Origin of the sequence: Exiguobacterium sp. SH0S7 (assembly GCF_004337195.1) — a bacterium.
GTDB lineage: Bacteria > Bacillota > Bacilli > Exiguobacteriales > Exiguobacteriaceae > Exiguobacterium > Exiguobacterium aurantiacum_A.
Genome location: NZ_SJVA01000004.1, coordinates 110891 through 165412 on the forward strand (window position 1 = coordinate 110891; position 54522 = coordinate 165412).

Sequence of the window (54522 nt, forward strand, 5' to 3'; positions counted from 1 at the left end):
CTTTTTCGGTACCGTCCGAGACAACTTGGCCCTTGCCGGAGACTTCTCCGATGACGAGATGGAGCTGGCGCTGCGAAGCGTCCGCCTCGGTTTCGCACTCGATGAGCCAATGCTCGAGAAAGGGGCGAACTTGTCAGGAGGGGAACGGCAACGGCTCGCCATCGCCCGGGCGTTGTTGAAGAACGGGTTGCTCTGGATTTTAGATGAAGCGACGTCGGCGTTAGACGCGCGGACCGAATCCGATGTGTTCGCTGAAATCTTCCGGAAGGCGGACGAGGCGACACTCGTCATGGTTAGCCATCGTCTGACCGGGCTCGAACGCTTCGACCAAATCATCGTCATGGAAGCAGGTCGCATCATCGAGTCAGGATCATACGACGACTTGATGCGTGCCCGCGGCATGTTTTATGAGTTGAAACAAGTCGAACAAGATGTGTTCGCCTGAACGAAAAAAACGAGCGGCTCCGTCGGAGAGCCGCTCGTTTTTTTTATGGCAAATCTGGGTGCAACAAATGGGGGTTGTCGCAATGCTTTCAAAAAGAGTGTCGTGGAGGGGAATCCACGGGCCGTAACAAGTTTGGGGAACGGTTACGTCCAGCTGTGGCAGCTACAACTCGAGTATAAGTGATAACGATTCTCATTGTCAATTAGAAAAATAAAAATAAACCGCAGACGGGATGTCTGCGGTCGAGGTCGTACGAGTCGATTCAGTTTGACGGGACGCCCTTACTAAGTGTAAAGCGGATCAAACTGAACAAATAACGGATGTAGAACAAGGCGAACGCGTAAAATACAGCGACTGCCGGTGCGTTCAATTCGACACCTGGGATGTTCATGAGAAACTCCAAGATGAGAATCGACAGCAAGAAGACATAGAGTCCGGCATCAAGATAGAGCGGCATCAGTTTGCCGCGTTGATGCCAAAACGTCCGAACGAGCGGAGCGACGATCATCCCGATGATGCGTTCGGCGAAGCCGATGCTAAGCACGGCGATCATAAAGGCGGCTACCGTCTCGAACGTCACAAGTTTTGAGAAGGCAAACATGGACATAAGCAGGAGCGGCCCGATGAAAATCATCATCGAAAGGGACGTGCGTAAAAAGATGAGTAAGTTCTGTTTGATTGTGTCGACTCCCCCAAAGAGCGACTGTCGGAACGTCTTGCCACGTTTGTAGTCGAGGATGAACGATCCCACGAACATCAAACCGAATAGCGATAACAATACTGTCATGAAATGTGTTTCCCCTTTTTCTAGTCAAATCTATGATTAATGATAGTTAGTCTAATCAAAGTCTAGCCTAGTGTACCGATTCGCTAGTTGAAAGTAAAGCGGGAAAACTGTCAAAGTTAGTAAAGTTTTGAGAACGTCATCGGCTTCATGAAGCCAAAATGAAACGGTTTCGTCCAGATTCTTTTGCGTGGTATAACGCTTCGTCGGCATGCTTCAAGACGCTGTCGACTTCGATATCGTTCGAATGGCAGGCCCCGAGCGAGACCGTGATGTGAAGCGTGCCTGCACTCGTCTCAAAGGGGGACATCGAGACTTTTTCTCGTATAGATTCGGCGAGACGGGTCACTTCTTCCTTTTTGGCGTTCCGCATGATGATCAGAAATTCTTCACCTCCGAAGCGGCCGACGAGATGTCGGTCTTCACTCTCGGTGACGAGCAACATGCCGAGCTCGCGTAGTACGTCGTCCCCGACATCATGACCGTACGTGTCGTTGACGCGTTTGAAGTGATCGATATCGACAAGGATGAGGGCGTACTCTCCCGTCTCGACGGTCAAGTTGGCCATCGCCTCGTTCAACAGACGGCGGTTGGCGATGCCGGTCAAACCGTCGGTACGGGCCAGTTGCTGCTGATGCTGAACGTTCTCAAAGTGGCGTCTCAGCTCTTGGAGCAGGCGATAAGCGGCACAGGCCCCGACATAGATCATAACGATATAGACGAATAAAATGGGATAGAACAGTTCGAGCGGGAGGGCATAGTAGAGCGCCGACCCGAACGCGGCGACGCTGATTGTCGTGAAGACAAGGAGCGTGTTACGGGTGTTGTTGAGCTTGAGCCGCAACAGACTCGTCGGCAAGACGAGTGCGACCATCGTCGCGATAGCTAAGTAAAATCCGACGTATTCGCCATCCGTTATCATGAAAAAACGACCGATGAGAAACAATATACCGGCGACGACACCGCTCACCCAACCGCCGAACAAAACGGCGAGCATAATCGGGATGGCACGAAGGTCAATCAATATTTTTTCGAGATGAAGCGCGTTCGCGAGCAAAATCAAGGCGATGACACCGCTCTGGATACCGAGCAGGATACGCAACTTTAAAAACGACTGCGGCGTAATTCGAGGCTGGTTACGAAACGGCAAGAACGAGATGGTGAACAGGGTGAACAGAATACAAAGGTTGATGAAAAAAGAGTTGATGATGGTGAGCATACACGTGTCCCCTTGTACGAGATAGAAATCATTCATTCAAGTATGATAACTTTGGATCGCGATGAATCGTCAAGCTGTTACCACTCACGCCATTCTTCCGTGATGTCTTCATCGGTCTCATACCCGGCGATGGCTGCACCAGCACGGATGAAGTCGTACAGTTCTTCACGCTCGAGCGTCTCGATAAAATGGTCGTGTTCTTCGTCGAGGCCGTTCAAACGCAGGACGACATCGCGGACTGCCGATAGGATCGAGGATTCTGTGCCGTCGGAATGTACCAACGCGCTCGTATAACGTCTAAGCGAGGCGTCGACAGCGAGGATCGCCGACAGCGTATAGACGTCGTCGCCTTCGTTCAGCCGGTCTTCCCACAACAAAGTCGGGCGGTTCGCCCATAACTGGTCAAAATCCATGGATGGGTCCTCCTTCTGGCCGTGATTGTATCTTCCTCTCTATAATAGCAAAAAAGTTTGGTATGATAGAGACAAAGGGGGACTGTCCGTGCGTTATTGGGATCATTTTAAACGAGCGTTTATTCCGATCGCGCTCATCTTAATCGGGTTAGCCATCTTTTACACATTATCGGCACGAAACAACCTGGTGTTGACCATACTCGGGGCAGCGATCGTCGGTGTGATTTTATTTTTAGTGATGCGCCATATGAACCGGGTCGAAGACTGAAGACGAGAACACGTTTAGAGTTCTCGTTTTTTGTTGTCGGCGTGCTTTTTTGGGTACACTACATAGTAAGGAGGGATTCATTATGGCAAAAGCTACATTTGCGGGAGGCTGTTTTTGGTGCATGGTCAAACCGTTTCATAAATACGAAGGGGTTGAAGGCGTAATATCGGGTTATACCGGTGGACACGTCGACAATCCGACTTATCAACAAGTCTGCTCGGAGACGACGGGTCATCTAGAGGCGATCGAAGTGACGTTCGACCCGGAGGTCATCTCATATGATGAGCTGCTTCGGATCTACTGGCGACAAATCGACCCGACAGACGGGGGTGGACAGTTCAACGACCGCGGCGAATCGTATCGACCGGCCATTTTCTATCATTCGGAAGAACAACGGGACGCGGCCGAACGTTCGAAGCAAGAAGTCGAGAATTCGGGACGGTTCGAACGTCCGATCGAAGTCGAGATCCGTCCGGCCAAGACGTTTTGGGAAGCCGAGGACTATCATCAAGACTACTATAAGAAAAATCCGTTCCGCTACGAGATGTACCGGGTCGGCTCGGGTCGCGCCAAGTTCGTAAAAGAGGCGTGGAGCGACAAGAAACAAAAACAAGAACTGAAAGACCGTCTGACGCCGTTGCAGTTCAAAGTCACGCAAGAGAACGGGACCGAACCGCCGTTTCAAAACGAGTATTGGGATGAAGAACGGGAAGGGTTGTACGTCGATGTGATCGATGGCACGCCGCTGTTCACTTCTCGCGACAAGTTCCAGTCGAACTGTGGCTGGCCAAGCTTCGCTCGGCCAATCGAAGAGAAGCGGCTCGATGTGAACATGGATACGACGCACCACATGGTCCGGACGGAAGTGCGCTCGAAGCATGCCGACAGTCACCTCGGTCACCTATTTGACGATGGTCCGAAAGAACTCGGCGGTTTACGCTACTGTATCAATTCGGCTTCGCTCCGATTCATCCCGAAAGAAGAGCTCGAGTCTGCGGGATACGGGGAATACAAACATCTATTCGACGCATGAAGGGGAGACAGCCATGTTCACATCCGTCAAACAACAAATTCGCCGTGATACGATCGCGACGGTTCTAGATTATTACGATCATTCGATCCGGAACTTGACCGAAACGGCGCGACGTGAAAAGTACGACAAGATGAGTACGAGCCCGTTCTCGTTCTTTCGCGGAAGCTCGCACTTGTTCTATTACGATTTTGCGAAAGTGCCGCTCGCTTTCGACACGAGCGAGGCCTATCCGACGTTCATTCAAGGGGATCTTCACTTTGAAAACTTTGGGGTGTTCGGAGACGGGGCCGGGACGATCATTTATGATGTGAACGACTTTGATGAGGCATACCTCGGTTCGTATTTGTTCGATGTGCTTAGAATGGCCATTTCTGTCGACTTGTTCGCCGCCGAATCGGGCTTCGACTCCAACGAAGCGATTGAAGTGTACGCCGAGACGTATGCGCTCGCTATCAGACGGTACGCGAAAGGGAAAGACGAAGACGTGCAGTTCACGAAAGCGAATACGTCTAAAGCCATCAAAAAAGTGATCAAGAAGGCAGAGAAGAAGCAAGACGCGTTCATGTCGGAACGGACCGAGGTCCGGGACGAAGAGCGTTACTTCGCGACGAGCGACGACTTAATCCCGGTCAGCGAGAAGACGGCGATGAAAATCAAACAGGCGTGGCCTGAGTATTTGAACTCGTTGTCGGGAGAGCATCGCCATCACGCCGATCACTACGATATCAAAGACATCGCTATCAAACGCGAGAGCGGGACGGCCTCGATCGGGCTCGAACGGTACTATATCTTAATCGAGGGGGCCGATGAGGAACATGACGAGGACGTCATCTTAGAGATGAAGCAAGCGCAGTCGGCCGTCCCGTCCTTGTTTTTGCCGACCCATCCGTTGTTCGAGGACGGCCTATCCCATGAAGGTGCGCGGGTCATCGCTGCCCAACGTGCCATGGTGCATAGCCAAGACCCGTATCTCGGTTACTTCACAATCGACGGCAACGAGTATTATGTGCGACAACGTTCACCCTACAAACGGAAAGTGAAGGCGAAGCACATCAAGAACGAGTCGTCGCTGATCGAAACGTTAAAAGTCCAAGCCGAAATCACGGCGAAAATCCATGCCCGGGCCGATGCGGACGCGAACGTTCTCGAGTATGAGGCGAGCGAACAGATTGCGGAAGCCATCGGGGACGCGCTGCCGTTGTTCGTGCGTCAAATCTCACGCTGGGCTCGTTTTTATGCCAATCAAGTCCGTTTCGATTTCGAGGCGTTCACATCATGGGTCGAGACACGGTCTGAATCCGACTGAGCCGAGCAAGACACTTGCGGCGAGGGACAGGTTTGTTTCAAAATGAGAGGGAAAAGGATGTGTTCGACCTATGATCACTGAGCAACAAGTCATCGCGCAAATGAAACACGTGATGAGTCAAATCGAACAGTCGAGTGGAGAGACGCAAAAGCGCCATCTGGCCAAGTTGATGGGTTACTGTGAGCTCATGTTGGCGGAGGCGACTCCCGCCGCACCGGTCGCACAGGCACCTGTCGTCTCGGCGGAGCCGAAGCAACCGTTAGACCGGCAAATGGCCGCATTCCTCGGCATCCCTCTAGAGGATGAGGACGAACCTAAAACCGATTCGCTGCTCGATTTCTAAGCTGTGCCCTCGTGGCATGGCTTTTTTTATGAGGCGTCCACATTGACTTATATACCATAGGGGGTATAATGGAGATACTAAAACTTTTAAACAACGGAGGCGTGCCCATGCTTGATTTTTTGTTTGTCGCAGTGGTGATCGGATTGATTTATTTTTGGTGGACGAAGCGAAACAGCACGAAAACAGTATCGACGGACGAGTTGAAGCGAAAGATTGCGGAAGAGCGCAACATTCAACTGCTCGATGTGCGGGAGCCGCACGAATATAAAGGCGGGCACATTAAACAAGCGAAAAACGTACCGCTCTCAGGGTTCGGTAACGCGGCAGCACAATACCCAAAAGATAAAGAACGTCCCGTTTACGTCATCTGTCAAAGCGGGATGCGGAGCCAGCGGGCAGCGGCGATGCTGAAGAGTGCGGGCTATACAGACGTCTACTCGGTCAAAGGCGGCATGAGCTTCTGGCGCGGCTGAGCAACAACCGGTTGAACGATTTCGTTCAGCCGTTTTTTTTGTGGGCTGATGTTTCTACTTTTGATTTGGAAGCGAGTCTGCTACGGTAGGAGAATAGGAAAAAGAGAGGGGATACCGACATGGCAGTCATTTTATTTGATATCGATGGGACGCTCGTCGACACGACCGTTCCGATGACGAAAGCGATTCACGAGGCGCTCGAACAGCTTCCGCATCTTGAAAAGCCGAGTGAGGACGCGGTCCGGTCTGGCTACGGTTTGGCTGGTGACGCCTTTTGGGAGCACGTCATCCCGGAGGCGACGCGTGAAGAAATCCGTCTCATCCGCAAACTTCGTCACGAGACGCTCGAGCAGGCGATGGAGGGACAAAACGTCTTGTTTGACGGCATCTACAATATGCTCGAGACGCTTCGTGCGAACGGGCATACGTTGACGACGGCAAGCAACTGTGGCGTTCACTATATGAACTTGATCCTCGATACGCAAGGCATCCGTCAGTTCATGACGGCACCTGAATGTCTCGAATCGGTTGGCGGCGAGAAGAAGGCCGATATTTTGACGGCGCACCGCCTGCGCCACGGAGAGGCGAAGTACGTCATGGTCGGTGACCGCAAGTCGGACGTCGAAGCGGGCCGGGCCCATGATTTCCCGGTCGTCTTGACCGGATTCGGCTTCGGGAACGAGGACGAGTGGGCGCTCGCCGATTATGTGATTGCGACGCCAAATGATTTGGTGACGTGGCTCGACAACTGAAAAAACGCCTGTTGAATTTTTTCAACAGGCGTTTTTTTTATAGTCCAAGCGAAATATATTTCACTTCTAAAAACTCTTCGATGCCGTGATGACCGCCTTCACGGCCGAGACCGCTCTGTTTCCATCCGCCGAACGGCGCTTGCGGGGTCGAAGGCAGGCCATCGTTGACGCCGACAATCCCGTATTCGAGCGATTCCGCCAAGTAAAGGGCCTCGTTAATATCTTGTGTGAAGATATAAGACGCGAGGCCGAACGGCGTGGCGTTCGCCCGCTCGATGACTTCGTCGAGCGTGTTGAACGAAGCGATCGGGGCGACGGGCCCGAACGTTTCCTCGTTCATGCAGAGCATATCTTCGTTCGCATAGCGGACGACGGCCGGCCGGACGAACAAGCCGTCAAGCTGTTCGCCGCCGGTGATCTCACCCCCACGGATTTGGGCGTCCTCGAGGTGTTTCATCACTTTCTCGACCGCAGCCTCGTCGATGAGCGGACCGATGTCGATGCCGTCGTCGAGCCCGTTTCCGACCTTGAGCGCTTGTAAGGCCTCGATGAACCGCTCGGAGAATTCGTCGACGATCGAACTCTCGACGTAAATCCGATTAGCGCAGACGCATGTCTGTCCACCGTTACGGAACTTGGTCGCGATCGCTTGTGGGACGGCCTTGTCGAGGTCCGCTTTCGCCGTGACGATGAGCGGGGCATGGCCACCGAGTTCAAGCGAGATCTTCTTCATCGTGTCGGCGGCACCGCGCATGAGCGTCTTGCCGACTTCGGTCGATCCGGTGAACGTCAGCTTGCGTACACGTGAATCGTGCTGCCAAACGTTGACGATACGAGCGGCACTGCCAGTCACGAGATTGATGACACCTTTCGGGAAACCGGCCTTCTCGGCCAATTTGACGAGTTCAATCGCTGTGAGCGGTGTCGCCGAGGCCGGTTTCAAGACTACGGTGCAACCGGCCGCTAGAGCCGGTGCCAATTTGCGGGTGATCATCGCCGCCGGGAAGTTCCAGGGCGTGATGGCAGCGATGACGCCGACCGGTTGTTTGATCGCGAAAATACGTTTCTCGTTTGAAGAAGCAGGGATCGTCTCACCATAGACGCGTCGTCCTTCCGCGGCATACCACTCGATGAATCCGTTGGCGTAACGGATTTCGCCGATCGCTTCTTTCAGCGGTTTGCCTTGTTCTTCGACCATCGTTCGCGCGAGCGCTTCCGTCTCTTCATCGATCAAGCGATGCCATTCGAGCAGTAGGGCGCCCCGGTCTTCGGCTGTCCGCTGTTGCCAGTCTTTTAAAGCGGCCTGGGCCGCGTCGACAGAGAGGCCGGCCTCGGTCTCGTCACTCTTTGTCACGGTTGCTATTACGTTACCGGTCGCCGGATTTCGGACCTCGATTGTCTCATTCGTCTCGATCCATTCACCGTTAATGAAGTTGTTCTCAGCTCGCATCTTGATTTCCCCTTTCATTTAAGTCACATTGTAAAAGTACCCGATTTCAAAAAACATACACAATTTTACAAAGGGGAGAGTTAAACATGTGGATTGTCGTCGTAGGCTATCTCGTTGGTAGCATGCTCGGCGGGCGATTATACGGGATGGTGAGTGGTCAAGACTTGGCTTCGAGCGGATCGGGGAATGTGGGAGCCCGGAACGCGTTACGGAGTGGCGGTATTTGGGCGTTTCTTCTCGTCTATGGCTTTGATGTCTTGAAGACAGTACTCGTTCTATCATTGAGTGGTTCCTTTTTTTTTGAGACGGCGCTAGCGCTGACGCTCGGACACATTTATCCGATTTGGCATATCCGAACTGGTGGGAAAGGATACGCTGTGTTTTCTGGAATTATTTTAGCGTATAACCCGATTTGGTTCGTGGGAGGGCTTGTACTTTTATTACTTCTCATTAAAATAACGCGCAACTCGCGCGAAACAGGGCTCGTCATGTTGTTTCTGCTACCTCTTGCCGCTTGGGGAGATACGACGGATTTCGTATTGGCGGTCATGGCTCTTGCAGTCATCTTGTATCATCACATAAGGGGGACATCACATGGTTGAATTTCGAAAAGCGATGCCGAATGATGAGGAAGCGATTCACCGTTTGAATTATGAGACGTTCGTGGAAGAAATCCCGCAACATCAAGTTAACTTGGAGCGTCGTCTCGTCGATCGTTTCCATAATACGAATACATACTGGATTGGAGAAGCGGACGGGAAACTCGTTGCGATGTGTTCTATTCGTGACGAGCACCCGTTTTCGCTAGAACAGAAAGGAGTTACCCTACCACCGGGCGAGTGGATCGAGGTCCGGCTATTGGCCATAATTCCAGCCTACCGTAACACTCGGACGTTTGCCGGACTCATGCGGGCTATGCTCGCTGAGGCGATTGAACGTAATGTGGAAGGGATTGTGATTAGTGGAACGATCCGCGAACAGAAATTGTATCGACGGTTCGGATTTATCCCTTTCGCAGATCCGGTCGGGCCGGAGGAGGCACTATACATTCCAATGAAGCTGACGCGCGCGGCATTCATGGGGTCTGAGACCGCTCGAACGCTGCGTCCGAAGTTGCTCCTCGCTGGACCTGTCGAACTATCGAACGCGGTGCGCGCAGCTCTTGCCACCCAACCGTTATCACATCGTTCGGCCGAAGCAATTCGTGTACTTCGTTCGGTCGAGACAAAACTGAGTACGCGCATCAATCTACCGCACATATACACATTGTTAGGGAGTGGGACAGTCGCAAACGATGCAGTCGCGGCGCAATTGACCGGCCGTGGCTTGATTTTTGATACGGGTGAGTTCGGGCGGCGACTTATCGATCATGCCAGACGAGCGCGTCTCGAGTTTGATGTCCTGACACTCGAAACCGGTAAACGTCTCCCGGTGCAACAGATCGAGCGATACAAACCGGACTGGATTTGGACGGTCCATTGCGAGACGTCTACTGGAAAATTAGTTGATGTGGAAGGATTGCGTCAGTACGTACACCGGCGCAAAACCATACTCGCAATTGATGCGATTAGCACGGTCGGGACGTTTGAGACGGACTATGCTTTCGCAAACATGGTGACGTTTGTATCAGGAAAAGCACTTCGTAATGCGCCTGGGCTAGCCTTTGTCGCGATGCGGGATCGCCCCATCCCGAACTCGTCGATTCCACGTTATCTCGATTTGGCGAGCTATAATCCGATCGCCTTCACACAATCCGTCCCACTCATTCAAGCTATGGATATTGCGTTGGACGAATTGACTGAAAAAGAGGTGAGTACCCATCAATCCAAGATGGATGTTTGCCTGAAGGAACTGCTAGGTCGGGGCGTAGCAATCGAAACTGGGGACGATCAATCGCCTGGTATTTTATCGATTATGTTACCGGAAGATCGGTCCTCGATCGAATTGGGACGACAATTAGCATATTACGGTTATCACATTCAGTACGAAAGTATGTATTTACAACAGTTGAACTGTGTCCAGGTCTCGACGATGGGATGGACGACCGAACGGGACATGCAACAAGTCGCCGCGTATATCGGGAGGTGGCTCCAGAAAAAAACCGTCACTCAAATGAGTGACGGGATCAGACACGAAAATCTTGGCGAGCCAAATGGCGAATTTTTCGACCGAGGCGTCTTGAATTAAAGTAGGAGACGACGGCGACGACACCACCTGACCAAAATAGCCATTCGTCAGGTCGGATGTAGCCGAACAGACCGACGAGCAATCCGAGAACAATGACACCCGAGTTGAACGTCTGGCGATGGAGCAATTCTTTCGATTCGAGCTCGCGTTGGAACATCGCCTGCTCAGACAACCGTTTCCGGGTCGGCTCTTTCAAATAGTTCTCGAGCAACGGCGGTACGTTCAACAGTTTCTTGCCGTAGTTGAGCGCCGTCATGACGTAGCGGTTTTGGATTGTCGTCCCGTCTGATTCGAGCCATTGAATCACAATCGGTTTACCGAGCGTGAACAAATCGATTTTCGGGTCGAGAATCTGTAAAATCCCGAGCAACGTCGAGGCGGCACGACCGAAGAAGGCGAACTCGGCCGGCAGTTGGATCGGCTCGTTCTTCACGAGCAGTTGGATATCTTGCAGCACTTTTTCGATCAATTTCGTATCGACCGTATCAATGTCGGTCTCTAAATAGAATGTGACCGCCTTTTCGATTGCTTGGCGGATGTTATGTTTATTCGCCGTCGGCAACAAGAAGCGCAAGTCTTCGAGGGCATCGACGACACCGTCGTAATCGAGCGAGATGAACGCCTGCAAGATCTTCCGGATCGTCGCCATATCTTGCGCGGTCGACGAGCCGACCATGCCGAAGTCGAGCAAGATGATCGTTCCGTCGGCCCGGATTTGGACGTTCCCAGGGTGAGGGTCGGCGTGGAACTGTCCGCCGAATAATAGTTGTTCCGCGGCCATCGTAAATAGTCGTTCGGCGAGAGCGGAGCGGTCGATATTGTTTTCTTTTAAGAACGCAATATCGGTGATGCGACGGGCGTCGACCCAATCCATCGTCAATACCCGATTCGTACATAAATGGTCGTAGTAGCCCGGGATATAAACATCTGGATTTTCAGCATATTTCGCTTTGAAATACAGCGCGTTTTTTAATTCGGTTTGGAAATTTAGTTCATCCCCGATGACAAAAATCATTTGGCGATATAAGCTATCTAAGTCGGTCGATTTGGCGAGCGGTGTCCGTTTGAGCATCGTCGTGACGATTCGCATCGCTTTGAAGTCGGTACGGATGATTTTTTCGATGTCCGGGCGCTGGATTTTGAGCGCGACCCGTTTCCCGTTTTCAAGAAGCGTGGCCCCGTAGACCTCGCCGATCGAGGCGGAGGCGACGGCGTCGATGCCGACGTCTTTCACGACTTGGGTGTACGGTACGCCCCATTCGGCTTCGAGGATGGCACGAGACTTGTCCCAACCTGACGTCGGTACACGGTCGACGAGCTCTGACAACTCATTAAGGACGGACGGCGGCAGCAAGTCGGCCCGGATCGACAAAAATTGACCAAGCTTGATCAACAGTCCCTCTAGGCGGAGCGCGTTACGTTTATACTCGCGGGCAAGCTGCAACATGAGCGCCTCATACTCTTCCGGAGAGGTGAGACCCTGCTGCTGTTTGCGAGAGAATGAATAAATCTTAATGATGAATCGGGCGAACATTGTGACGATGATCCATATGCGGAACAAGGCGATTCGTTTCATAAAAATACCGACATCCTTTACAAGCAGTCGCTCGACTGATCTGATTTTTTGTATCTTTACTTTACCATATAATGCTTTCGAGAAAGGGCAAGGGATGTTTATGGAGTGGGAATTATTGAACGTCGTCGGAACGATTGCGTTCGCGGCGAGTGGAGCCATCATCGCGATGGACGAAAAGTACGATATTTTTGGAGTTTGGTTGCTCGCCTTCACGACTGCTTTCGGCGGCGGGGCGATCCGCAACGTCTTGCTCGGCAACCCCGTCAGTTTGATTTGGCAACAAAATGATTTATTTATTCTCTGTTTTCTCGTCGCGCTCCTCATCTTCCTGCTCCCGAGCGTCGTCTTGCCGCATTGGGAAAGATGGGGCGTCATCGTCGATGCGATCGGCTTGGTCGCATTCTCTTTCCAAGGGGCGCAAGTGGCCATCAAGTTGGATTTGCCGTTGTCAGCAGCGATTGCGGCAGCCGTCCTGACCGGAGTCGGCGGTGGTGTCGTCCGCGACTTGCTCGCAGGGCGCAAACCGCTCGTCTTGCAGGCGGAAGTGTACGCGATTTGGGCAATCATCATCGCGGTCGTCACATACTACTTCCGGCTCGAAGGCGGACTTCCAGTGTATGCGTTATTGATTGTCGTCGCGACGCTTCGAGTGATATCCTACTATCGGAAGTGGAATTTACCAGCACGAAAAGTGAGATAAGGGGGAAATCGTATGAAATTATTACTCATTACCGGTGCTGCCTTGATGGCGCTTGGTGTCGCACTCGGCGCGTTCGGGGCCCACGCATTGAAAGAGCGTCTGGCACCGAACATGCTCGCGAACTGGCAGACGGGGGTCTTGTACCACATGATCCATGCAATCGGCATCATCGCGCTCGCTAGTATTTTGATGAAAGTGAGCATCAGTCAATTCAACACAGCCGGTTGGCTCATGTTTGCCGGCATCCTGTTCTTCTCGGGCAGCTTGTATGTCATGGCGCTTACAGGTATCACGAAACTTGGAGCGGTCACACCGATCGGCGGTGTTCTTTTCATCGCGGCATGGGTGTTCGTCATCATCGGTGCGTTCAAACTGTAACGAAATGTCCATCGAGCGTTAACACTTCGTCTGTATGATTAGACGTGTGAGACCCCTCGATTTCACACCCGCAACGAACATTCGGTCAGTCCTGTCATCTTCGCCTTGAGCGAGAAGTCAGACTGACCTTTTTTACGTTTTTTGGAAATGGATGAGTTTAGAAAAAATGCTGGAATATGCTTTTTTGAAATAAGGTAAATGATTTGCTATTTTCAGCTACTATGACAGAAACGTTTCAAACCATAAAAAATCGAAAAAACGTTGAAATACAAAGAAGAGGGAATGCCAACGGCTCTCCCTCTTCTTTGTCGTAATCAAAGTGAAATATAACTTTAACAGGAAAACATTCGAGACTTCGATATAATTAGCCGTGTTGAAACTGAAAAATTAATCGTTTTTGTTACATAGCAAAACGACCGACTTAAATAGAGTATGTAAAACTAGACCGTCAAATTAGAAAGGATGTCTGCATTGATCAATTGGAAACGTACTGTCTCGACACTTACGCTAAGCGCCTTGCTTCTCGGCACGCACTCGGTAGCCGATGCCTCGACGACAATCAAAGAAAAACAAGAGCAACAGAAAAAAGTTAAAGAACAACGCAATAGCGTCAAACAGAATCAATCAAATACGTCTTCGAAAATCGAACAGAACACTAAAGAAATCTCGAAGGTACAAGAAGAAGTCAATAAGATGGACGCTCAGCTTCAAGACATCATCTACGACGTAGCGGCGAAACGCCAAGAAATCAAACGTACCGAGATGAAGATTGAAGATCTCGAAGCGGACATTAAAGGTTACGAGAAAAAGATGATCGCTCAAGAAAAAATGATGAAAGAGCGGATGGCCACGATGCAAACGAACGGTGGCGGTTCAATCAACTGGGCTGAATTCATCTTTGGATCAAAAAACTTCTCTGACTTGATCACGCGCATGATCACGGCTGGTACGATCCAACGTAGCGACCAAGAGTTGTTCAACGACTACGAAGCGACACGTCTGTCTCTTCAAGAAGCACAAGCCGCACTTAAAGCAGAGCGGGCCTCGCTTCTAGAGCAACAGAAAGCACTCGAAGCGCGTCAAGCCGAACTCGAGAAGAAGATGAAACAGCGTGAAGCTCGCATCAAAGAACTCGAAGAGAAAAATATCGAATTTGAAACGCAAATCTTCGACCTACAAGAAATCGAAGCGACGTTGATCGCTCAAGAAGAAGCGATTGCAGCTGAAATCGAAGCACAGCGCCGTGAAGAAGAAGAAGCGCGTCGTCGTGCGGAAGAAGCAGCACGTCAAGAAGCGGCTCGTAAAGCCGAAGAGGCACGCCAAGCTGAGGCTGCCAAAGCAGCGGCCGCGCAACAAGCCGAAGAAGCGAGAGCTGAAGCTGCACGTCAAGAAGAAGCGGCTAAAGCTGCTGCTGCACAAGCTGCTGTTCAGAAAAAGCAGAACAGTAATACTAATTCCCAGTCATCGTCGTCTTCAAACCAAACGACACAAAATAATGTGACAGCTTCTAAACCGGCTGCACCACCGGCACCTAAGCCTAAGCCAGCGCCAAAGCCGGCACCAGAACCGGCACCGGCTCCTAAACCGGTACCGACTACGCCGACAGCTTCGGCACCGGCACCATCGAGCGCGAAATTCATTCAACCGACGACTGGTCGTTTCTCGCAAGGTTTCGGACCGGCAAGCGGACAGTTCGGCTATTCGTTCCATAACGGTGTCGATATCGCCGGACCAGTCGGAACACCGATCCGTGCCTCGGCAACTGGAACAGTCATTCGAGCTGGATGGGGTGGTGCTTACGGGAACCACGTCATGATCGCCCACGTCATCGACGGTCAAGTTTGGACGACTGTCTATGCGCACATGAACTCGGTATCAGTTAGCGCTGGTCAGCGTGTGACGCAAGGATCAAACATTGGAACGCTCGGGAACACTGGAAACTCTTCAGGCCCGCACCTTCACTTTGAAATCCACCAAGGCAGCTACTCGTACTCGTCTTCGAGCGCCGGTAGCACCGTCAACCCACGTCAGTTCTTCTAATCCTAAACAAACGAGCACTCGTCAATCGCGACGGGTGCTCGTTTTTGCGAAAAAATAGTGCCCATCCATTGCGGATAGGCACTATTTTTAATTAGCCTGCTCGATGTCGTCTTGTTTTGTGTCAGTCTTACGGAACCGCTCGCGGACGAGATAGATGATCGTCAAGCCGACCAACCATGGGATCCCGAACTTGAGCAAGATGTTGAAATCGGTAAACCATGTCGTGATCATCAGGCTGAGCAACAGTCCGGCACCGAGGAGTGGTAAGAACGGATAGCCGATCATACGGACAGGGAGTTTACGCCCCGTCCATTTTTTGCGGAAGAACAAGTGTGAGACGAACACCATGAACCATGTGAAAATCGCCCCGAACATCGAGATGCCCATGAGGAACGGATACGACGTCTCCATGAACACTTGAAGCAGTGCCGCGAGGACGATTCCGCCTGTCGAAACGAACAAGGCAGGCATCGGAATCCCACTGGCGCTTACTTTTTTGAAGATACGCGGTGCGTCGCCAGCTTCGGCGAGCGAGTACATCATGCGCGTCGATGCATACAATTGCGCGTTCATCGCCGACAAGGCGGCGACCAAGATGACGAAATTCAAAATACCGGCCGCGCCAGGCACGTCAAACTGCTGCATGACGAGGACGAACGGGCTTTGATCGATACCAGCCTGCTGCCATGGGATGAGCATGAGCATGATGGCGATCGTGATCAAATAGAAGAACGTCAAGCGGAGCACGGTCGCCCGCAGCGCCTTCGGTACGGCGCGGTCCGGGTCTTTCGCCTCGCCGGCCGTGACGGCGACGAGCTCTGTCCCGAGGAAACTGAAGAGCGAGATGAAAATCGTCACCCACATGCCGTAAAATCCGAAAGCGAAGAACCCTTCATTTCCGGTCGTGATCGATTCGATCGGTGAGCCCGGTTGGCCGAACAGTGCGGCCGCACCGAGGACGATGAAAAGAATGATGGCAGTGACTTTGATGAATGATAACCAGTATTCGGTCGTCCCGAACGTATGGACGTGCCGAGCGTTGACGTAGATGAGCAATCCGCCGAACACGGCGACCCAGACGAATCCGTTCACATCCGGGAACCAGTAGCGCATGTAAATCGCGATTGCGCTCACTTCGACCCCGATTGCGAGGACGTTGGCGATCCAGTACGAGTAACGGACCAAGAAGCCGGCGAGCGGATGGACATAACGCTCGGCGATCGTGCCGAACGAGCCTGAAGTCGGATGAGCGACGGTCATCTCGGCGAGACAACCCATGAGCAAGAGGACGATAAACGCCCCGATGGCGTAACTGACGAGCACGCTCGGTCCTGCCGTTTGGATGGCGAGGCCGCTTCCGAGGAAGAGGCCCGTTCCGATGGCGCTGCCAAGCGAAATCATCGTGAGCTGTCGGGTCGACAGTTCACGTTTTAGTTTACTAGTTTCCAAAGTCAAATCTCCTTTAGTTGAGTGAAGTGTTGTTGGGGACGACTATAGCAGACAAAAAAATCACGTGTCAACTTGCGACGTTCTGAAACATGCGGTCGATTCGTCCGCACTTATAGAAGCAAAGTTTTTTTGCACACTTTTGTTTGACAGGATGAATCGGGAACGGTATAGTACGAGTTAACTTAACTGAAACGAACAAAGGCGTCGACGAAGAGAAGTAACGACGGTCCCTGCATGACAGAGAGCTGATGGTTGGTGTGAATCAGTATGTGGGACGTCGCGAATGGACTTCCGAGCTCTAAACCGAAATTTTTAGTAGGCTTTAGCGGGTTACCCACCGTTATCACGGGGAAGCGGATGTTTGTCCGTGAAGTGGGTTCGACATGAACCAACGAAGGTGGCACCACGGGGTTACTCGTCCTTCTCATAGCGTGAGCTGTGAGTTGGACCGAGTGACCCTTTTTTGTTTTTCAAATTGAATCTTAAATCGATGATTGAGAAGAGTAGCGTGAAGAAGTCTCGTACAGAGAGTCAGGGGTGGTGGGATCCTGACCGAGACCGTCACGTGAATGGGCTCATGAGAGCACGGCTGAATGTTAGTAGGCCGTGACGGCTTCCACCGTTATCAGGATACGATGTGATAGCATCGGAAAGTGGGATCGATTGATCCAACGAGAGGTGGCACCGCGGTCCATACCGTCCTCCATACGACAGACGTCGTATGGAGTTTTTTTATACCCAAATCGCTTAAGGAGGAACGGACATGTTAACACGACTACTGACGAACCAAGTGACGACGACCGAGATGAAACAGGCGGCTTCCGAGTTGTTTCAAGCTGATGAAACGCAAATCACCGAGGTGCTTCTCGCATTGAAAGCACGCGGCGAGACGGCCGAAGAGATGGCGGGGTTGGCCGATTATATCCGTGAGGCGGCGACGTTCCCGGAGACGACGCTCCCCGTGCTCGACGTTTGTGGGACCGGTGGTGACGGAGCGAACACGTTCAACATTAGTTCGACCGTCGCGTTCGTTCTCGCCGGACTTGGTATCCCGGTCGCGAAACATGGGAATCGGAGCGTGTCGAGCCGGTCGGGTAGCGCCGACGTGCTCGAGGCGTTGAATATCCCGATCGTCCAAAGTGCTGACGACGTGTTAGCCGAACTTGAGCGAACGAACTTGAGCTTCTTGTTCGCCCAGCACGTCCACCCGATCATGAAACGTGTCATGCCGGTGCGAAAACGGCTCGGGACGGCGACGATCTTCAATCAAATCGGCCCGCTGACGAACCCCCTCAAGCCGAGACGTCAATTGATCGGTGTCTACCATCCGGACTTGATCGAGAAGATGGCTACGGCGATGCGCCATCTCGGAGTCGAACGGGGCATGGTCGTCCATGGGGCTGGCGGACTTGACGAGGCAAGCTTAGCTGGAGCGAACGAGGTGCTCTTCTTTGATGGAGAGCAGACGGCACGATATCAAGTCGACCCGCGAGACGTCGGGTTGATGCGGGCGCCGCTGTCGGCGCTACAAGGTGGTACACCCGAAGAGAATGCGAAGACGCTCGTCGCCGTCTTGAACGGCGAGGCAGGACCGGCGCGAGACGTCGTCTTGTTGAATGCGGCACTCGCGTTATGCACATACGGCGCCGTCAAGACGTTACGTGAAGGTGTGGCCGAGGCGAGCCGGAGCATCGACGAGGGCAACGCCGCCCGAGTCCTTAAGCAACTACAAAAAACGGAGGTGGGCGCATGAGTTACTTGACGAAAATTATCGGGACGAAAATCGAAGAGGTCAACCAGATGCAAGACGTCACGGTCACGGCGACGGAGCCGATCTCGTTACAGCGGCTGGTCGCGGACGGGTTTCATATCATCGCGGAAATTAAGCGGGCATCCCCATCAAAAGGCGTGATTCGAGCCGAACTGGATGTGGCCGAACGGGCTCAGGTTTACGAACGGGCCGGAGCGACGATGATTTCGGTGCTGACGGATACGACGTACTTTAACGGATCGTTCGATGACTTACGCCAAGTCGCTGACGCCGTCGATATCCCGGTCCTGTGCAAAGACTTCATCATCGATGAACGGCAGCTCGACCGGGCGAAAACGGCCGGCGCGAGCGCGGCGTTGTTGATCGTCGCGGCGCTACATCCGACTCGCCTGCACGCGTTGAAGCAACACGCACGCCTGATCGGCCTCGACGTGCTCGTGGAAGTGCACGATGAAGCCGAGCTCCAGACGGCGCTCGAACTTGAGGACGTGCTGATCGGCATCAACAACCGGAACTTGAAGACGTTCGACGTATCGCTTGAGACATCGATTGAATTGATGAAGCGTTATCCGAACGTTGCGTTCGTCAGTGAGAGCGGAGTCAGCACCGGCGAAGCAGCAAGCCGACTGCGAGACGCGGGAGCCAAAGCAATTCTCGTCGGAGAGGCGCTTATGCGACAGGATGACCCGACGGCGTTGATTGAGGAGCTGAAGACGTGTTCGTTAAAATATGTGGATTAAAAACAGAAGAAAGCGTGACGGCGGCGGTTGAAGCCGGGGCCGATGCGATCGGCTTCGTGTTCGCGAACAACAGTTCACGCCAAGTCGATGTGGCGACGGCGAAACGGCTACGGCAGTTGATCCCGAACCACGTCCGTGTCGTCGGAGTGTTTCTCGATCCGACGCTTGATGAGGTCGAGACGGCAATCACGTGCGGATTGACGGATATCCAACTGCACCGGCGCACGTTGCCGCTTGAGACGTTCCGACAGTTCAACCTGCCGATCATCGAAGCGAGTAGCAAGACGGAGGCGGATATCGTCTTACTGGATGCACCGACGCCCGGGAGCGGGGAGACGCTCGACTGGTTGCAGTTGGAACGTCCGCAGCGAACGTTCTGGCTTGCCGGTGGTTTGACGGCCGACAACGTGAGACAAGCGATGCATGACGTACGGCCTGACGGGGTCGACGTCTCAAGCGGCGTCGAGACAGATGGAGAGAAAGATATCGATAAAATTCGCACGTTCATCAGACGTGCCAAGGAGGAAACACCATGTACACACAACCAGTGAACGGGAAGTTTGGCCCATACGGAGGAAAATATATACCGGAAACACTCATGCAAGCCGTTGAAGAACTCGAGGTGGCTTATGAGGAAGCGAAGTTAGATCCTGAATTTCAAGAACGCTTCGACGAGTTGCTCAGCGAATACGTCGGGCGGGAGACCCCGCTTTATTATGCGGAGAACATGAGCCGACGCCTCGGGACGAACGTCTACTTGAAACGGGAGGACTTGAACCATACCGGTGCCCATAAGATCAACAACACGATTGGGCAGGCACTTCTCGCCAAGCGGATGGGGAAACAGAAAATCGTCGCCGAGACCGGGGCCGGACAACACGGTGTGGCGACAGCGACGGTATGCGCGCTGCTCAACTTAGAATGTACAATTTTCATGGGTGAGGTCGATGTCGAACGGCAAGAATTGAACGTGTTTCGGATGGAACTGCTCGGGGCGACGGTCATTCCGGTCAAGTCAGGCAGCCGAACATTGAAAGATGCGGTCAACGAGGCGTTACGCTACTGGGTCAAACACGTTGACGATACACACTACGTCATGGGCTCTGTACTTGGACCACACCCATTCCCGACGATGGTGCGTGACTTCCAAAGTGTGATTGGAACAGAGACACGGCGCCAAATTTTAGAAAAGACCGGACGCTTGCCGGATGCCGTCATCGCTTGCGTCGGTGGTGGCAGCAACGCCATGGGGATGTTCTACCCGTTCTTGAATGACGAGGATGTCGCCTTGTACGGAGTCGAGGCAGCAGGAAGCGGCGTCGACACGGACAAGCATGCAGCGACGCTCACGAAAGGTGAGGTCGGCGTGCTCCACGGCTCGCTCATGTACGTGCTACAAGACGGGGCTGGGCAAATCCAAGAAGCGCACTCAATCTCGGCTGGACTCGATTATCCTGGGGTCGGACCAGAACATAGTTTCTTGAAAGACATCGAGCGTGTCCGCTACGCGGCGGTCACCGATGAGGCGGCGTTAGAGGCATGTATGTCACTCAGTCGACATGAGGGTATCATTCCGGCACTCGAGTCGTCACATGCGCTCGCCTATGCCGAGACGCTCGCCGCGACGATGGACGAGGACGATCTGCTCGTCATCTGTCTGTCAGGCCGAGGCGATAAAGATGTGCATACGATTCGAGAAAGGGTGGGACGGAAATGAGCTTAGAGACAGCGATTCGAAATAGAGACGGGGCAGCGTTCGTCCCTTACATCATGGCCGGAGACGGCGGACTCGATCAACTCATTCCGACGATCGAGCGGCTTGAAGCGATGGGCGCGACGGCGATCGAGCTCGGGATCCCGTTCTCAGATCCGGTAGCGGACGGGCCGATCATCGAGGCGGCCGGGATGCGTGCCCTCGCGAACGGCGTGACGCTCTCTAGTGTGTTGGATTATTTAATAGAAGGAACTGAGCGTTTCTCAGTCCCGATCGTCCTGATGACATACTTGAATCCAGTGTTCCGGTTCGGAATCCAGCCATTCTTCGACCGTGCGGCCGCATGTGGCGTCAGCGGTGTCATCATCCCCGATTTGCCGTTCGAAGAGAGCCTCGAACTATTCGCGGGGATTGAACGGAACGGGGTCGCCGTCGTCCCGCTCGTCACGTTGACGAGTAACAAACAACGAATCGACACGATTTTAAGTCAGGCCGAAGGGTTCGTCTACGCGGTGACGCTCAAAGGGACGACCGGAAAAGTCGACGCGTTCCCGGACGAACTGCTCGCCCATTTGCGCTCGTTGACAGAGCGGTCTCCGGTCCCGGTACTCGCCGGATTCGGTGTCCATCGGGAAGACCAAGTCCAAGCGCTCGGTGAGGCGTGTGACGGGGTCGTCGTCGGCAGTTTCATCGTCGAGGCGCTCCACGAAGGACGCGAGCAAGACGTTGCCGATTTGATCGCCTCGGCGCGTCGAGTCAAAATATAAAACAAGGATCGTGCCGAGGCACGATCCTTGTTTAGCCTTCAATCTCAATCGTCCGGGTGCTCGTTCCATCGTCGGCTTTCGGGACGGTCAAATGGAGAACGCCGTCTGTCAGTTTCGCTTTGATGGCATCTTCTTTCACGTTCGGAAGATAGAGCGAACGTTGCATCGACGTGACCCGGCGTTCGCGGTACACATAGTCCTTGTCTTCTGCTTTTTCTTCTCGTTGGTCGACCGAGAGGATGAGGTAGTCTTTGTCGTACCGGACGTGGATATTGTCTTTCTTGATTCCCGGCATCTCGGCCTCAATCACGTATTGTCCGTCTTGGTCACGGACATCGAGCTTGAACGAGTCGAGGAACGAAGTGGCTCCGTCTTTTGGGTCGAACAGCTGGTTCATCCGATCGAACGCATCACCGAACAAATCTTTGCGCAAACGGTCAAGCTCGTTCTTACGGAACGGTGTCAAGTCGAACATATGGATCCCTCCTTTAACAAAAAACGAACATAGTAGAAGTGACGTCACTTCTACTATGTTCGTTTTTAAAGAAAGGTAAACCTGAAAGTGGTGACATTTTTTTGAAGAAACGACCGTCATAGTTCGACGCGTTCGAGACCGTCTTCCCCGAACTTGCGATCGAGTTGATCGTGGCGATATGTCGAGGCGAGGACGTACAACAAGTCGCCTGGTTCAATTTTCGTCTGCCCGGTCGGCGGGATGAGGTAATCTTTGCGGACGATCGCATTGACGACCGTGTTCGGCGGTAACGTGATGTCAGCGAGCGTGCGTCCGATCATCGATGACGTTTCTGTCGCCACGTACGGAACGAGCTGATGCTGCGACTGTTTACTCGACACGAGCGCGATCGTATACGGAGAGCGGATCTTATCCGGCCCGAGCAGGTTCAGTCTGGCCGCGAGCGGTGTGAGCGTCGTTCCTTGAATCAACGCGCTCGTCACGACGACGAAGAAGACGGCGTTGAAGATGAGTTGGCTGTTGTCAATCCCGGCGATGAGCGGGAACGTCGCTAGTACGATCGGGACCGCTCCTTTTAGGCCGGCCCAGGAGATGAACAGTTTTTCCTTATGAGTGAACGGCATCGCGATCGTCGATAAGTAAACGGCGATCGGACGGGCGACGAACATGAGGAAAAATGAAATCAACAGCCCTTTCCAAATTAGTTCTGGATCGAACAGTTGTTTCGGATAGACGAGAAGGCCGAGGATGACGAACATGATGATTTGCATGATCCAAGCGAGTGCCTCCGAAAATTGGACGATGGTCACTTCGTGGGCGGTGTGGGCGTTCCCGACAATCATTGCGGCAAGATAGACGGCAAGCAAGCCGCTGCCGGCGAAGTAGGCGGCCACGCCATACGTCATGAACGCCATCGAAATCATGAGGACGGCGTGCAGGCCGCTCGACTCAAGGCGCAAATGATTGAGCATGAGCCGTGACAGGTTCCCGAGCATATACCCGGCGAACGCCCCGACGATGATCTGTAGAAGGAACATCCAAATGCCGTCCCAAATCGTCGTGTCCGGTTTCAACATGAAGTCGAGAGCGAGGATCGTTAAAAACATCGCCATCGGATCATTCGTACCGGACTCGGCTTCGAGTGTCGCGCCGACTTTCGGTGCGATGTTCTTTCCTTTGAAGGCGGCGAAGACGGCGGCAGCATCGGTCGATCCGATGATGGCACCGAATAGGAAAGACTCAATCCAGTCGAAACCGAATACGAAACGAACAGCCACGGCGACGAGCCCGGCCGTCAATAAGACCCCGATCGTCGCGAGCGAGGCGGACGGAGCGAGGACACTCCGAATCGAGGCCCATTTCGTCTGCAGACCACCTTCGAACAAAATAACGATTAGAGCGGAAATCCCGATCATCTGGGCAAGGTTCGAGTCATCGAAGAAGATTAAGCCGGTGACGTCACTACCCATGATCATGCCGATCCCCATGAACAGAATCAACGCAGGAAGGCCGAAACGGGTGGACACGCGCGTGGCCAAAACCCCTGCGACGAGGAGGAGGCCGAACAAGAGGATTAAAACGTCTGTACTTAAAATAGGTGCAGTCAAACACATCACTTCCCTTTGAAATTGTCACTTTTCACATAGATTATTAAGTTCATTATACCATGAAACCGTTATGAAATAAGAATGAACGCATCGTTGATTATGCTAATTGGAATAGTCGGATATCGGTGTGGTACATTAGGAGTATCAAAGGGGGATTCATATGGCTAAAATTCACGTTTTGCATGAAAACAATGAGTGGACGGACCATCTCGTCAAAAGGCTCGAGGAGTTATCATTTCCATATGAACTGTGGCATTTAGATGAAGGAATCATCGATATTGAAGCGACGCCGCCTGAAGGGGTCTTCTATAACCGGATGAGCGCGTCGTCACATACGCGCGGGCATCGCTACGCGCCAGAGCTGACGGAAGGAGTGCTTGCCTGGCTCGAGGCGAACGGACGGACCGTCTTCAACGGGACACGGGCGATTCGCCTCGAAGTGAGCAAGGTGAACCAGTATACGGCGCTTCGTCAAGCAGGGATCCGTGTGCCGAGGACGATTGCTGCTGTCGGAAAAAAACAAATCATCGAGGCGGCCGAGAAGCTTGGCATGAGCCCGTTCATCACGAAGCATAACCGTGCTGGTAAAGGGCTTGGCGTGCAGCTGTTCCATTCGATTGGGGCGTTGAAAGGGTATGTGTACGGACCGGCGTTCGAGGACTCGGTCGATGGCATCACGCTCATCCAACAATATATCGAAGCGCCGAAACCGTTCATCACGCGCTGTGAATTTATCGGCGGAAAGTTCCTCTACGCGGTACGGGTCGACACGTCGGAAGGGTTCGAACTATGCCCGGCGGATGCGTGTTCGATTGAAGATCAATTCTGCCCGGTCGGCGAGACGTCGCCGGCCAAATTTGAAATCGTCGACGGGTTTTCCGATCCGATCATCGATCAACTAGAAGCGTTCTTGGCAACAAATAATATCGCGGTCGCGGGGATCGAGATTATCGAAGACCATGACGGCAACGTCTATGCGTACGACGTCAACACGAATACGAACTATAACTCGGACGCGGAAGCGAAGGCAGATCAATACGGCATGCTGGAACTCGCGACGTTCCTTGGCGACGCGCTTCACGCGAAGACAAAATAAGGGTCAGGCTTTCGCCTGACCCTTTCGCTGTGTATGTTGTAATTGTTGTTCAAATCGAATTTGGACTAGCTCTGCTGTCGGGGTCATTCGTTCAATGAACGAATCTAAACGTTTTGCAGTGTCTCGATCTGATTCCTTGAACACGCGCATCGTTGTTCACCTCATTGATCATTGTTGTAAGTGCCTCTACAACGATGTTTCCCGAGGGGGTCGATGCGTAAACCTCAATCAACCGAGGAATGTGCCGAGTTCTTCTTTTGGAAGGATGTTTCCGACGTAGAAGTCACCAAACTCGCCATATTTGGCGCTGACTTCATCGAAACGCATCTCATAAACAATCTTCTTAAATTGGAGCGAGTCTTCCGCGAAGAGCGTGACGCCCCATTCCCAGCCGTCAAATCCGGTCGATCCGCCGATGAACTGCTGGATCTTGCCGGCATAGCTGCGGCCGATCATGCTGTGGCGGTACATGAGGTCTTTCCGCTCGTCCATCGACAGCGTATACCAGTTGTCCTCGTCACGGCGCGCCTTGCTCATTGGATAGAAGCAGATGTGGGCTGCTTTCGGCAACGTCGGGTACAAGCGCGAGCGGATGTGCGGGTTCTCGTACGGATCCCCGTCACCAGAGCCGCGGTACATGCCGAGTTCGATGACTGAGACGTAAGAGTACGATGGGATCATATAGTCGTACAGTTTTGTCTTACGAAGGGCGAGTTCGACTTGTTCGAGCTCTTTGAACGTCGGACGAAGGACCATGAGGACGACGTCCGCTTTTTGACCGAGGATCGAATAGAAGGCGTGACTGCCTTCTCCGCGTGTTTCGACGTCTTCGAGCGAGGCGAGGAAGGCGACGAACTCCTCAATCATTTCTTGACGCGCCGCCTTGTCGACCGCTTTTAGGCGTGTCCAATCGATCGAGCGGAAATCATGAAGCGTATACCAACCGTCTAATGTGGCGGCTGCGTGCTGTGTTTCGGTTGTCGGTGCTGGACGTTCTGACATGAAAAAACTCCTTTCGAGACTTGGCTTCGCTGTTTATTTTACCACAGACACTTTACCGCCTGGCAAATTTGGCGCTATCTGTGAGAGTAGTCACAAGCGAGACAAACTAAAGAAAAACGCGGACACAGAAATGTAAACGGCTTCACAGCAACCTGTATCAGTCATAAATACAGAACTGTTCTATTCATATAATGACTGATTTCAAGCGATTTATGACGATATGGGCAGAATAGTTTATTTTAAAAAAAGGACTGTGTATAATAAGACACGCATACGGACAATTGTGTCCTAAAGAGAAAACATAGATATCTTCCAATCGAAAAGGAGTTCACTTACCATGAAATTATTTGACACGTTGAAGCAAAAAGTCAGCCCGATTCGTCCGACCATCGTCTTAGCAGAAGGCGTCGATGAGCGCGTCCTTGGAGCTGCAGTCCGTTTAAAAAATGACGGCATGGTCAACCCGATCATCGTAGGTCCGAAAGCGGACATCGATGCAGTTGCAGCGAAACACGGCTTTGATATCTCGAACTTGACACAGTACGACCCAGCGACATACGAAGATATCGACACGCTCGTCGAATCGTTCGTCGAACGCCGTAAAGGCAAAGCGACGGCTGAACAAGCTCGTGAATTGTTGTCGTCAGATGTGAACTACTTCGGTACGATGCTCGTCCACACGGGCAAAGCGGAAGGTCTCGTCTCGGGTGCGATGCATGCGACAGCCGACACGGTCCGTCCAGCACTCCAAATCATTAAGATGCAAGAAGGCATCAAAAAGACGTCAGGTGTGTTCATCATGGTACGTGACGATGAGCAATACGTCTTCTCGGACTGTGCGATCAACATCGCACCGGACGCGGCCGACCTTGCTGAGAACGCCTACTTGTCAGCGTTGACGGCGAAGACGTTCGGCATCGAGCCGCAAGTCGCGCTCCTCAGCTTCTCGACGAAAGGTTCGGCGAAGTCGCCTGAAACCGAGAAAGTCATCGAAGCGACGCGTCTCGCCAAAGAGAAAGCGCCACACCTTCCAATCGATGGTGAGCTTCAGTTCGATGCAGCGTTCGTCCCGAGCGTGGCAGCGAAGAAAGCACCAGGTTCTGATGTGGCGGGTAACGCCAACGTCTTCGTCTTCCCGAGCCTCGAAGCTGGGAACATCGGCTACAAGATGGTTCAACGTTTCGGTGGATTCGAAGCGATTGGACCGATCCTTCAAGGTCTCAACAAGCCAGTCAATGACTTGTCGCGTGGCTGTAATGAAGAAGACGTCTATAAATTGACGCTCATCACAGCGGCACAAGCGATTGACGAGCGCAACGAAGCGTAAGTCAGAAGCATCTTCCCACAGCGGAGGATGCTTTTTTTGATTCGTAGTTGTAAACTATTGGAAAAGGAGGCGGTCACATGGAGGAGATTGAGGAAGCCATCACTTTACCGGAAGGACATCGCTACGCCATGTTCGGCGGTGGAGATGATTTTCCGATTAAAACTTACTATGAGGGCGTGTTTGAAGAAGTGTTCGTCGCGTACCATCCGTTTCTCGGACCGATAGAAGATCCTAAAGCAATTGACCGATATGTCGAGATGGACAAAAACGAGGTCGAACAGCACTTTCGGGCCATCACATGGGAAGATATGCGTCGCCGATTTGGTTTCGATGACGTCAAACGTATCGATCACGCGCTCCGGACGATGATTGGGGCGCTGAAACCGCACGCCGAAGATCAAGCAGGTGCGAATCGAATCATCGAATTTTGCGAACGCGAGAACATACTTCCACCGGGCGAAGAAGATCTGTCTAATCTTATAGAGAATGAGGTGTTACGAGCACTTCTGGAAGTGGGAGAAGAGTGGATGTGGAGCGGGGACGAGTTCTGTATGGAACGGCATCTGATCAACATTCGTGAGACGCTAACCTCCGATACTTGGGGGATGCAGCATCGGACGTTCTTCGGACATCAACATGATTTTCTCATTGTACCACCTTGGGATAGTCACTTCACGTTGATTTGTGGTAGCCGAGCTTGGGTCGAACAGATGGTGGAACGTTGTGAATTGGAAGGATTTTATTGTCAGGACGACACGACGATCAATTGGAGTTTGTCCGACACGAAACTGAGGTAAACTAGTAAGGGACAACATTTTAAGGGGGAAACAGTATGCAAAGTATCCAGGCAACCGAATTACGTGAAAAGCTCGAGAACGGGGAGTCGCTCCATATCATCGACGTACGTGAACAAGACGAGTACGACGCGGGACACATCCCGAACGTGCCACTCTATCCGCTGTCTGAATTCCCTGACGTGACGGAGAAGCTCGGCAAAGACAACGTCTATCATGTCATCTGTCGCTCAGGCGGACGCAGCCAGACGGCGTGCGACTATTTGGAATCGGAAGGGTTTAAAGTCATTAACGTCGAGGGCGGTATGCTCGCTTGGGACGGTGACGTCGAAGCGTGATGCTCGACAATCCGTGGGTCGTCATTCCACTGTTGATCGTCCTCTATTTGACGGTGTATGTGTTCGTGAAACGTCTTGATTGGACCAAATGGCGAGTCATCTGGGCGGTGTGGATTGTCCTCATCGTCCTCTTATTGACGATCCGCCTCATCCAAAGCGTATAAAAAAACGAGTGAGACCCACGTGGGCCTCACTCGTTTTTAGTTGTCGCGTTTATCGAACGTGATTGACGCGATGGCGTCGTGCTGGTGGATCGACTCTTCGTTTCGGCATTCGACGAAGAAGTTGACGACTTGTTTCATCTCGTACAAGTCGGCCGCAATCAAGCGGACCATATCTTCGACGAAACGCGGGTTTTCGTAAGCAATTTCTGTAGCCCGTTTCTCATCCGGACGTTTCAAGACCGGGTGAAGCGGTGCCGATGCGTTCGACTCCGCCGCATCAAGCAATGCGAGTCTCCAGTCGAAGCCGTCGAGCGACGCTTCGTCAAGACCGGCTTCGATTGTGATGTAGCCGCGCTGGTTATGGGCGCTGTATTCGCTGATCTCTTTTGAACATGGGCATAACGTCGTCACGTTGATGACGAGACCGACCGTCACGCTCGCCATACCTGTCTCGAGGTTGTATGTCACGTTGTGCATGACATCGGCGTTCATAAGCCCGCTGAGGCCCGTCGCCGGTGCTTTCCGGCTGAAGAACCATGGGTAGCGGACCGTCAATTGACCTTCCGTTTGTTCCATGCGCTCGGCGAGTTCTTGGGCGAACTCGATGAGCGAGCGGTTTGATAACGTCCAGCCTTGCGTATGGTACGCGTCGAGCTGTTCCGTAAGACGTGACATGTTGATGCCTTTACGATCTTGGACGAGTGATGTCGTTAATTCAAACGTTGCGACCGTCGCTTGGATGCCGTCTGGCGTTTCGATGTTGACGGGATGTTTGACGTTCGAGATCCCGACGCTGTCGAGTGCGAACAAGAAGTTCTTAGGTGTATTTTGAAGATCAACCATTTTATCTTTTTCTGTCGGTTTCGTACCTTTGACCGGCGGGACCGAGCCGAATAGTTTATGTCGTTCTGCTTTAGTAGGTAAAGCGACATGGCTTGTAGACATAATCGGATTCTCCTTTTTTGAGAGGGCAATTGACCGCCACTCGTTCTTGTTAGGATTTTATCACGAAATGGATACAAACTGGGTATCATTTTGCTTCGTGAACGTGCTTTGAACCTGCTCCGCGACAGAAAACTTCAGACATTGAACAAAAGAAGATTGATTTAATTTGCGAACGGGAATAAAATGTTCCTGTGAACTTAAAAAATAGATCACTATTAAATATGAAGGAACACAAACAAAAAGGGGATGTTTTTAAATGGATTGGCAGTTAATCTTGCAGTACGCCTGGATCATCGTCGTACTCGTCGGTCTCGAAGGGCTCCTATCTGCAGACAACGCACTTGTCTTGGCGGTCATGGTCAAGCACTTGCCACGGACAGAACAGAAGAAAGCGCTATTCTACGGTTTATTAGGAGCGTTCGTCTTCCGCTTCATCGCATTATTCTTAATCTCGTTCTTAATCAACGTCTGGCAAGTCCAAGCACTCGGTGCCCTTTACTTGATCGGGATGAGCGCGCGACATCTATATATGACGTATAAGGCGCGCAAGATGGATCCAAAACAAGATCTTGCCGCCGAGGCGAAAGAAGAGACGGCAATTACTGAGAAGCCGGTCACGAAAAAAGAGTTTTGGTGGACGGTCGTTAAAGTCGAGTTCGCTGACATCGCTTTCGCGGTCGACTCGATCTTGGCAGCGGTCGCACTCGCAGTCAGCTTGCCGCCGCTCGGTCTTGGAGAGATCGGTGGAATCGACTCAGGTCAATTTTTCGTCGTCTTGACGGGTGGACTCATCGGGGTCATCTTGATGAGGTTCGCGGCCCGCGTCTTCGTGAAGCTTCTGCATCAACGTCCGACACTTGAGACGGCCGCCTTCCTCATCGTTGGCTGGGTCGGTGTGAAGTTGACGGTACTCGTCCTTGAGCACCCTGGCTTCAAGGAACTGATTGCCGGTACACCGTTCGCGTTCATGGGTCTTCCAGACGGTTTTGTCCACTCGTTAGGTTGGACACTGTTCTTCTGGTCGGTCATGGTCGGGATTGCTGTTTGGGGTTGGTTCTCTTCAAAACCGACAGCGGTCAAGTATTAAGCAATGTGCCTCGTTACGGGGCACATTTTTTGTTTTGTTTTTATCCGTGGGAGGTATATATCAAATAGATAGTATCTTTTTGATATAGGAGACAGAACATGCCGCGAGAGAATACAACACGCTATGCTATATTGGGACTCTTGACGACCTCGTGTCGCACGGGTTATGAGATGAAACAGATGATTGATAACAGCCTGAACCATTTTTGGAAAATTAGTTTTGGGCAAGTGTATCCAACGTTGAAGACACTTGAGCGCGATGGGCTCATCGTGCAGTCAAACGAAGGCGATGATCGAAAAGCGTACGAACTGACCGACTTAGGTAAGGCCGAGCTAGGACGATGGATTGGAGAAAAGCCCGACGAATTACCGGTTCAACGAAATGAGCTATTGCTCAAGTTGTTCTTTGCCAGACATGAACCGATTGCAGAGACGGCAGAGAAGATTAGGCATCACGAAAAACTGTTACGCGAACGCTTGAAAATATATGAAGCGATTGAGACGATGATTCGTTCGAGTGATGCGGAGTCACCGGACGCCTTGTACTGGCTGCTGACGCTCGACTATGGGAAACGTCAGACGGTCGCCCTTATTGAATGGTGTGAACATGCGATTCGTACGATTGAAGGAGGAGCAGACGATGGAACGGAAAATGGCCGTCCCGAATGAAGATATCGTCATATTTGTCATCGGTTTACGGGTGAATCGATGGCGTTCGATCCGGAAATGGTGGCCCGCGTTCAGTGCGATGCCGGCCATGTTGAAGGAGCTGTACACGAATCGAGATTCAGGTTTTTTGTCGCATGAGATGACGATTGGGTGGCGCTCTGTCACCCTCATTCAATATTGGCGTTCAAGCGAGGAACTTCTCGATTATGCACACGGAAAACTGCATTTAGAAGCGTGGAAAACATTCAATCAGAAAGCGCGGGCGAGTGAGGTGGTCGGGATTTTTCATGAGACGTATGAAGTCAGTAACTATGAGACGATGTACGTCAATCTTCCAACACGCGGACTCGGTAAGGCACTTGGGGATATCGATGTTGTGAAGACGCGAGAATCGGCTAAAGAACGTTTGGCCGAACGGCGGATGAAATAAAGAAACGGACGAGCAATTCGTCCGCTTCTTTATTATGCGTTCACATTCTGTTTCTCGTAGATCGGCACCCAGCCCTCTGTCGTCACGAAGATGCGGACGGCGACGACTTGGCGGTCGTCTTGAAGCGTGAAGTAGTGGCGCGTGTTCACCGGGACCGAAATCAAATCGCCCGGATTGAGCTCGATGTTGAAGTAACCGCGTTCGGCGTCGTCGATGGCGAAGATGCCGTGACCGCTGACGATGAAGCGGACCTCGTCGTCCGTATGATGGTGTTCCTTTTGGAAGTTGACAAGCAGTTCGTCCAAGTTCGGTGTCGCGTCAGACAGCGAGATGACGTCGGCCGTTTGATAGCCGCGGCGCTCTGACACGTCTTGAATCTCGTCACGGAACGTTGCGAGGATGGCTTGCTTGTCTTCGTCCGTCAGTTCGTAGTTTTCTTGAAGCGCGATCGGAAGTTTAGCGATGTCCCACTGCTCGTACAGGATGCCGCGCGATTCTAAAAATACGTTCACTTCAGATTGGTCGACGAGACGTTCTTCAGTTTGTTGGAAATAGACAGTTGCCATAGAAAGTTCCTCCTTATGAATGGACGCCTAAGGCGCGTAGTTTTAACGTGTAGCTGAACAAAAATTCGTATGCTTCTAAATAGCGCTTCGCCGCATCCGGCGTCTCGCCCCAGACCGTGATGCCGTGATTACGGATGAGGACGGCACCGGCGTTTGAATGGACGTGAGGCGCGAAGGCGGCCGCGAGCGTCGGGATGTCGGCATGATTGTCGATGATTGGGACCCGGACGACCGCGTCCTCTTCCCAATACCCGAGTGCCTTGATGATCTCTTGCCCCGTGAAGACGACCTCACCGTTCACGGCGTGGAGCTCGGAGATGACGTTGTTGTCGACTGTGTGCACATGGAGTGAACACGCCGCCGCGGTCTTGTTGAACACCTCGACGTGTAGCAGCGTCTCAGCGGACGGTTTGCCAGTTTGTTCGCCAAGCAAGCGACCGGCCGCGTCGACGAGGACGAAATCGTCCGTGGTCCGTTTTCGTTTATCGCGTCCGCTCGCCGTGACGAGGAAGGTCAGCGGGTCGTCGGAGACACGAATCGCCAAATTGCCACTCGTTCCTGGGAACCAGTCGCGCGCGGCGAGTTCGTCTTTAATGTCGGCGAGTTCAAGCCAACGTGCGGTCACGCTCATACGTGCACCTCCTTCATGTGATGGGTGATGTCGTCGAACGTCTCGAACGGGGCGTAGGCGATGCCTTCCGCTTCACAGAGCGTGATGAGTTGCCCACGGGCGTAGACGAAATCGGCCCGTTTGGCGATCTCGAAGTCGGTCACCGAGTCACCGATGACGATCAAGCGATCAACGGGATCGACGATCGTCCGGGCGATTGTCGGTTTGCAGCAACCACAATCATTCGTACAATGCGCGTCACAGGCGTAGGGCCAGTCGACGCGTACCGTCTCGTCCGAGAAGTCGGCGACGTTACAGTAGATGTGGTCCGGCGCGACGTGGTCTTGCAAGATCGGGTGCACGAAAAAGTCCATGCCGCCGCTGACGACGTCGAACTTCCAAACTTGTTGCCGGACTTCTGCCAAAAACGTCGAGAACCCTGGGCGCAAGGTGATGCGGTCCAGCAAGTAGTCACGGTACGCCGAAGCGTCAGCGCTCGGCAACAGCTGGAACATCTGTCCGACCCCGGAGCGGATCGAGATGTCTTGAGCGAGCACGTCGTCTTTGAGCGCGTGCCATTCGGGCGGTGCGAACGCCCGCATCAAAGCGATGATGTTGTCCTCGGCCGTGATCGTCCCATCGAAGTCACACAAGATGTGAATCGTCATTGTTTTGACCACGCCTTTAGCGCGGACTCGAGCTCGTTCGTCTGGCTCGCCACGCCTAATACTTGCTCAATCGCTTGTCGGAACGCCCGGGCCCCGGCAGCCGCGCCGTCTGGGTGACCGTGGATGCCGCCACCGGCGTTGATGACGACGTCTGTGCCGAAATCACGGATGATGTCCGGGATGAGCCCCGGATGGATGCCGGCCGACGGGACCGGTAGAATCGGCTTCGTCCAGTGCGGCCGAGCACTGCCATCCCGAATCGTGAACGCCTCATCAGGCGGTGTCGCAAGTGAACCGTATGGGGACGGGAACAGCGTCAAGTCGGCCCCCGCGAGGCGGATCAATTTTCCGAGCAAGAGCGAGTGGCTGATCGAGCCGGTCAAGGCCCCGGCGAACGCGGGATGCGCCAAAATCGGGACGTTAATTGTTGGATCGCTCGCGAGTTCGCGGAGTGTGTCGAGCCCGTATGTATAGACGTTGAACAACAGTGCCGTCGCGCCCGCCTCGATCAAGCGGAGCGCTTGGTCACGCAGCCCGAACACCGGACCGCTGAGCGTGATGGCATAGAGCGAACGTTTCCCGGTCGTTTTGAACTGTTCTTGGATGACGGCCGCTCCGATTTTAGCTCGTTCAAGCGACGGAGTGAGCGGGTTGTCGTATAGGATTTCATCATCTTTGACGATGTCGATGCCGCCGGCGAGCTGGTCTCGAAGTTGCTGTTCTAAGAAGCGTAAATCACGGCCGATGATCCCTTTAAAGATGCTCATGACGAGCGGGCGATCATGTACGTCGAGCAACTCACGAACGCCTTGAACACCGAACTTTGCTCCGGGGAATTCAGATGCAAGCGTTTCGGGTAACGTCAAGTCGATCAAGCGTACCGAGTCATCGAGCGATAATTTCCCGAACGTCGTCGTCAAGATGGATGAGAAGTCGGGCGTGACGTTATGGAGCGGATAACGGATTGTGAAGCGGCTCGTTGTTTCCGTATGCGTCGTTGAGACGACCTCGCCCCGATACGCCTTTAATTGTTCTTGCTCTAGGTGAGGCAGTTCCGTCCACGTGCCGACGGTCAGTTCGAGGGCGATTTTCTCGGCGACAGTCGCGACGCGGTCCGTCCGGCTGATTTCATATGTGGCAGTAATACTCATGTTCGTTCCTCCTTCCGGTCAAACAAAAAATGACCCCATGCCGAGGCAAGAGGTCATCATAAAAAAATGAACTCTTATCTCTCAGCTTACGCTGCAAGAATTAGCACCGTGCCCAATCGGGTCGGTTGCTGCGACATCATCGGGCTTGTCCCCTCCGTCTGCTCTTGATAAGAATGTATTTTGAAGTTGTGAAATTTAATTGAATTTTGTCACACAATATCCGGTTCGTCAATTCCTTTTTTTGAGAAAAAAAGTTTGAGTTCGTTGTTACTATATATGCATAAAAAAAGTGACCGTTGCTCCAGCAAATTGCCGTTGACAAAGGTGGGGTCGAGTCCGTAATATTCATCACAACAAGTTCACACAATCGAATACGACACTCTTATCGCGAGTTGGCAGAGGGAATTGGCCCGATGACGCCGCAGCAACCGACCAGTAGGCACGGTGCTACATCCACCAGACATACGTCTGACAGATGAGAGGAACATCCGTTACGGCTGTGCCTCTTTCTCGCGGAGAAAGGGGCTTTTTTTGTGGGGAATATACCGAAAGGGGAAACAGACATGGCTTATCAACCATTTACAGAACAGACAGTCGTCGAGCACGTCAGAACGTTAGGGTTACTCGAAGACGGGGGCATCGCGCATTGTGAGGAGATCGGGGACGGCAACTTGAACCTCGTCTTCCGCATCCGTCAAGGCGAAACGAGCCTCATCGTCAAGCAGGCGCTACCGTATGCGAAAGTCGTCGGCGAGAGTTGGCCGCTCACACTTGAACGGGCGTGGATCGAGCAGCTTGCGTTGCGCGAATTCGCCAGTGTCGTCCCGCGTTTCGTCCCGGTCGTTCTCGGCAGTGATCGGACGCTCGCCTACACGATTTTAGAGGACCTGTCCGACTTTGATATCGTCCGGACGGGCTATTTGGAAGGGAAAGCGTATCCTGAACTCGCCCGTCACATCGGTGAGTTTTTAGGGCAGACGTTGTTTGAGACGTCCGACTATGCGGCCGGCCCAATCGAGAAGAAGCGGAAAGAACGGGATTATTACAACCCGGAACTGTGCGACATCACTGAAAAACTGATCTTCACCGATCCGTACAAAGATGCCGAGTCGAACAACATCGAAACCGCGCTCCGTCAGGACGTCGAAGCGCTTTGGCGTGACCAGAAATTGAAAGTGGAGGTCACGAAACTGAAAGTCGGTTTCGTCACGAAACACGACGCGCTCTTGCACGGGGACTTACATACAGGCAGCATCTTCGCGACGCAACAAGAGACGAAAGTCATCGATCCAGAGTTCGCTTTTTACGGACCGTTCGGCTTTGACATCGGGCAAATCGTCGCCCATTTGACGCTATCGACGTTCCATGACCCACTCAAACGGTTCGAGCGGTTCACCGACGTATTGACGGTATGGGAGACGTTTGAAAAGACGTTCCGGACGAAGTTTGAGACGGCGGTCGAACCGTTCAACACGGACGGGTTCGTCGATGAACTACTTCAAACCATCTTTAGCGACACGATCGGCTATGCCGGATGCGAACTGATTCGCCGCACCATCGGCCTCGCAGGAGTCAATGACCTCGAGACGTTACCGGAAACGGTCCGGCTCGAGCGGAAACGGGAAGCGCTCACGCTCGGCACGACGCTCATTAAACAGCGCCACGATGTCCGGACAATCGATGAATTAGTGACGCTGTTAGCGGGGGTACGCGTATGACAGTCCAAAACATTCGCTTCGAACCGTCCCGGGACGAGCTCGTCATTTTAGACCAAACGTTACTGCCGCATGAGGAGCGGTACGTGACGATCGCGACGCTCGAACAGGCGGAGCACGCCATCGAGACGTTACAAGTCCGAGGCGCGCCGGCCATCGCCTATTTCGGCGCATTCGTGCTCGCGAAAGAAGCGGTCCGCCTCCAGGATGACCCGGACTTCACACGCCGGCTCGACCTCGTCGGCCGTCGATTGATCGCGACGCGACCGACGGCGGTCAATCTGCAAAACGTGATCGAGTCACTTCTCGGGCTGAACGTCGGCGTCGACTTTGAAAGGATCGCGACCGACATCAAACATCGGGCCATCGCGCTGTTCGAGCGAGACGTCGACACGTATCGGGCCATCGGGGAGCATGCGCTCACGGTGCTGCCAGCAGGGGGGAACGTCTTAACGATCTGTAACGCCGGGGCGATCGCGACGTCGCGTTACGGGACTGCGCTCGCTCCGTTTTACGTCGGGAAAGAGCGAGGTATCGCGTTTAACGTCTTCGCTTGTGAGACGCGGCCGCTCCTCCAAGGGGCACGCCTGACCGTCTGGGAGCTCGACCAGGCCGACATCGATGTCACGCTCATCACCGACAATATGGCCGCTTGGACGATTCAGGCGAAAGGGGTCGACGCCATCATCGTCGGCGCTGACCGCATCACACGGACGGGTCATGTCGCCAATAAGATCGGCACGCTTCAGCTCGCCGTCCTGGCTAAACATTACGGGATCCCGTTTTACGTCGCGGCCCCGCATTCGACGTTCGATTTGACGGCGGACGATGTGATTCAAATCGAGGAGCGGAGCGCGCTAGAAGTGACCCATATCGGCGGACAACCGACGGCGCCGGTCGGGATCACCGTCTTTAACCCGGCGTTTGACGTCACACCGCCTGAACTGATCACCGGACTCATCACCGAAGCGGGCGTGTTCGAGCCGAATGAAGCAGTGATCACACACCATGTAGGGGGAACGGTTCACGTGTGAAACAGCAGCTCCGTGCTTGCCCGAACGATGAAGTGTGACCGTCTTGGTATGAGACGGGAATGGCCAGATTTACTTAGTCGACAAAGGCACCGGGCAGCAAAAAGCGCCCTCAGAATCTATCCTGAGGGCGCTTTTTGCGTTCTAATGCGATGAAGTCGAACGTACTCCCGTTCGTGTCTTGTTGAAATGAAGCCACTTGTCGAAACCCGCAAGCTTCATACACGCGAATCGCCCGCGCGTTGAACGTGGCAACCGACAAGGTGATACGATTTGGGTCGAACTTGGCTTCGACGAAAGCAAGAATCGAGGTGACGAACGCTCGTCCGGTCCCGTTTCCGGTCAGACCTGGCTTCATGCCTAAACCGAGGTCAATCGTATCGGCGTCTGTTTGATGCACGCTAACGAAACCGACCAGTTCGCCATCGTTCGTGATGGCGAATACCGATTGCCCTCGTTGTTCGGTGTCTAAAAACTCGGCCAAGTCGTCTTCGTCAGCCTCCATATCGTAAAAAGCATACTCTCCATCGTAATGCCAGGTGAAAGCAATCGTTTCTGCCTGCGCTTGTGTCATCAAAGCGAACTTATACGTCATAGTGATTTCCTCGTTTCAAAAGGATAGATAGGTGCTACACTTTCGATAGTACCATCAATTCAAGAAGTGAGGTGACCACATGGGAATCAAACTAGATATGGTCGGCATCGTCGTCGAGGATATGAAGCGCGCGCTCGACTTCTATCGGCTGCTCGGCCTGTCGATTCCAGTATCAATGAACGGGGAAGCGCACGTTGAAGTTGACGAAGGCGGCGTCCGGCTCGCCTTTGACACAGTCGAGGTCGCGGAGTCGGTGTATGGGGAATGGAAACCGGCATCGGGGCATCGGGTCGAGCTCGCTTTCCTGTGCGACAGCCGTGAAGCGCTCGATACACTGTTTGAAGCTATCTTCAAACAAGGATACGTGATTCATCGTGAGCCGTGGGACGCGTTTTGGGGACAACGTTACGCCATCGTCGTCGACCCAGACGGGAACCTCATCAGTCTATTCGCGTCATGACAAAACCCTCGCCGGACTTGGCGAGGGCTTATTCGTCTCGGGTTTCGCCCCAAGAGCAGAGCGCCTTCATCGCTGGTTGCAGGCTAAACGCCTCCTCGGTGAGGGAGTATTCGACGTGGAGCTGTTTGTCGGTCGAATAGTCGTCGCGTCGGACCATGCCGAGCTGTTCGAGTTCGCGCAGTTGGTCGGTCAACACTTTGCGGCTGACATCGGGGATGGCGCGCTGAATCTCCGAGAAGCGGCGCGGGCCGGTCTCGAGCGTGCAGTACACTTGTGGACGCCATTTACCGCCGATGATGTCGAGCGCCTTGTTGACGGGGAACGGGGTCGTCATGTTCAGTTCGCCTCGCTTTCGGGTAGTTACTTCAATGTGCGTACTTTTTTTCTTGCTACGATGAAGGTATCTTATCGTTATCGACCCAAATGAGCAACCAAAAAGGAGCGGATCAATTTGACTTATCCACGTACATTCTCACATATCGGGCTATCAGTCCCCAGTGTGACGGAAGCAGTGAAGTTTTATGAAGACGTGATGGGCTGGTATACGATCATGAAACCGTCGGACGTCGTTGAGGATGACTCACCGATCGGCGTCATGTGCACCGAAGTGTTCGGCCCGGGCTGGGGCAAGTTCCGCATCGCCCACATGTCGACCGGTGACAAAATCGGCATCGAGCTGTTCGAGTTCCCGAACAACGAGAAACCGGAGAATAATTTTGAGTTTTGGAAAACAGGCATCTTCCACTATTGCGTCCAAGACCCAGACATCGAAGGGCTCGTCGAGAAGATTGTCGCCCACGGTGGCAAACAACGGATGCCGATCCGCGAGTATTACCCGGGCGATAAGCCGTACCGGATGGTGTACTGTGAAGATCCGTTCGGCAACCTCGTCGAGATCTACTCGCATTCGTATGAACTGACATATTCGGAAGGAGCATACTAATCATGAAAGCATGGCTACTTGAACAACCTGGCTTAGAAAATATGAACCTCGGGGACATCGAACGACCGACCCCGGGAGCGGGCGAACTGCTCATCAAAGTCGAAGCGGTCGCCTTGAACCCGGTCGACTATAAAGTCGGCACGAACGGCAACCCGAACTGGGCATACCCGCACATCCTCGGCGTCGACCTCGTCGGCGAAGTCGTCGAAGTCGGCTCGAGCATCGCGAACATCATCACCGGCTCCCGCGTCGCCGTCCATACGAGTCTTGCGAACAACGGAGGTTTCGCCGAGTACGCTATCGTCGACGCGCGTGCTTGTGCCGTCGTACCGCAAGACGTGAGCGACGAAGCGGCAGCAGCCATCCTTTGTGCCGGCATGACGGCGTATGAAGCGGTCATGCAGAAGCTGAACACGCGCGACAAAGAGACGATTCTCGTCCACGCCGGAGCGGGCGGGGTCGGCGGCTACGCGATTCAGCTCGCGAAAAAACTAGGACTCAAAGTATTCACGACGACGTCGCCGGAAAACTTTGATTGGGTCACATCACTCGGTGCCGACGTCGCAATCGACTACAACGTCGAGGACGTGACGGAACGAATCATGGAACTGACGGACGGCCGTGGTGTCGATCTGATTTTGAATACGGTTGGCCGCGACGTGGCGACAGCCGATCTCGACCGCCTCGCCTTCAGCGGACAGCTCGCTCATATCGCCGGTCCGCCTGACATGTCGAACATGAAAGGGTTCACGCTGTCACCATCGATCCATGAAGTCGCCCTCGGTGCGGCCCATGCGAGCGAAGACGAGCGCGCGATTCGCAACTTGGCGTATATGGCCGAGGAGTTGATGAAACTGCTCGAAACGGGTGAACTGAACGACCTCGTCACCGACGTATTGCCGTTCGACCGCTTGAAAGACGGACTCGAACAGCTTCAGACGCGGAAAGTACGCGGCAAGTTGATCGTCCGCGTACGCGACTAAATCTTGGCCTCTTGTCTCGTGACAGGGGGCCTCTTTTGGAGGGGATAACATGAATTTACGGACGTCATATCAACAGACGACACATCAACTGAGCGGGCACGGGAAGCGGAACGTCGGCGTCTTACAGCGCGCGTTTGAGCAAGCCGACCCGGAGCAAACGAGCGACCATTATGGGACGGGCGAGGTCATCGAACAATTTGAACAAAAGCTCGCCACGCGGCTCGGGACGGAAGCCGCTGTCTTCTTTCCGAGCGGCACGATGGCACAACAGATCGCCTTACGTATCTGGTCGGACAAGACAGGGAATCGAAGCGTCGCCTATCACCCGCTCTGTCACTTGGAGATTCATGAACAAGACGGGTTGAGACAGCTGCATCACCTCGAGCCGATTTTGATCGGGGATAAGGACCGATTGATGACGCTTGAAGAAGTGAAGGCGTTACCGGACGTCGCTTGCCTGTTGGTCGAGTTGCCGCAACGTGAGCTCGGCGGCTATTTGCCGCCGTTTGATGAGCTTGAAGCGATCAGCCGGCACTGCCGGGAGCGGGGGATTCATCTGCATCTCGATGGGGCCCGCCTGTTCGAGACGTTACCGTATTATGAGAAGACGGCCGAAGAAGTATGCGCCTTGTTCGACAGCGTCTACGTCTCGTTCTACAAAGGGATCGGCGGTGTCGCCGGGGCGATTTTGGGCGGACCGAAAGCGTTCTGTGACGAGGCAAGAATCTGGAAACGGCGCTATGGCGGCGACTTGATCGGCTTATACCCGTACATCATCCCGGCCGACTACTATTACGAGCTCCGGAAAGACCGGATAGGGACGTACTACGAACAAGCCAAAGTGCTTGCAGCAAGATTCAATGCGCTCGACGGTGTCTGGACGACGCCGGACGTGCCGGTGACGAACATGTTCCACCTTCATATGAACGGGGATACAGAAACCGTCTCGAATTGGATCGAGCGTGTCCAAACGGAGACAGGCATCGGCATCACCGGGTACGTCGTGCCGCATGACGGTCATTGTTCGACCGAGATCAGTGTCGGGGATGCGTTTTTAGACATCGATACGTCTCGGCTCGACGAGTTGTTCGAGGTACTCTCCCATTAACAATGGCCAAAGCCTATCGAGGACACTGTCTCGAGTTCGAATACAAAGTAGAGCGGACGAGTGAAAATCATTAACCCCATTATACCCCCTGTGGTATAATGGGGTTAATCCGTTCCACGTCAAATGAGTAGTGCCTTCTATGCCGTTTCAAAGGGGCACTCATTTCATAAAATGTATGCGCTTTCAAATATATTGAAGACGTGGAAAGTTTATTGGTTTGACGTAATTAGTCGGTCATCTATGGGAATGAAAGGGGAATTGCATGATGCGTACACATTATCGAGTTGTCATCGTCGGAGCAGGCACCGGAGGGATCAGCGTCGCTGCGCGCCTGCTTCGTGAAAAACATCATTTAGCCGATGAGGTTTTGCTGATCGATCCTGAAACGAAACACTACTATCAACCGCTTTGGACGCTCGTCGGAGCCGGAGCCGCGAAAAAAGAAGAGTCGGAGCGAGACATGGCGACACTCATCCCAAAAGGTGCGAAATGGCTTCCGGACAAGGTGGTCAGCTTCGACCCAGAAGCCAATCAAGTCGAGACGGCTGTCAACGGGACGATTCATTACGACTACTTGGTCGTCGCGTCGGGGATTGAGATCGATTGGGGTCGGATCAAAGGGTTAGAAGCAGCGCTTGGCACGAAACAAGTATGTAGCAACTACTCGTATAAACACGTCGACTACACGTGGGATACCCTTAGGGGTTTTGAGGGCGGTACCGCGTTGTTCACGCACCCAGCATCACCTGTGAAGTGTGGCGGGGCCCCGCAAAAAATTATGTATATGGCGGAAGACTACTTTGTGAAAACAGGTGTCCGCGATAACAGTAAAATCGTCTTCGGATCGGCCAATCCGGCGATCTTTGACGTTGCCAAATATCGGACGGCGCTCGAAAAAGTACTCGAACGAAAACGGATTGACACACATTTCCGTGTCAATTTAATTGAGATTAAAGCAGACGACAAAGTCGCTGTCTTTGAACAGTTAGATAGCGGTGAAACGTTCGAGATGCGCTATGACATGATTCACGTCACGCCACCGATGCAAGCACCGACATTCATTCGAGAAAGCAAGCTGGCGGACGCGGGCGGATGGGTCGATGTCGATATGTACACGCTGCAACATAAACAGTATAAAAACGTCTTCGGACTCGGCGACTGCACGAATTTACCGACGTCGAAGACCGGGGCCGCGATTCGGAAACAAGCGCCCGTCGTCGCTAAAAATGTGGGCGACCTCATGTATGGCCAAGTCCCGGTCGCGTCGTATGACGGCTACTCGTCTTGCCCGATCGTCACAGGCTACAACAAACTCATCTTGGCCGAATTCGATTACGAGAAAGTACCACAAGAGTCGATGCCGTTCAATCAAGCGAAAGAACGCCACAGCATGTACATCTTGAAAAAAGACTTTCTTCCAGTCATGTATTGGAACGGGATGTTGAAAGGGACGATGTGAGAAAGGGGGAGAAGACGATGGAACGTACAACAACGAAAGAACAGACATTAGAATCTGTGTTGACGCGGCCGGACGTCGAGCAAGCGCTCGTCTCCCTCGTCGAACGATTGCCCGAGATTGAGAAGTCGCTTCGCCGCCTCGAAGACGCCGTCGATTTCGGGAAGGCGACGATGAACGACCAGCAAGTGAGACAAAAAGTCGACACGCTCCTCGACTCATCGAATTTACAAGTCGAGACGCTCGAGGCGGCGGTCAAGCTCGCCGAGAAGTTGCCGATGTTGCTCCAGGTGACGAACCAACTTGAACAGATGCTCGCTTTCGCACAAGACGTCTACGCGGACGAGCAAACACGAGAACTGATCGGTCAACGGGTCGATGAATATGTCACACCGGTAAAAGAGAAAGCCGACGCCACACGCACGATGCTCACCGAAATCCGAGCACGGGCCGAACGCGATGACCGCAACATCACGTTGTTCTCGCTCGTTCGTTGGTTGAAAGAGCCATCGGTCCAGCATGGCCTCAAGTATATGCAGGCGACGGTCGAAATATTGTCCGAACAAACAAAAAAATAATGAACCGGTCCGGACGTGAATCCATCACGTCCGGTTTTTGTATGCTCAAATAGTTGGTGTTTTTTACCCGCGGGGGTATGATAGAAGAAGAAAGTGAGTCGGAAATTGTACGTTTGACGACGCTCGGGTACGGCAATATCGAGATTGTAGAGAAACTCGGCATCAGTCCGAAGACGGTCGAGTTATGCTTAAAAAATCGATTGATCGACCACGACAGTTAGGAAAGAGGGGAAGTTATGAAACTAGATTTAGAGAAGACGGTCGATTCGCAGTACATTCAACAGCACCTCGCCAACGAGCGGACGTTCCTCGCCTGGATCCGGACAGCTATCACTGTCATCGGGATCGGCTTCCTCGTGACGAACTTTCATTACTATCGAAGTGAGAACTTGAGCGGGGCCGAGCATCAATTGATCACGGCGATCGGCATCTTGTCGATCATCTTCGGTATCGCGACGATCCTCGTCGGGACACGGTCGTACTTAAAAAAAGTGCACACGATCAACTCGCAGCAGTTCAAGTCGGCGAAGATGAGCCTCGTCGCGCTCGCCATCGGGATGGTGTTCATCTTCACGCTCATCTTGATCGTCAGTTATTTTCTGTTTTAACAAAAAACCGCCCGTACCTCGGTTGAGATGCGGGCGGTTTTGGTTATCTCGAGACGATGGCGTCGAGACGGTCGAGCTGTGATGAGAAACCCTCGACGGCGCCCATTTCGACGACTTGTTTGAGGGCGGCTACGTCTGTGAATTCGGAGCGGCTGACGAGCAACGTCCCGTCCGGAATATCGACAAAATCGTTAGTGATCGTCATGACCGGCAGCTCGGGGTTGACGTTCCCTGCTTCGTCAGAAAACGCATCCGTGTAGACGATGCGGGCATGGGGTTCAATCTCAAGAAACGTCGATTTGCCCCACGATTCCATTCCAAAATAATCACCTTGATCTTTGTCGACACACGTCATGCAATAATGCCACGTCCCACCCGGTTCAAACTCGAACGTGCGGATGTCTGTTTTCCATCCCGCAGGTCCCCACCACGCCTCTAAGTGAGCCGGGCTTGAGAATGCCTCGAACACGAGCTCACGTGGCGCTTTGAAACTCCGCTCAACAACCAACGTTGTACCTTCGACGTGCGATTTGACCGTTCCCATTTGAAAGACCCCTCTCTAGAGAAAGTACGGTACACCGACTTGAAACGATGTAGTCCTTATTCCCGAATTGAGCGTCCTTCCAACCTAATCAGTCAAACAACAAATCGAGCACCGTCTCGCCGATGGAACGTTCTTTCCCTTCGTACGGGAAGGAATGGATATGGATGGCCGGATTGAAATTCAATTCGATGATGCCGTAGTCATTTTCTGCGTCAAGCGACGGGATCATCATATCGACGCCGCAAATCGTGGCACCGATCGCTTTCGCCGAATCGACCGCGACCTGTTTATAAAAGTCAGAGATTTGGTCCGTATAGTCGATGCTGTCGCCACCTGTGCTAATGTTCGAGTTCTCGCGCAAGAAGACGCGCTCGCCGTCAGCGAGGACGCTGTCAGGAGTTTTGCCTTGCGGACGCAGGAACGATACGACGATGTCGTCGATCTCGATCTTCTCGAGCGGTGTCTTATAGCCTTTGCCGCGGAGCGGGTCCTCATTTTTCTTCGCGACGAGCTCGCAGATCGTCGAGACACCGTCCCCGGTCACATTCGCCGGGACGCGGTGCAAGATGCCGGCGACCGTATCACCGATGACGAGGAAACGATATTCTTTCCCCGGTAAAAACGTCTCGAGCAAGACGACGTCGTCGAACGTGTTGGCATGACGGAACGCCTCGAGCGCCTCGTCGAGCGTCGTCCCGTCTTTGAAGATGTGGATGCCGATCCCGAAGTTCGTCGATTTCGGCTTCAGGACAATCGGCTGAACGGAAAACTCGGACCAGACGTCACGCAAATCGTCTTCACTGCGCAACTCGACACCCCCAGGGACGTGGATGCCGTGTTCGGCGAGCACATGTTTTGTCACCGTCTTGTTTTCCATCATCAGCACCGACACGTAGTTATCTTTCGACGTTTTCGTCGCTTGTCTGACGTACTCGACCCGATTGCCGTGACGGAGACGGATGAATTGGTCGTCCCGGTCGACGACATCGACCGCGTAACCCCGTTTTAAGGCCGACTTCATCAAAATTTGCGTCGACAGTTCCATGTCCGTATAGCCGTGCATCCGGAACCGGTTGGCGAACGCATCTTCATAATACGTCTCGGCTTGGCGGAGTGACCAGGTCGTATAGCCTTCGTCGGTCATGACTTTTGTCAGCCGGGCCGAGTAGGTCGCTTCGACGTTGTCAATCCGTTCCCGGACGGACGCGAAGACGTCAGCAAAACCGAGGTCGTGTTGCGCGTTGAACGACTCGATGTCAGCGACGAGGTCACGAGCGAACGTTTGCAGCGCGACCGGCTCGCCATCACGTTCGAGGACGAGTGACGGCGATAGGCCCTCTTTGGCGACGAGCTGTTGGTTACGGAACGCCTCGGCTTGCCAGTCCGCGAAGTCAGTCTCGTCTTTCAACGCTAAATAGAGCAAGAAGACGTGCAGGAATCGCAAATCATCGAGTGCGATACCGGTCTTCTCGAATGGATTGAGGTCGATGTTGCGAATCTCGATATAATCGATGCCGGTCTTCTCGAGCCGGTCGAGGTCATTTCCGCCGCGTGACGTTTTCAGTCGAATCGGCGAGTACAGCTCGTTCGGGTTGGCGATGTCGCCTTTGGCGATCAACCGGCGGACGCTACTCGCATAGTCTGGGAGCGTCGCGTAGTCCGGATAGAGCGGCTCGACGTTCGTATAACCGCAGTCACTATTTCGGTACGACAGCGCCGTCGTATTCGAGTAGACGTCCTCGTTCAACGCCTGCATTTGGCTGACGCAACGTTCCTCGTAGCTCGTATGGACGGCAGGCGTTCCGCCGAGCAAGTAGACAGCGAGCCAACGCATACGTAAATAGTTCCGGACGAGCTTCAAATAGAGCTCGTTTTTGAAGCGGTCATATTGCTCGGGCGACCCTTCATATAACGCGGCGATCAAATCGTCCGAGAACGAGAAGTTGAAATGGATCCCGGAGATGAGCTGTTTTTTCGCCCCGTACTTTTGAAGCAGATGTTCACGGTAACGGCCTGCCTCAATACCGGAACTGCCGAAGTCGGCGAGCGGGATGACGCCGCCGTCCGGCAACGCACACGGCATCGACTGTGGCCAAAGCCGTTCATCGCCGATATTTAGCGCTGTGATGTCATAAAGCGTCTCTAAAAAATTATGTGCCGCTTCGACGGTCGGGAACGTCGGCGTGATCAGTTCGATCTGGCTCTCGGAAAAATCGGTCGTAATATACGGGTGCGTCGCTTTGTCACCGAGACTTGATGGATGTTTCGTCACGGCGAGCGTCCCGTCTGTTGTCACACGTAGCATTTCGCGTTCGATCGCGAACCGTCCGCTCGTGAGAAGTTGCTTGGATAATTGCTTAAATCGCTTCTGCAAGTGAAGTCACTTCCTTTTTCTTTAGTCGAACAAACAGTGCCGAGACGAGCCCTTTGACGATGCTCGAGATGGCGATGCTCCACCAGATGGCGTCGATGCCGAGATACGGCTCGAGGAGGATGGCGAGCGGGATCCTCGCGACGGTGAAGACGATAGAGATCGTCGCCGGGATCTTCGGTAGCCCGAGTCCTGAGAAATAACCGTTCCCGATCATCTCGAGCGAGGCGAAGATGAGGGAGACGCTGATGATGCGTAAATAGCTGGCCCCAATCTCGATCGTACTCGGGTCATCGACGAAGGCGCGGATGAGCACGTCCGGGAAGAAGAGGAATACGAGCGTGATCAGCCCGGTGTAGAGCATACCGAGGTGCGTCGTCACGCGATACCCTTCGTGCACGCGTTCAATCTGTCGGGCACCTATATTTTGGCCGGTATAGCTCGCAATCGCCCCGTTCAGTCCGCCGATCATCATGTAGGCAATCGACTCGATTTGTAGGCCGATGCGCTGGGCGGCGATCGCTTCCGTCCCGTATGAACCGATCATGCGAGCGAGAAAGATGCTGATGACGGTAAAGAGGACACGCTGGGTTGCCATTGGGAAGCCGAGGCGAACGATCTCTGTATAGTCGGCGCGAACGGGTTCGACCGTCTCCTCCCAGTCAAAGAGCGCGCGAGCCCGATGCCAGAAGAAGCCGAACATGACGGCGTTGGCGACGAGTGTCGCCAGACCGGCCCCGAGCACGCCGAGACCAAGCGGATAGATGAAGAGCGGAGACAAGATCATGTTGAGCGTGACCCCGGTCGCATTGATCCGCATCGCCGTCGTCGTATTGCCGAAAGCGCTGAATATGCGAGCGTACAACAAGTTGAAGAACGAGAACAACAGCATCGGTGCGCTGACGAGCAAGTAGCTGTAAGCGAGCCGCTCGACGGTTGGTGCGTTCATATTCAAAAAGCCGATCAGCGTCTGCCCAAAGGCGACGAGGAGCGTCAAGAAGAACAGGCCGAGGACGAGGTTACCTCGTTTTCCGGCCTTGACGTAACGTTGGATCAACTGTTGGTCCCGCCTGCCAACGGCTTGCGACACTTTGATGCCGGCGCCGACGACAAGTAACGATTGAATCGCCTGGCCGAGCATAATATAAAAACTGGCCGCACCGATACTGGCGACGGCGTCGCTACCGAGCGCGCCGACCCAAAACATATCGACGAGACTATACGTGAACTGTAAGAGCGAGCTGCCGACGAGCGGAAGGGCGAGCGCCAAGATGACGCTCTGCACACGTCCGGTCGTCAAATCGACGGTTTTCACAAGACAAGACTCCTTCAACGAATTAGTATATAACCATTTAGTTATATATAAGCACGACGAGACAAAATTGGCAATCACGACGCCCGACTCGACGAAAAATCGACACAAAAAAAGGAATTCGAGGTGAATTCCTTAATGAGTGTAGGCCCGAATCCAAGTCGTCATATAAACGAGCGTCGAGATGATGAGTGTCGAGGCGAGTGCGTAGATCGGGTAGGTCGGGAACGCGTCTTCGAACAGCGGGTAAAACATGAACGACGACATGAGCAGCGGCACCGATATCCCGAACGAGACGTAGGCCGCTTTCGTCGCTTTCGCCGTGATCACTTGTTCGCGTTCATCGACGTCACTGAACTCGGTCATCCGGACCGACCATTTCCAAAAACTCATATCGCGATTCGGTCGGGTGTTGAACGAATAGACGCTCCAGACAATGAAGAAGCCGACGAGCAACAACAGCGGCACCATGTTAAATTCGATTTCGAATCGCTCGGTTTCAATCACCGTGGTCACATCGGACACGAACGAGCTGAATAGAAATGCCATCAAGATGTACAGGATGATGCTGGAGATGGACTGAATGACGACATGTTTCAAATTATTTCCTCCTCAATCGTAAAAATTGATTCGACCGGTTCCTCGAATACGCGGGCGATTTGCATCGCCAGCAGGAGCGACGGGGTGTAGCTCCCTTTCTCGAGCGAGATGATCGTCTGTCTCGTCACACCGACCTTGGCCGCAAGGTCGCCTTGAGTCAATTGATGCCGGGCCCGTAACTCCTTGACGCGATTGACTAATGGCATGGTGCCACCTCATTTCTTGTTTCTAGTTATAGTGTAAAGTAAACTTTACTTAATGTAAAGCTGACTTTACTTATTTGCGGGTGGTACAATAGAACCAAATGTGGAAGGGGAGAGGTCGATGAAAGCGATTTCAGGACAGCATCATGTCTCGGCGATGACGGGGGATGCCAAGAAAAACTTACGATTCTACACGGAAGTTCTCGGGATGCGGCTCGTTAAAAAGACGGTCAACCAAGATGATCCGTCGATGTATCATTTATTTTATGCGGACGAGACGGGCGCGGCGGGGACGGATTTGACATTTTTTGAGCTGCCGTTTCTCGGGCAGACGTATCGAGGAAGCAGCAGCATCTCGCGGACGGCGCTCCGCGTGCCAGAAAAAGCATTGCCGTACTGGCTAGAGCGGTTTGCTGCGTTCGGTGTGCTGCATGACGAAGTGACGGACGTGCTCGGACGACCGACGCTCTACTTTGAGGATGAGGAGGGGCAACGGCTCTGTCTCGTGGAAGGTGGTACGGGTACGCCATGGAGACAGGGACCAGTCCCTGTTGACGCTGCCGTCTTCGGTCTCGGATTTAGCGAATGGACGGTTCGGCGGCCAGAGAAGACGGAACGGGTGTTGACAGAAGTGCTCGGCTATCGCTTCTCGACCGAGTTCGAACGTGACGGTCAAGCAGTGCGTGTCTTTGAGACGGGCGATGGAGGTGTGGCGACGGAGATTCATCTCGTCGGTCGTCCCGATCTACCGTCGGAACGGCCAGGACGGGGCAGCGTCCACCACGTCGCGATTCGCGTCGAGGACGATGGCGAGATGGGGCGTTGGGTCGAGCGACTTGATGCGTTCGGCATTAGCCACTCTGGACTGATCGATCGCTATTATTTCAAGTCGATTTACTTCCGTGAGCCGAGCGGAATCTTAGTCGAGCTCGCGACCGATGGACCCGGATTTGCGACCGATGAGCCCGTCGAAACGCTCGGGGAACGGTTGGCGTTGCCGCCTTTCTTAGAGCCACGCCGAGCGGAGATCGAGGGAAAACTGAAGCCGATTTAACAACAAAACTCGACAGACTAGTTTAGTCCGTCGAGTTTTGTATGCCTAAAAGCATGGCCAGATCATTCGTTCGGTTCGCCATCAGGTCGGCGATCGTGTAACGGTCGAGCACGTGCAGGAAAGCGAGCATCGCCTCGTTCAAGACGCTCCGCAGGTCACAAGCCGGTGCGATGACACAGCGGCCTTCGCCGAAGCATTCGACGAGCTCGAACGGTTCCATCGTCCGGACGACGTCGCCGACGTTGATGTCTTCCATGGGGCGGGCGAGCCGGAAACCGCCGCCGCGACCTCGTACCGATTCGAGATAGCCGTGCTTCCCGAGCTCATAGACGACTTTCATGACGTGGTTCTTTGAGATCTGGTATTGGTCAGCCACTTCTTGGATCGTCACGAGACGATGGGAGAACGTGGCGCTGTACATTAATGTTCGGAGTGCGTAGTCGCACGTTTGCGTGAGCCGCATGATCGTTCACCTCTTATTTGTCCATTGTACAAGACATTTCTTGAAAGTGCGACGATGGAAGATGTGAAAAAAGCGTGGCGGAATCAAGGCTAAAAGTTGAACTTCGTTTTAAACAAGTATTTTATATATTGCTTTTACCGTGACGAAACTCACATAATGTATGTGTACTTTCAAAAAGGGGGAAATATTTATGTTAGATCAACAAACGATTGAAATTGTCAAAGCGACGGCACCGGTCTTGAAAGACCACGGTGTCGCCATCACGAGTCATTTCTATAAGCGCATGTTCGCAAACAATCCAGAAGTTCGTCAGTTCTTCAACCATACGAACCAACAACGCGGCCGCCAGCCAGAAGCGCTCGCCAACGCCGTCTACGCGGCCGCCGTCCATATCGACCGTCTCGAAGCGATCTTACCGGCGATCCAACCGGCGCTTCATAAACATAAAAGCTTGAACATCCGCCCGGAACATTATCCGATCGTCGGCGCGAACTTGCTCGGCGCAATTCAAGACGTTCTCGGTGAAGCGGCGACGCCTGAGATCATCGAAGCTTGGGCAAAAGCGTACGGTGTCATCGCCGATGTCTTTATCTCACTCGAGAAACAAATGTACGCCGATGCACCATGGATCGGTTTCAAGCCGTTCACGGTCGCTGAAGTCATCGAAGACACGCCGGAAGTGAAACGGTTCCGTCTTGTCGCGAACGACGGTGTCGTCGGCATGGCTATTCCAGGCCAGTACATCTCAGTCCAAGCCCGCATCGTCGGGGAAGACATTCTACACCACCGTCAATACAGCGTCGTCGAGACGACAGAAGACGGTTATTGGATCGCGCCGAAAGCGGAAGGGCTCGTCTCGAACTGGCTTCACGAGCAAACAGTCGGCACAGAGATTCCGATGAGCGCGCCAGCAGGCGAGTTCACGATGGAAGACACGGACCGTCCGCTCACGCTCGTCGCTGGCGGGATCGGTATCACACCGCTGTTCAATATGGCGAAGACAGCGCTCCGTCAAGGCCGCTCGGTCACACTATTACACGCCGTCCGCAGCATGAACCTCCGTCCACTCGGTGAAGAGCTCGATGAACTCGTGAACGAGGGACTAAAGCTCATCACACACATCGACGAGGTGTCAGGCTGCATGAGCGCGAAACAGGTAGAAGCACTCGATGTCGAGGGTCGCGACGTCTACACATGCGGCCCGACCGCGATGATGGAGACGGTCGTCCAAACGATTCCACAAGCACGTTACGAGTTCTTCGGTCCATCGGCCGTCCTCGCCAAAGCATAAGAAAAGACGACCGCGAAAGCAGTCGCCACACCACCGCGAACCGGTCATCGGTTTGCGGTTTTATAATTCTTCCGCGTGCATCACATTTCTGTCGCCGTCAAGCGTCTCAAGTGTCTCGAATCTACCCCGTTGTGATTCATCGAGCGTGATCAAGTAAGACATGACGTATCCTTCGTCTCGAGGGTCGTTCACGGTGTATGTCTCGCTCCAATCCGAACCGCTTAGTCGCACGTAAGCCACATCTTCCGGTTTTTCGTTGAAGCGAATCCCGATGTATTCATCAGTCGTATTGCCAAAGTGAATCGAATCGAACGGTTTTTCTTCAATCGTGTCCCATGTCGACGCGCTGAAGCCTCCATCTGAATTCATGATACCGAGACCGAGAATCGTCTCGTCTTCATTCGTAAATAAGACGACGGTGCTGCCTTCTACGTATGTGTACCAGCCTTGGGCGGTCATGTGCTCATGCAGTTTTTGTTGCGCCTGTGCCAAAGGTTGTTTTCGTTGTTCCCCGTTATAATATTGGACACTGGCCGCAACTGAAATGGCGATGATGATGATCATACCTGTAAGGAATAACGCGAATCCACGTTTTGACATCTTGCCCCTCCTTGTTCAGTTTTTCATAAGTCGATGGAGTCAAGTACTTGATTATTTTGGTCTAACGTTTGAAGGGTCCAGTTTTCTTGAGGGACGTTATGCAATTTCAAGATATGGTATTCAGAAAAAGCATCCTCTTCAGGGCGGTTGAGGACGTGTTGTTCTTGCATCAGCTCTCCGATGATTCGGAGAGAAGCCACTTTTTGAGGATTATGATTGAGACGCACACCAAAATAGTGAGTGGTTTCATCATGGAGATGAACGTAGTCGAACGGAGGCATGTCGATGCTGTCTACGGTTTCGAAAGCGTAGTCGTCGTCGTTCATTTCGGCGAGTCCAAGCAATGTCTCGTCCTCATTTGTGAATAGGGCGAGGGTCGATTCATCAATTTGATCGTATGTATAGGCGTGGAAGTCATATTCCGTCAAATAGCGATCAAGTTTTCGGTTTTCGTAAAAGGTGCGTCCGTTCTGTAACAAGACGACGATTGCTATAAAAGCAACTAAAGGCCAAATTAGTTTTCGTTTGAACATTTACCTCTTCCTTTCTATTGAAACAGCCCATGTCGCTACCTGAGCGCATGGGCTGTTTGTTTAGTACGTCAAACTCGCGGCGACGATGATGCCGACGACGAGCGAGGCCGAGAACAGGCTGACACCGACGGCGAGGTTGCCGTTTTCGACTTCTTTCTCCAAGTTTACGCCAGGCGTGAGCACGTACTCAAACGTCCAAAAAGCGAGCACTTGGGCGAGGATCCCGACGAGTCCCCAGATGAAGGCGTCGAGTAGGTTGACGCTGTTCGCCCACACTGTGTAGATGACGATGGCGAGGCCGAGCGCTTTGCCCCAAAGTTTGAGAGCGACGGCGACGTTGCCAGCTTTAATGAGTTTGCGTTCCGAATATTTTGTCGTCAGGGCGAACACGACGAGTCCTGCTAAAATAAGTCCGAACCCGGTACCGAGGTGAGCCAGGAAGCTCAAGATTGAATCGAGCGTGATAAATGTCATGTGTTAATCTCCTTCGTGAGTTGGTGTGCCGATGGCTAGGTAGTAGGACTGGTTGTTCGTGATCATGCTTCCGGCCCGGGCGCCGAGCGCCGACGGGTGGCCGTTCAGACAAAAGCAGCCAATCATGTAGTGCGTCGCAAGCGAACCGTTGACCGTGTTCGTCGTTCGTGTCGGTAGCTCGATGAATTGTTGATACACCGCGGTTTCTGCGGCATATGTCTGCAGCACTTCTTTATGGAACGGGACGCCGTCTTCGGCATACAAAATGACCGAGTCGCCTTCACGTCCGAAGGCCGGTTTTTGCACGTAAGCGCTCTGGCCTAAAAATGGGTCCGCCTCGAGATAAGTCGGTAACAAGTGAGTCCGGATGACCTGGCGCTCCGCTTCATCAAAATATGTATCCGTCTCATACAGTTCCCAAATGAGCGCTTGGACGCCTTTGGACTGCATGAGAAATGCGGACAACGGGTTGAGGAGCGACACGTGCTTCGCTTGATTCAACTCGAGCAGCCGGATGCCGATCAAGTCGCCGTTCGGCGCCCGGTCGTCGACCAAGTGCTCGATCGGATACGTCTGGCGGTACAAGACGTCGACCCGTTCGCCCGACGGGGTATAGACGCCGTCCACGTCGACGAGCAACCGGTCGAGCGAGACGAATTCTGACGGCAAGTCGAGCGTCTCTTGGAGGAAGCGGGTCGTCCATTTGTCCTCGATGTTGTCGTCGTGTGACGTGAAGACGATTTTTGGTGTCCCGTCGCGATTTAATCGTTGCCACGCCGCGATGACGGCTTTACGGAGTTCGGTCTTCAGCTCGGCTGTCGCGTTCGCGTTCGGGTCGTTGAGTCCGAACGCGGTCGTCACATA

At 53.2% G+C, this 54522-nt stretch carries 63 protein-coding genes, 2 riboswitches and 2 other annotated features (2 of these 67 only partly in view); of the genes, 37 read left to right on the forward strand and 26 right to left on the reverse strand.

Features of this window, described 5'->3' with window-relative positions; translation table 11 throughout:
• A protein-coding gene (gene cydC, locus EVJ22_RS08715) for a thiol reductant ABC exporter subunit CydC (protein ID WP_131443727.1) crosses the window boundary here: on the forward strand, positions 1–445 show its final stretch. Its footprint begins 1271 nt before the window's first position; the window shows 445 of its 1716 coding nt (coding positions 1272–1716); its start codon lies beyond the left edge, outside the window; the stop codon is at positions 443–445.
• Positions 446–707: 262 nt separating this feature from the next.
• On the opposite strand, the gene EVJ22_RS08720 is transcribed toward cydC, so the two are convergent.
• The 3 genes from EVJ22_RS08720 to EVJ22_RS08730 all read right to left on the reverse strand — a co-directional run bounded on the left by EVJ22_RS08720 (position 708) and on the right by EVJ22_RS08730 (position 2861).
• The gene (locus tag EVJ22_RS08720) at positions 708–1232 is read right to left on the reverse strand and encodes a hypothetical protein (RefSeq protein WP_071398486.1); all 525 of its coding nucleotides are present in this window, start codon (positions 1230–1232) and stop codon (positions 708–710) included.
• 145 nt (positions 1233–1377) lie between these two features.
• Positions 1378–2448, reverse strand: coding sequence for a GGDEF domain-containing protein (locus EVJ22_RS08725; RefSeq protein ID WP_131443729.1), 1071 nt, complete (start codon positions 2446–2448; stop codon positions 1378–1380).
• Positions 2449–2525: 77 nt separating this feature from the next.
• The gene (locus tag EVJ22_RS08730; RefSeq protein ID WP_131443731.1) at positions 2526–2861 is read right to left on the reverse strand and encodes a hypothetical protein; all 336 of its coding nucleotides are present in this window, start codon (positions 2859–2861) and stop codon (positions 2526–2528) included.
• A gap of 88 nt (positions 2862–2949) precedes the next feature.
• Here EVJ22_RS08730 and EVJ22_RS08735 point away from each other — a divergent pair, with 88 nt between their 5' ends.
• The 6 genes from EVJ22_RS08735 (at position 2950) to EVJ22_RS08760 (ending at position 7036) form a co-directional block, all read left to right on the forward strand.
• A complete protein-coding gene (locus EVJ22_RS08735) occupies positions 2950–3129 on the forward strand; it encodes a hypothetical protein (protein WP_016510109.1) in 180 nt (59 codons plus the stop codon).
• A gap of 82 nt (positions 3130–3211) precedes the next feature.
• Positions 3212–4162, forward strand: a complete 951-nt coding sequence (gene msrA, locus EVJ22_RS08740) for a peptide-methionine (S)-S-oxide reductase MsrA (RefSeq protein WP_071398483.1) — start codon at positions 3212–3214, stop codon at positions 4160–4162.
• A gap of 13 nt (positions 4163–4175) precedes the next feature.
• Positions 4176–5468 (forward strand): DUF2252 domain-containing protein, encoded by a 1293-nt coding sequence (locus tag EVJ22_RS08745; protein ID WP_131443733.1) that lies wholly within the window; start codon positions 4176–4178, stop codon positions 5466–5468.
• Positions 5469–5538: 70 nt separating this feature from the next.
• Positions 5539–5811, forward strand: coding sequence for a DUF5327 family protein (locus EVJ22_RS08750; protein ID WP_070329143.1), 273 nt, complete (start codon positions 5539–5541; stop codon positions 5809–5811).
• 107 nt (positions 5812–5918) lie between these two features.
• On the forward strand, positions 5919–6284 hold the full coding sequence (locus tag EVJ22_RS08755) for a rhodanese-like domain-containing protein (protein ID WP_070329175.1): 366 nt from the start codon (positions 5919–5921) through the stop codon (positions 6282–6284).
• A 119-nt stretch (positions 6285–6403) separates the two neighbouring features.
• A complete protein-coding gene (locus tag EVJ22_RS08760; protein WP_131443735.1) occupies positions 6404–7036 on the forward strand; it encodes an HAD family hydrolase in 633 nt (210 codons plus the stop codon).
• A 37-nt stretch (positions 7037–7073) separates the two neighbouring features.
• On the opposite strand, the gene EVJ22_RS08765 is transcribed toward EVJ22_RS08760, so the two are convergent.
• Positions 7074–8486 (reverse strand): NAD-dependent succinate-semialdehyde dehydrogenase, encoded by a 1413-nt coding sequence (locus EVJ22_RS08765; RefSeq protein WP_131443736.1) that lies wholly within the window; start codon positions 8484–8486, stop codon positions 7074–7076.
• 86 nt (positions 8487–8572) lie between these two features.
• Between EVJ22_RS08765 and EVJ22_RS08770 the strand changes: the two genes are divergently transcribed.
• Together EVJ22_RS08770 and EVJ22_RS08775 are read left to right on the forward strand one after the other, a co-directional pair.
• Positions 8573–9088 (forward strand): glycerol-3-phosphate acyltransferase, encoded by a 516-nt coding sequence (locus tag EVJ22_RS08770; protein WP_131439368.1) that lies wholly within the window; start codon positions 8573–8575, stop codon positions 9086–9088.
• On the forward strand, positions 9081–10673 hold the full coding sequence (locus EVJ22_RS08775) for a GNAT family N-acetyltransferase (RefSeq protein ID WP_071398477.1): 1593 nt from the start codon (positions 9081–9083) through the stop codon (positions 10671–10673). The genes EVJ22_RS08770 and EVJ22_RS08775 overlap by 8 nt, the downstream gene beginning before the upstream one ends.
• On the opposite strand, the gene EVJ22_RS08780 is transcribed toward EVJ22_RS08775, so the two are convergent.
• Positions 10612–12249 (reverse strand): ABC1 kinase family protein, encoded by a 1638-nt coding sequence (locus EVJ22_RS08780; RefSeq protein WP_071398476.1) that lies wholly within the window; start codon positions 12247–12249, stop codon positions 10612–10614. The two genes, EVJ22_RS08775 and EVJ22_RS08780, sit on opposite strands and share 62 nt — an antisense overlap.
• Before the next feature lie 94 nt (positions 12250–12343).
• On the opposite strand from EVJ22_RS08780, the gene EVJ22_RS08785 reads away from it, so the two are divergent.
• From EVJ22_RS08785 to EVJ22_RS08795, 3 genes are all read left to right on the forward strand, one after another.
• Positions 12344–12949: a trimeric intracellular cation channel family protein gene (locus EVJ22_RS08785; RefSeq protein WP_070329139.1), complete on the forward strand. Its 606-nt coding sequence runs from the start codon at positions 12344–12346 to the stop codon at positions 12947–12949.
• A 12-nt stretch (positions 12950–12961) separates the two neighbouring features.
• Complete coding sequence (locus EVJ22_RS08790; RefSeq protein ID WP_131443738.1) at positions 12962–13327, forward strand: DUF423 domain-containing protein; 366 nt, start codon at positions 12962–12964, stop codon at positions 13325–13327.
• Between the two features lie 462 nt (positions 13328–13789).
• Positions 13790–15367: a murein hydrolase activator EnvC family protein gene (locus EVJ22_RS08795; protein WP_071398474.1), complete on the forward strand. Its 1578-nt coding sequence runs from the start codon at positions 13790–13792 to the stop codon at positions 15365–15367.
• 87 nt (positions 15368–15454) lie between these two features.
• Here the strand turns inward: EVJ22_RS08795 and EVJ22_RS08800 are convergent, their stop codons facing one another.
• A complete protein-coding gene (locus EVJ22_RS08800) occupies positions 15455–16822 on the reverse strand; it encodes an amino acid permease (RefSeq protein WP_370246367.1) in 1368 nt (455 codons plus the stop codon).
• Positions 16823–17011: 189 nt separating this feature from the next.
• Positions 17012–17242 (forward strand) — a binding site (T-box leader).
• 55 nt (positions 17243–17297) lie between these two features.
• Positions 17298–17523, forward strand: a binding site (T-box leader).
• Positions 17524–17579: 56 nt separating this feature from the next.
• Here EVJ22_RS08800 and trpD point away from each other — a divergent pair.
• From trpD to trpA, 5 genes are read left to right on the forward strand one after another with little or no spacing between them, the layout of a single operon-like run.
• Positions 17580–18569 carry an anthranilate phosphoribosyltransferase gene (gene trpD / locus EVJ22_RS08805; RefSeq protein WP_071398473.1) on the forward strand — a complete coding sequence of 330 codons (990 nt, stop codon included), beginning with the start codon at positions 17580–17582 and terminating at the stop codon, positions 18567–18569.
• Positions 18566–19327 carry an indole-3-glycerol phosphate synthase TrpC gene (gene trpC, locus EVJ22_RS08810; protein ID WP_071398472.1) on the forward strand — a complete coding sequence of 254 codons (762 nt, stop codon included), beginning with the start codon at positions 18566–18568 and terminating at the stop codon, positions 19325–19327. The genes trpD and trpC overlap by 4 nt, the downstream gene beginning before the upstream one ends.
• Entirely contained in the window at positions 19303–19878 is a 576-nt protein-coding gene (locus tag EVJ22_RS08815) for a phosphoribosylanthranilate isomerase (RefSeq protein WP_071398471.1), read from the forward strand. The genes trpC and EVJ22_RS08815 overlap by 25 nt, the downstream gene beginning before the upstream one ends.
• Positions 19860–21044 (forward strand): tryptophan synthase subunit beta, encoded by a 1185-nt coding sequence (trpB, locus tag EVJ22_RS08820; protein WP_071398470.1) that lies wholly within the window; start codon positions 19860–19862, stop codon positions 21042–21044. The genes EVJ22_RS08815 and trpB overlap by 19 nt, the downstream gene beginning before the upstream one ends.
• On the forward strand, positions 21041–21808 hold the full coding sequence (trpA, locus tag EVJ22_RS08825) for a tryptophan synthase subunit alpha (protein WP_071398469.1): 768 nt from the start codon (positions 21041–21043) through the stop codon (positions 21806–21808). Before trpB ends, trpA begins: the two co-directional genes overlap by 4 nt.
• Before the next feature lie 31 nt (positions 21809–21839).
• Here the strand turns inward: trpA and EVJ22_RS08830 are convergent, their stop codons facing one another.
• Positions 21840–22283, reverse strand: coding sequence for an Hsp20/alpha crystallin family protein (locus EVJ22_RS08830; protein WP_071398468.1), 444 nt, complete (start codon positions 22281–22283; stop codon positions 21840–21842).
• Between the two features lie 116 nt (positions 22284–22399).
• Complete coding sequence (locus tag EVJ22_RS08835; RefSeq protein WP_071398467.1) at positions 22400–23896, reverse strand: potassium/proton antiporter; 1497 nt, start codon at positions 23894–23896, stop codon at positions 22400–22402.
• 154 nt (positions 23897–24050) lie between these two features.
• On the opposite strand from EVJ22_RS08835, the gene EVJ22_RS08840 reads away from it, so the two are divergent.
• Positions 24051–24986 carry an ATP-grasp domain-containing protein gene (locus EVJ22_RS08840; protein WP_071398466.1) on the forward strand — a complete coding sequence of 312 codons (936 nt, stop codon included), beginning with the start codon at positions 24051–24053 and terminating at the stop codon, positions 24984–24986.
• Between the two features lie 228 nt (positions 24987–25214).
• Here the strand turns inward: EVJ22_RS08840 and hemQ are convergent, their stop codons facing one another.
• On the reverse strand, positions 25215–25988 hold the full coding sequence (gene hemQ / locus EVJ22_RS08845; protein WP_071398465.1) for a hydrogen peroxide-dependent heme synthase: 774 nt from the start codon (positions 25986–25988) through the stop codon (positions 25215–25217).
• Between the two features lie 337 nt (positions 25989–26325).
• Between hemQ and pta the strand changes: the two genes are divergently transcribed.
• From pta to EVJ22_RS15570, 4 genes are all read left to right on the forward strand, one after another.
• Positions 26326–27315, forward strand: a complete 990-nt coding sequence (gene pta, locus EVJ22_RS08850) for a phosphate acetyltransferase (protein ID WP_071398464.1) — start codon at positions 26326–26328, stop codon at positions 27313–27315.
• Positions 27316–27392: 77 nt separating this feature from the next.
• On the forward strand, positions 27393–28112 hold the full coding sequence (locus tag EVJ22_RS08855) for a DUF2711 family protein (protein ID WP_131443740.1): 720 nt from the start codon (positions 27393–27395) through the stop codon (positions 28110–28112).
• 35 nt (positions 28113–28147) lie between these two features.
• The gene (locus tag EVJ22_RS08860) at positions 28148–28447 is read left to right on the forward strand and encodes a rhodanese-like domain-containing protein (RefSeq protein WP_071398462.1); all 300 of its coding nucleotides are present in this window, start codon (positions 28148–28150) and stop codon (positions 28445–28447) included.
• Positions 28447–28611 (forward strand): hypothetical protein, encoded by a 165-nt coding sequence (locus EVJ22_RS15570; protein WP_173647380.1) that lies wholly within the window; start codon positions 28447–28449, stop codon positions 28609–28611. Before EVJ22_RS08860 ends, EVJ22_RS15570 begins: the two co-directional genes overlap by 1 nt.
• A gap of 36 nt (positions 28612–28647) precedes the next feature.
• Here the strand turns inward: EVJ22_RS15570 and folE2 are convergent, their stop codons facing one another.
• Entirely contained in the window at positions 28648–29556 is a 909-nt protein-coding gene (gene folE2 / locus EVJ22_RS08865; protein ID WP_016508342.1) for a GTP cyclohydrolase FolE2, read from the reverse strand.
• Between the two features lie 256 nt (positions 29557–29812).
• Between folE2 and EVJ22_RS08870 the strand changes: the two genes are divergently transcribed.
• From EVJ22_RS08870 to EVJ22_RS08880, 3 genes are all read left to right on the forward strand, one after another.
• The gene (locus EVJ22_RS08870) at positions 29813–30643 is read left to right on the forward strand and encodes a TerC family protein (protein WP_131443742.1); all 831 of its coding nucleotides are present in this window, start codon (positions 29813–29815) and stop codon (positions 30641–30643) included.
• A 98-nt stretch (positions 30644–30741) separates the two neighbouring features.
• Complete coding sequence (locus EVJ22_RS08875; protein WP_071398458.1) at positions 30742–31311, forward strand: PadR family transcriptional regulator; 570 nt, start codon at positions 30742–30744, stop codon at positions 31309–31311.
• Positions 31283–31741, forward strand: a complete 459-nt coding sequence (locus EVJ22_RS08880) for a DUF4188 domain-containing protein (protein ID WP_071398457.1) — start codon at positions 31283–31285, stop codon at positions 31739–31741. Before EVJ22_RS08875 ends, EVJ22_RS08880 begins: the two co-directional genes overlap by 29 nt.
• A gap of 32 nt (positions 31742–31773) precedes the next feature.
• Here the strand turns inward: EVJ22_RS08880 and EVJ22_RS08885 are convergent, their stop codons facing one another.
• The 4 genes from EVJ22_RS08885 to EVJ22_RS08900 are packed head-to-tail and all read right to left on the reverse strand — an operon-like array spanning position 31774 to position 34736.
• The gene (locus tag EVJ22_RS08885; RefSeq protein ID WP_071398456.1) at positions 31774–32307 is read right to left on the reverse strand and encodes a 1,2-dihydroxy-3-keto-5-methylthiopentene dioxygenase; all 534 of its coding nucleotides are present in this window, start codon (positions 32305–32307) and stop codon (positions 31774–31776) included.
• 13 nt (positions 32308–32320) lie between these two features.
• The gene (locus EVJ22_RS08890; protein WP_131443744.1) at positions 32321–32938 is read right to left on the reverse strand and encodes a methylthioribulose 1-phosphate dehydratase; all 618 of its coding nucleotides are present in this window, start codon (positions 32936–32938) and stop codon (positions 32321–32323) included.
• Entirely contained in the window at positions 32935–33585 is a 651-nt protein-coding gene (locus EVJ22_RS08895; protein ID WP_131443746.1) for a 2-hydroxy-3-keto-5-methylthiopentenyl-1-phosphate phosphatase, read from the reverse strand. The genes EVJ22_RS08890 and EVJ22_RS08895 overlap by 4 nt, the downstream gene beginning before the upstream one ends.
• Complete coding sequence (locus EVJ22_RS08900) at positions 33582–34736, reverse strand: 2,3-diketo-5-methylthiopentyl-1-phosphate enolase (protein WP_131443748.1); 1155 nt, start codon at positions 34734–34736, stop codon at positions 33582–33584. The genes EVJ22_RS08895 and EVJ22_RS08900 overlap by 4 nt, the downstream gene beginning before the upstream one ends.
• Before the next feature lie 71 nt (positions 34737–34807).
• Positions 34808–34910, reverse strand: a riboswitch (SAM riboswitch).
• Positions 34911–35115: 205 nt separating this feature from the next.
• Positions 35116–35218, forward strand: a riboswitch (SAM riboswitch).
• Between the two features lie 81 nt (positions 35219–35299).
• Here EVJ22_RS08900 and mtnK point away from each other — a divergent pair.
• Both mtnK and mtnA read left to right on the forward strand, forming a co-directional pair.
• Positions 35300–36454 carry an S-methyl-5-thioribose kinase gene (gene mtnK, locus EVJ22_RS08905; RefSeq protein WP_131443750.1) on the forward strand — a complete coding sequence of 385 codons (1155 nt, stop codon included), beginning with the start codon at positions 35300–35302 and terminating at the stop codon, positions 36452–36454.
• Entirely contained in the window at positions 36451–37485 is a 1035-nt protein-coding gene (mtnA, locus tag EVJ22_RS08910) for an S-methyl-5-thioribose-1-phosphate isomerase (protein WP_131443752.1), read from the forward strand. The genes mtnK and mtnA overlap by 4 nt, the downstream gene beginning before the upstream one ends.
• A 109-nt stretch (positions 37486–37594) precedes the next feature.
• On the opposite strand, the gene EVJ22_RS08915 is transcribed toward mtnA, so the two are convergent.
• Positions 37595–38077, reverse strand: a complete 483-nt coding sequence (locus EVJ22_RS08915; RefSeq protein WP_131443754.1) for a GNAT family N-acetyltransferase — start codon at positions 38075–38077, stop codon at positions 37595–37597.
• Between the two features lie 79 nt (positions 38078–38156).
• Between EVJ22_RS08915 and EVJ22_RS08920 the strand changes: the two genes are divergently transcribed.
• Positions 38157–38537 carry a VOC family protein gene (locus tag EVJ22_RS08920; protein ID WP_071398449.1) on the forward strand — a complete coding sequence of 127 codons (381 nt, stop codon included), beginning with the start codon at positions 38157–38159 and terminating at the stop codon, positions 38535–38537.
• A 28-nt stretch (positions 38538–38565) separates the two neighbouring features.
• Here the strand turns inward: EVJ22_RS08920 and EVJ22_RS08925 are convergent, their stop codons facing one another.
• A complete protein-coding gene (locus tag EVJ22_RS08925; RefSeq protein WP_070328289.1) occupies positions 38566–38871 on the reverse strand; it encodes a winged helix-turn-helix transcriptional regulator in 306 nt (101 codons plus the stop codon).
• Between the two features lie 117 nt (positions 38872–38988).
• On the opposite strand from EVJ22_RS08925, the gene EVJ22_RS08930 reads away from it, so the two are divergent.
• The 7 genes from EVJ22_RS08930 (at position 38989) to EVJ22_RS08960 (ending at position 44213) form a co-directional block, all read left to right on the forward strand.
• Positions 38989–39480, forward strand: a complete 492-nt coding sequence (locus EVJ22_RS08930) for a lactoylglutathione lyase family protein (RefSeq protein WP_131443756.1) — start codon at positions 38989–38991, stop codon at positions 39478–39480.
• A gap of 2 nt (positions 39481–39482) precedes the next feature.
• Positions 39483–40463 carry a zinc-binding dehydrogenase gene (locus EVJ22_RS08935; RefSeq protein ID WP_131443758.1) on the forward strand — a complete coding sequence of 327 codons (981 nt, stop codon included), beginning with the start codon at positions 39483–39485 and terminating at the stop codon, positions 40461–40463.
• Positions 40464–40512: 49 nt separating this feature from the next.
• Positions 40513–41571 carry a threonine aldolase family protein gene (locus EVJ22_RS08940; RefSeq protein WP_131443760.1) on the forward strand — a complete coding sequence of 353 codons (1059 nt, stop codon included), beginning with the start codon at positions 40513–40515 and terminating at the stop codon, positions 41569–41571.
• A gap of 262 nt (positions 41572–41833) precedes the next feature.
• The gene (locus EVJ22_RS08945) at positions 41834–43030 is read left to right on the forward strand and encodes an FAD/NAD(P)-binding oxidoreductase (protein WP_370246368.1); all 1197 of its coding nucleotides are present in this window, start codon (positions 41834–41836) and stop codon (positions 43028–43030) included.
• Between the two features lie 17 nt (positions 43031–43047).
• Positions 43048–43605 (forward strand): hypothetical protein, encoded by a 558-nt coding sequence (locus EVJ22_RS08950; RefSeq protein WP_131443764.1) that lies wholly within the window; start codon positions 43048–43050, stop codon positions 43603–43605.
• A 77-nt stretch (positions 43606–43682) separates the two neighbouring features.
• Positions 43683–43826, forward strand: coding sequence for a LuxR C-terminal-related transcriptional regulator (locus EVJ22_RS08955; protein ID WP_084812989.1), 144 nt, complete (start codon positions 43683–43685; stop codon positions 43824–43826).
• Positions 43827–43841: 15 nt separating this feature from the next.
• Positions 43842–44213 carry a YidH family protein gene (locus EVJ22_RS08960; protein WP_021066029.1) on the forward strand — a complete coding sequence of 124 codons (372 nt, stop codon included), beginning with the start codon at positions 43842–43844 and terminating at the stop codon, positions 44211–44213.
• Positions 44214–44256: 43 nt separating this feature from the next.
• On the opposite strand, the gene EVJ22_RS08965 is transcribed toward EVJ22_RS08960, so the two are convergent.
• The 5 genes from EVJ22_RS08965 to EVJ22_RS08985 form a co-directional block, all read right to left on the reverse strand.
• Positions 44257–44757, reverse strand: a complete 501-nt coding sequence (locus EVJ22_RS08965) for an SRPBCC family protein (RefSeq protein ID WP_071398444.1) — start codon at positions 44755–44757, stop codon at positions 44257–44259.
• Between the two features lie 88 nt (positions 44758–44845).
• On the reverse strand, positions 44846–47131 hold the full coding sequence (gene gshAB, locus EVJ22_RS08970; protein WP_131443766.1) for a bifunctional glutamate--cysteine ligase GshA/glutathione synthetase GshB: 2286 nt from the start codon (positions 47129–47131) through the stop codon (positions 44846–44848).
• The gene (locus tag EVJ22_RS08975) at positions 47115–48443 is read right to left on the reverse strand and encodes an MATE family efflux transporter (protein ID WP_131443767.1); all 1329 of its coding nucleotides are present in this window, start codon (positions 48441–48443) and stop codon (positions 47115–47117) included. Before EVJ22_RS08975 ends, gshAB begins: the two co-directional genes overlap by 17 nt.
• Positions 48444–48575: 132 nt before the next feature.
• Complete coding sequence (locus tag EVJ22_RS08980) at positions 48576–49040, reverse strand: hypothetical protein (RefSeq protein WP_071398441.1); 465 nt, start codon at positions 49038–49040, stop codon at positions 48576–48578.
• Positions 49037–49246: a helix-turn-helix transcriptional regulator gene (locus tag EVJ22_RS08985; protein WP_131443768.1), complete on the reverse strand. Its 210-nt coding sequence runs from the start codon at positions 49244–49246 to the stop codon at positions 49037–49039. Before EVJ22_RS08985 ends, EVJ22_RS08980 begins: the two co-directional genes overlap by 4 nt.
• 118 nt (positions 49247–49364) lie before the next feature.
• Here EVJ22_RS08985 and EVJ22_RS08990 point away from each other — a divergent pair, with 118 nt between their 5' ends.
• Positions 49365–50297 carry a ring-cleaving dioxygenase gene (locus EVJ22_RS08990; RefSeq protein ID WP_071398439.1) on the forward strand — a complete coding sequence of 311 codons (933 nt, stop codon included), beginning with the start codon at positions 49365–49367 and terminating at the stop codon, positions 50295–50297.
• A 22-nt stretch (positions 50298–50319) separates the two neighbouring features.
• Here the strand turns inward: EVJ22_RS08990 and EVJ22_RS08995 are convergent, their stop codons facing one another.
• Positions 50320–50760 (reverse strand): RrF2 family transcriptional regulator, encoded by a 441-nt coding sequence (locus EVJ22_RS08995; protein WP_131443770.1) that lies wholly within the window; start codon positions 50758–50760, stop codon positions 50320–50322.
• A 190-nt stretch (positions 50761–50950) separates the two neighbouring features.
• Between EVJ22_RS08995 and EVJ22_RS09000 the strand changes: the two genes are divergently transcribed.
• Positions 50951–52051: a globin domain-containing protein gene (locus EVJ22_RS09000; RefSeq protein WP_131443772.1), complete on the forward strand. Its 1101-nt coding sequence runs from the start codon at positions 50951–50953 to the stop codon at positions 52049–52051.
• Between the two features lie 60 nt (positions 52052–52111).
• Here the strand turns inward: EVJ22_RS09000 and EVJ22_RS09005 are convergent, their stop codons facing one another.
• The 4 genes in view from EVJ22_RS09005 to EVJ22_RS09020 are tightly spaced (at most 60 nt apart) and all read right to left on the reverse strand, a layout consistent with a single transcriptional unit that may run on beyond the window.
• Positions 52112–52651: a hypothetical protein gene (locus EVJ22_RS09005; protein WP_131443774.1), complete on the reverse strand. Its 540-nt coding sequence runs from the start codon at positions 52649–52651 to the stop codon at positions 52112–52114.
• Positions 52652–52674: 23 nt separating this feature from the next.
• A complete protein-coding gene (locus EVJ22_RS09010) occupies positions 52675–53184 on the reverse strand; it encodes a hypothetical protein (protein ID WP_131443776.1) in 510 nt (169 codons plus the stop codon).
• Positions 53185–53244: 60 nt separating this feature from the next.
• Positions 53245–53658 carry a DUF350 domain-containing protein gene (locus EVJ22_RS09015; RefSeq protein ID WP_016508299.1) on the reverse strand — a complete coding sequence of 138 codons (414 nt, stop codon included), beginning with the start codon at positions 53656–53658 and terminating at the stop codon, positions 53245–53247.
• 3 nt (positions 53659–53661) lie between these two features.
• On the reverse strand, positions 53662–54522 hold the 3' portion of the coding sequence (locus tag EVJ22_RS09020; protein ID WP_131443777.1) for a glutathionylspermidine synthase family protein. It continues 363 nt past the right edge of the window; only the last 861 of its 1224 coding nucleotides appear in the window; its start codon lies beyond the right edge, outside the window; it ends in the stop codon at positions 53662–53664.

Excerpts from the sequence above, each read along its gene's own strand:
- EVJ22_RS08795 (WP_071398474.1), top strand. The coding sequence starts at position 13,790 with ATGTCTGCATTGATCAATTGGAAACGTACTGTCTCGACACTTACGCTA.
- EVJ22_RS08920 (WP_071398449.1), top strand. The coding sequence starts at position 38,157 with ATGGGAATCAAACTAGATATGGTCGGCATCGTCGTCGAGGATATGAAG.
- EVJ22_RS08995 (WP_131443770.1), bottom strand. The coding sequence starts at position 50,760 with ATGCGGCTCACGCAAACGTGCGACTACGCACTCCGAACATTAATGTAC.
- EVJ22_RS08780 (WP_071398476.1), bottom strand. The coding sequence starts at position 12,249 with ATGAAACGAATCGCCTTGTTCCGCATATGGATCATCGTCACAATGTTC.
- EVJ22_RS08835 (WP_071398467.1), bottom strand. The coding sequence starts at position 23,896 with ATGTGTTTGACTGCACCTATTTTAAGTACAGACGTTTTAATCCTCTTG.
- EVJ22_RS09000 (WP_131443772.1), top strand. The coding sequence starts at position 50,951 with ATGTTAGATCAACAAACGATTGAAATTGTCAAAGCGACGGCACCGGTC.
- EVJ22_RS09005 (WP_131443774.1), bottom strand. The coding sequence starts at position 52,651 with ATGTCAAAACGTGGATTCGCGTTATTCCTTACAGGTATGATCATCATC.
- EVJ22_RS08830 (WP_071398468.1), bottom strand. The coding sequence starts at position 22,283 with ATGTTCGACTTGACACCGTTCCGTAAGAACGAGCTTGACCGTTTGCGC.
- trpA (WP_071398469.1), top strand. The coding sequence starts at position 21,041 with ATGAGCTTAGAGACAGCGATTCGAAATAGAGACGGGGCAGCGTTCGTC.
- EVJ22_RS08955 (WP_084812989.1), top strand. The coding sequence starts at position 43,683 with ATGATAGAAGAAGAAAGTGAGTCGGAAATTGTACGTTTGACGACGCTC.
- hemQ (WP_071398465.1), bottom strand. The coding sequence starts at position 25,988 with ATGTCAGAACGTCCAGCACCGACAACCGAAACACAGCACGCAGCCGCC.
- EVJ22_RS08840 (WP_071398466.1), top strand. The coding sequence starts at position 24,051 with ATGGCTAAAATTCACGTTTTGCATGAAAACAATGAGTGGACGGACCAT.
- EVJ22_RS08900 (WP_131443748.1), bottom strand. The coding sequence starts at position 34,736 with ATGAGTATTACTGCCACATATGAAATCAGCCGGACGGACCGCGTCGCG.
- EVJ22_RS08720 (WP_071398486.1), bottom strand. The coding sequence starts at position 1,232 with ATGACAGTATTGTTATCGCTATTCGGTTTGATGTTCGTGGGATCGTTC.
- EVJ22_RS08745 (WP_131443733.1), top strand. The coding sequence starts at position 4,176 with ATGTTCACATCCGTCAAACAACAAATTCGCCGTGATACGATCGCGACG.
- EVJ22_RS08760 (WP_131443735.1), top strand. The coding sequence starts at position 6,404 with ATGGCAGTCATTTTATTTGATATCGATGGGACGCTCGTCGACACGACC.
- EVJ22_RS08880 (WP_071398457.1), top strand. The coding sequence starts at position 31,283 with ATGGAACGGAAAATGGCCGTCCCGAATGAAGATATCGTCATATTTGTC.
- EVJ22_RS08895 (WP_131443746.1), bottom strand. The coding sequence starts at position 33,585 with ATGACGATTCACATCTTGTGTGACTTCGATGGGACGATCACGGCCGAG.
- EVJ22_RS08950 (WP_131443764.1), top strand. The coding sequence starts at position 43,048 with ATGGAACGTACAACAACGAAAGAACAGACATTAGAATCTGTGTTGACG.
- msrA (WP_071398483.1), top strand. The coding sequence starts at position 3,212 with ATGGCAAAAGCTACATTTGCGGGAGGCTGTTTTTGGTGCATGGTCAAA.
- pta (WP_071398464.1), top strand. The coding sequence starts at position 26,326 with ATGAAATTATTTGACACGTTGAAGCAAAAAGTCAGCCCGATTCGTCCG.
- EVJ22_RS08935 (WP_131443758.1), top strand. The coding sequence starts at position 39,483 with ATGAAAGCATGGCTACTTGAACAACCTGGCTTAGAAAATATGAACCTC.
- trpC (WP_071398472.1), top strand. The coding sequence starts at position 18,566 with ATGAGTTACTTGACGAAAATTATCGGGACGAAAATCGAAGAGGTCAAC.
- EVJ22_RS08870 (WP_131443742.1), top strand. The coding sequence starts at position 29,813 with ATGGATTGGCAGTTAATCTTGCAGTACGCCTGGATCATCGTCGTACTC.
- EVJ22_RS08985 (WP_131443768.1), bottom strand. The coding sequence starts at position 49,246 with ATGCCATTAGTCAATCGCGTCAAGGAGTTACGGGCCCGGCATCAATTG.
- trpB (WP_071398470.1), top strand. The coding sequence starts at position 19,860 with ATGTACACACAACCAGTGAACGGGAAGTTTGGCCCATACGGAGGAAAA.
- EVJ22_RS08925 (WP_070328289.1), bottom strand. The coding sequence starts at position 38,871 with ATGACGACCCCGTTCCCCGTCAACAAGGCGCTCGACATCATCGGCGGT.
- mtnA (WP_131443752.1), top strand. The coding sequence starts at position 36,451 with ATGACAGTCCAAAACATTCGCTTCGAACCGTCCCGGGACGAGCTCGTC.
- EVJ22_RS08755 (WP_070329175.1), top strand. The coding sequence starts at position 5,919 with ATGCTTGATTTTTTGTTTGTCGCAGTGGTGATCGGATTGATTTATTTT.
- EVJ22_RS09015 (WP_016508299.1), bottom strand. The coding sequence starts at position 53,658 with ATGACATTTATCACGCTCGATTCAATCTTGAGCTTCCTGGCTCACCTC.
- EVJ22_RS08785 (WP_070329139.1), top strand. The coding sequence starts at position 12,344 with ATGTTTATGGAGTGGGAATTATTGAACGTCGTCGGAACGATTGCGTTC.
- EVJ22_RS09010 (WP_131443776.1), bottom strand. The coding sequence starts at position 53,184 with ATGTTCAAACGAAAACTAATTTGGCCTTTAGTTGCTTTTATAGCAATC.
- EVJ22_RS08725 (WP_131443729.1), bottom strand. The coding sequence starts at position 2,448 with ATGCTCACCATCATCAACTCTTTTTTCATCAACCTTTGTATTCTGTTC.
- EVJ22_RS08965 (WP_071398444.1), bottom strand. The coding sequence starts at position 44,757 with ATGGGAACGGTCAAATCGCACGTCGAAGGTACAACGTTGGTTGTTGAG.
- EVJ22_RS08860 (WP_071398462.1), top strand. The coding sequence starts at position 28,148 with ATGCAAAGTATCCAGGCAACCGAATTACGTGAAAAGCTCGAGAACGGG.
- EVJ22_RS08790 (WP_131443738.1), top strand. The coding sequence starts at position 12,962 with ATGAAATTATTACTCATTACCGGTGCTGCCTTGATGGCGCTTGGTGTC.
- EVJ22_RS08875 (WP_071398458.1), top strand. The coding sequence starts at position 30,742 with ATGCCGCGAGAGAATACAACACGCTATGCTATATTGGGACTCTTGACG.
- EVJ22_RS08750 (WP_070329143.1), top strand. The coding sequence starts at position 5,539 with ATGATCACTGAGCAACAAGTCATCGCGCAAATGAAACACGTGATGAGT.
- EVJ22_RS08990 (WP_071398439.1), top strand. The coding sequence starts at position 49,365 with ATGAAAGCGATTTCAGGACAGCATCATGTCTCGGCGATGACGGGGGAT.
- EVJ22_RS08960 (WP_021066029.1), top strand. The coding sequence starts at position 43,842 with ATGAAACTAGATTTAGAGAAGACGGTCGATTCGCAGTACATTCAACAG.
- EVJ22_RS08940 (WP_131443760.1), top strand. The coding sequence starts at position 40,513 with ATGAATTTACGGACGTCATATCAACAGACGACACATCAACTGAGCGGG.
- EVJ22_RS08945 (WP_370246368.1), top strand. The coding sequence starts at position 41,834 with ATGATGCGTACACATTATCGAGTTGTCATCGTCGGAGCAGGCACCGGA.
- EVJ22_RS08915 (WP_131443754.1), bottom strand. The coding sequence starts at position 38,077 with ATGACGTATAAGTTCGCTTTGATGACACAAGCGCAGGCAGAAACGATT.
- EVJ22_RS08775 (WP_071398477.1), top strand. The coding sequence starts at position 9,081 with ATGGTTGAATTTCGAAAAGCGATGCCGAATGATGAGGAAGCGATTCAC.
- folE2 (WP_016508342.1), bottom strand. The coding sequence starts at position 29,556 with ATGTCTACAAGCCATGTCGCTTTACCTACTAAAGCAGAACGACATAAA.
- trpD (WP_071398473.1), top strand. The coding sequence starts at position 17,580 with ATGTTAACACGACTACTGACGAACCAAGTGACGACGACCGAGATGAAA.
- mtnK (WP_131443750.1), top strand. The coding sequence starts at position 35,300 with ATGGCTTATCAACCATTTACAGAACAGACAGTCGTCGAGCACGTCAGA.
- EVJ22_RS08885 (WP_071398456.1), bottom strand. The coding sequence starts at position 32,307 with ATGGCAACTGTCTATTTCCAACAAACTGAAGAACGTCTCGTCGACCAA.
- EVJ22_RS08770 (WP_131439368.1), top strand. The coding sequence starts at position 8,573 with ATGTGGATTGTCGTCGTAGGCTATCTCGTTGGTAGCATGCTCGGCGGG.
- EVJ22_RS08765 (WP_131443736.1), bottom strand. The coding sequence starts at position 8,486 with ATGCGAGCTGAGAACAACTTCATTAACGGTGAATGGATCGAGACGAAT.
- EVJ22_RS08730 (WP_131443731.1), bottom strand. The coding sequence starts at position 2,861 with ATGGATTTTGACCAGTTATGGGCGAACCGCCCGACTTTGTTGTGGGAA.
- EVJ22_RS15570 (WP_173647380.1), top strand. The coding sequence starts at position 28,447 with ATGCTCGACAATCCGTGGGTCGTCATTCCACTGTTGATCGTCCTCTAT.
- EVJ22_RS08890 (WP_131443744.1), bottom strand. The coding sequence starts at position 32,938 with ATGAGCGTGACCGCACGTTGGCTTGAACTCGCCGACATTAAAGACGAA.
- EVJ22_RS08855 (WP_131443740.1), top strand. The coding sequence starts at position 27,393 with ATGGAGGAGATTGAGGAAGCCATCACTTTACCGGAAGGACATCGCTAC.